Source organism: Ornithinimicrobium sp. CNJ-824, assembly GCF_001942405.1.
GTDB lineage: Bacteria > Actinomycetota > Actinomycetes > Actinomycetales > Dermatophilaceae > Ornithinicoccus > Ornithinicoccus kibberensis.
The window spans coordinates 1-56,071 of the sequence record NZ_MKKA01000013.1 but is presented as its reverse complement, the minus strand read 5'-3'; the positions used below and the strand labels follow the sequence as shown (position 1 = coordinate 56,071).

57 protein-coding genes and 5 pseudogenes (1 of these 62 cut by a window edge) are annotated in these 56,071 nt (G+C 70.8%); 34 read left to right on the top strand and 28 right to left on the bottom strand.

Annotated elements, in window-relative coordinates:
- The 3 genes and pseudogenes from BJF81_RS20910 to BJF81_RS07230 form a co-directional block, all read right to left on the bottom strand.
- Positions 1-428, bottom strand: the 5' portion of a protein-coding gene (locus BJF81_RS20910) for a glycosyl hydrolase family 65 protein (protein ID WP_342447098.1). Its footprint begins 1 nt before the window's first position; only the first 428 of its 429 coding nucleotides appear in the window; its start codon is at positions 426-428; the stop codon is cut by the window's left edge — 2 of its three bases fall inside, at positions 1-2.
- Positions 404-2,550: pseudogene (locus tag BJF81_RS16740) on the bottom strand (glycoside hydrolase family 65 protein). The gene BJF81_RS20910 and the pseudogene BJF81_RS16740 overlap by 25 nt, the downstream one beginning before the upstream one ends.
- Positions 2,551-2,651: 101 nt before the next feature.
- The gene (locus tag BJF81_RS07230) at positions 2,652-3,365 is read right to left on the bottom strand and encodes an HAD family hydrolase (RefSeq protein ID WP_075957762.1); all 714 of its coding nucleotides are present in this window, start codon (positions 3,363-3,365) and stop codon (positions 2,652-2,654) included.
- A 59-nt stretch (positions 3,366-3,424) separates the two neighbouring features.
- On the opposite strand from BJF81_RS07230, the pseudogene BJF81_RS07225 reads away from it, so the two are divergent.
- Positions 3,425-5,636 (top strand): annotated as a pseudogene (locus tag BJF81_RS07225) (RecQ family ATP-dependent DNA helicase).
- Here the strand turns inward: BJF81_RS07225 and BJF81_RS07220 are convergent.
- From BJF81_RS07220 to BJF81_RS07190, 8 genes are all read right to left on the bottom strand, one after another.
- A complete protein-coding gene (locus BJF81_RS07220) occupies positions 5,633-7,570 on the bottom strand; it encodes a cation-translocating P-type ATPase (protein ID WP_237770093.1) in 1,938 nt (645 codons plus the stop codon). The pseudogene BJF81_RS07225 and the gene BJF81_RS07220 sit on opposite strands and share 4 nt — an antisense overlap.
- On the bottom strand, positions 7,489-8,475 hold the full coding sequence (locus tag BJF81_RS19355; protein WP_143780717.1) for a P-type ATPase: 987 nt from the start codon (positions 8,473-8,475) through the stop codon (positions 7,489-7,491). The genes BJF81_RS07220 and BJF81_RS19355 overlap by 82 nt, the downstream gene beginning before the upstream one ends.
- Before the next feature lie 73 nt (positions 8,476-8,548).
- Complete coding sequence (locus tag BJF81_RS07215; protein ID WP_237770092.1) at positions 8,549-9,283, bottom strand: potassium channel family protein; 735 nt, start codon at positions 9,281-9,283, stop codon at positions 8,549-8,551.
- Positions 9,273-10,604 carry a TrkH family potassium uptake protein gene (locus tag BJF81_RS07210; RefSeq protein ID WP_075957761.1) on the bottom strand — a complete coding sequence of 444 codons (1,332 nt, stop codon included), beginning with the start codon at positions 10,602-10,604 and terminating at the stop codon, positions 9,273-9,275. The genes BJF81_RS07215 and BJF81_RS07210 overlap by 11 nt, the downstream gene beginning before the upstream one ends.
- Positions 10,605-10,665: 61 nt before the next feature.
- Positions 10,666-11,478, bottom strand: a complete 813-nt coding sequence (locus tag BJF81_RS07205) for a CPBP family intramembrane glutamic endopeptidase (RefSeq protein WP_075957778.1) — start codon at positions 11,476-11,478, stop codon at positions 10,666-10,668.
- A gap of 25 nt (positions 11,479-11,503) precedes the next feature.
- Positions 11,504-12,247: a VOC family protein gene (locus tag BJF81_RS18560; protein WP_143780716.1), complete on the bottom strand. Its 744-nt coding sequence runs from the start codon at positions 12,245-12,247 to the stop codon at positions 11,504-11,506.
- A gap of 600 nt (positions 12,248-12,847) precedes the next feature.
- Positions 12,848-13,900 carry an LLM class flavin-dependent oxidoreductase gene (locus BJF81_RS07195; protein ID WP_075957760.1) on the bottom strand — a complete coding sequence of 351 codons (1,053 nt, stop codon included), beginning with the start codon at positions 13,898-13,900 and terminating at the stop codon, positions 12,848-12,850.
- A 7-nt stretch (positions 13,901-13,907) separates the two neighbouring features.
- A complete protein-coding gene (locus tag BJF81_RS07190; protein ID WP_075957759.1) occupies positions 13,908-14,690 on the bottom strand; it encodes a DUF5995 family protein in 783 nt (260 codons plus the stop codon).
- Positions 14,691-14,844: 154 nt separating this feature from the next.
- Between BJF81_RS07190 and BJF81_RS07185 the strand changes: the two genes are divergently transcribed.
- The 4 genes from BJF81_RS07185 (at position 14,845) to BJF81_RS07165 (ending at position 17,171) form a co-directional block, all read left to right on the top strand.
- The gene (locus BJF81_RS07185; protein WP_158068631.1) at positions 14,845-15,204 is read left to right on the top strand and encodes an Hsp20/alpha crystallin family protein; all 360 of its coding nucleotides are present in this window, start codon (positions 14,845-14,847) and stop codon (positions 15,202-15,204) included.
- A 129-nt stretch (positions 15,205-15,333) separates the two neighbouring features.
- Positions 15,334-15,825 (top strand): dsRBD fold-containing protein, encoded by a 492-nt coding sequence (locus BJF81_RS19350; RefSeq protein WP_237770091.1) that lies wholly within the window; start codon positions 15,334-15,336, stop codon positions 15,823-15,825.
- Between the two features lie 96 nt (positions 15,826-15,921).
- The gene (locus tag BJF81_RS07170; protein WP_075957758.1) at positions 15,922-16,521 is read left to right on the top strand and encodes an AAA family ATPase; all 600 of its coding nucleotides are present in this window, start codon (positions 15,922-15,924) and stop codon (positions 16,519-16,521) included.
- A 179-nt stretch (positions 16,522-16,700) separates the two neighbouring features.
- Positions 16,701-17,171, top strand: coding sequence for a hypothetical protein (locus BJF81_RS07165; RefSeq protein WP_143780715.1), 471 nt, complete (start codon positions 16,701-16,703; stop codon positions 17,169-17,171).
- 18 nt (positions 17,172-17,189) lie between these two features.
- Here BJF81_RS07165 and BJF81_RS19345 read toward each other — a convergent pair whose 3' ends face one another.
- Together BJF81_RS19345 and BJF81_RS07155 are read right to left on the bottom strand one after the other, a co-directional pair.
- A complete protein-coding gene (locus tag BJF81_RS19345; RefSeq protein WP_075957756.1) occupies positions 17,190-17,858 on the bottom strand; it encodes a hypothetical protein in 669 nt (222 codons plus the stop codon).
- On the bottom strand, positions 17,855-18,415 hold the full coding sequence (locus BJF81_RS07155) for a GNAT family N-acetyltransferase (protein ID WP_075957755.1): 561 nt from the start codon (positions 18,413-18,415) through the stop codon (positions 17,855-17,857). Before BJF81_RS07155 ends, BJF81_RS19345 begins: the two co-directional genes overlap by 4 nt.
- Before the next feature lie 62 nt (positions 18,416-18,477).
- Here BJF81_RS07155 and BJF81_RS07150 point away from each other — a divergent pair, with 62 nt between their 5' ends.
- From BJF81_RS07150 to BJF81_RS20305, 3 genes and pseudogenes are all read left to right on the top strand, one after another.
- Entirely contained in the window at positions 18,478-19,089 is a 612-nt protein-coding gene (locus BJF81_RS07150) for a DUF1648 domain-containing protein (RefSeq protein ID WP_075957754.1), read from the top strand.
- A gap of 266 nt (positions 19,090-19,355) precedes the next feature.
- Positions 19,356-19,610, top strand: a pseudogene (locus tag BJF81_RS20310) (alpha/beta hydrolase fold domain-containing protein); the annotation flags it as partial.
- Between the two features lie 94 nt (positions 19,611-19,704).
- A complete protein-coding gene (locus tag BJF81_RS20305) occupies positions 19,705-20,058 on the top strand; it encodes an alpha/beta hydrolase fold domain-containing protein (RefSeq protein WP_269087318.1) in 354 nt (117 codons plus the stop codon).
- On the opposite strand, the gene BJF81_RS07140 is transcribed toward BJF81_RS20305, so the two are convergent.
- The 3 genes from BJF81_RS07140 to BJF81_RS07130 all read right to left on the bottom strand — a co-directional run bounded on the left by BJF81_RS07140 (position 20,046) and on the right by BJF81_RS07130 (position 22,559).
- A complete protein-coding gene (locus tag BJF81_RS07140; protein WP_075957753.1) occupies positions 20,046-20,822 on the bottom strand; it encodes a hypothetical protein in 777 nt (258 codons plus the stop codon). The genes BJF81_RS20305 and BJF81_RS07140 overlap by 13 nt on opposite strands.
- A 125-nt stretch (positions 20,823-20,947) precedes the next feature.
- Positions 20,948-21,475 carry a hypothetical protein gene (locus tag BJF81_RS07135; protein WP_075957752.1) on the bottom strand — a complete coding sequence of 176 codons (528 nt, stop codon included), beginning with the start codon at positions 21,473-21,475 and terminating at the stop codon, positions 20,948-20,950.
- A gap of 124 nt (positions 21,476-21,599) precedes the next feature.
- Positions 21,600-22,559, bottom strand: coding sequence for a hypothetical protein (locus tag BJF81_RS07130; protein WP_075957751.1), 960 nt, complete (start codon positions 22,557-22,559; stop codon positions 21,600-21,602).
- 213 nt (positions 22,560-22,772) lie between these two features.
- Here BJF81_RS07130 and BJF81_RS07125 point away from each other — a divergent pair, with 213 nt between their 5' ends.
- Positions 22,773-23,924: a thermonuclease family protein gene (locus BJF81_RS07125; protein ID WP_075957750.1), complete on the top strand. Its 1,152-nt coding sequence runs from the start codon at positions 22,773-22,775 to the stop codon at positions 23,922-23,924.
- A 10-nt stretch (positions 23,925-23,934) separates the two neighbouring features.
- Here BJF81_RS07125 and BJF81_RS07120 read toward each other — a convergent pair whose 3' ends face one another.
- Positions 23,935-25,104, bottom strand: a complete 1,170-nt coding sequence (locus BJF81_RS07120; RefSeq protein ID WP_158068630.1) for an ROK family transcriptional regulator — start codon at positions 25,102-25,104, stop codon at positions 23,935-23,937.
- Between the two features lie 122 nt (positions 25,105-25,226).
- Here BJF81_RS07120 and BJF81_RS07115 point away from each other — a divergent pair, with 122 nt between their 5' ends.
- The 13 genes and pseudogenes from BJF81_RS07115 to BJF81_RS07060 all read left to right on the top strand — a co-directional run bounded on the left by BJF81_RS07115 (position 25,227) and on the right by BJF81_RS07060 (position 41,286).
- Positions 25,227-26,552 (top strand): ABC transporter substrate-binding protein, encoded by a 1,326-nt coding sequence (locus tag BJF81_RS07115; protein WP_075957749.1) that lies wholly within the window; start codon positions 25,227-25,229, stop codon positions 26,550-26,552.
- A gap of 145 nt (positions 26,553-26,697) precedes the next feature.
- The gene (locus tag BJF81_RS07110; RefSeq protein WP_075957748.1) at positions 26,698-27,606 is read left to right on the top strand and encodes a carbohydrate ABC transporter permease; all 909 of its coding nucleotides are present in this window, start codon (positions 26,698-26,700) and stop codon (positions 27,604-27,606) included.
- Entirely contained in the window at positions 27,603-28,490 is an 888-nt protein-coding gene (locus BJF81_RS07105; RefSeq protein WP_075957747.1) for a carbohydrate ABC transporter permease, read from the top strand. Before BJF81_RS07110 ends, BJF81_RS07105 begins: the two co-directional genes overlap by 4 nt.
- Positions 28,491-28,828: 338 nt before the next feature.
- A complete protein-coding gene (gene nrdR / locus BJF81_RS07100) occupies positions 28,829-29,308 on the top strand; it encodes a transcriptional regulator NrdR (RefSeq protein WP_075957746.1) in 480 nt (159 codons plus the stop codon).
- 115 nt (positions 29,309-29,423) lie between these two features.
- Positions 29,424-32,304: pseudogene (locus BJF81_RS07095) on the top strand (vitamin B12-dependent ribonucleotide reductase).
- Positions 32,305-32,402: 98 nt separating this feature from the next.
- Positions 32,403-33,050, top strand: coding sequence for a DNA (cytosine-5-)-methyltransferase (locus BJF81_RS21440; RefSeq protein ID WP_075957745.1), 648 nt, complete (start codon positions 32,403-32,405; stop codon positions 33,048-33,050).
- A gap of 310 nt (positions 33,051-33,360) precedes the next feature.
- Positions 33,361-33,741, top strand: a complete 381-nt coding sequence (locus BJF81_RS21435; RefSeq protein ID WP_075957744.1) for a DNA cytosine methyltransferase — start codon at positions 33,361-33,363, stop codon at positions 33,739-33,741.
- 4 nt (positions 33,742-33,745) lie between these two features.
- Entirely contained in the window at positions 33,746-34,918 is a 1,173-nt protein-coding gene (locus BJF81_RS07080) for a DEAD/DEAH box helicase (protein WP_075957743.1), read from the top strand.
- A gap of 771 nt (positions 34,919-35,689) precedes the next feature.
- Complete coding sequence (locus BJF81_RS07075) at positions 35,690-37,219, top strand: ATP-binding protein (RefSeq protein ID WP_075957742.1); 1,530 nt, start codon at positions 35,690-35,692, stop codon at positions 37,217-37,219.
- Positions 37,220-37,524: 305 nt separating this feature from the next.
- Complete coding sequence (locus BJF81_RS07070) at positions 37,525-38,892, top strand: MFS transporter (protein ID WP_075957741.1); 1,368 nt, start codon at positions 37,525-37,527, stop codon at positions 38,890-38,892.
- On the top strand, positions 38,889-40,043 hold the full coding sequence (locus BJF81_RS07065) for an aminotransferase class V-fold PLP-dependent enzyme (RefSeq protein WP_342447097.1): 1,155 nt from the start codon (positions 38,889-38,891) through the stop codon (positions 40,041-40,043). Before BJF81_RS07070 ends, BJF81_RS07065 begins: the two co-directional genes overlap by 4 nt.
- Positions 40,019-40,384 (top strand): hypothetical protein, encoded by a 366-nt coding sequence (locus BJF81_RS20905; RefSeq protein WP_342447096.1) that lies wholly within the window; start codon positions 40,019-40,021, stop codon positions 40,382-40,384. The genes BJF81_RS07065 and BJF81_RS20905 overlap by 25 nt, the downstream gene beginning before the upstream one ends.
- A gap of 254 nt (positions 40,385-40,638) precedes the next feature.
- A complete protein-coding gene (locus BJF81_RS07060) occupies positions 40,639-41,286 on the top strand; it encodes an OB-fold protein (RefSeq protein WP_083664052.1) in 648 nt (215 codons plus the stop codon).
- 59 nt (positions 41,287-41,345) lie between these two features.
- Here the strand turns inward: BJF81_RS07060 and BJF81_RS07055 are convergent, their stop codons facing one another.
- The 4 genes from BJF81_RS07055 to BJF81_RS18340 form a co-directional block, all read right to left on the bottom strand.
- Complete coding sequence (locus BJF81_RS07055; protein WP_075957740.1) at positions 41,346-41,726, bottom strand: hypothetical protein; 381 nt, start codon at positions 41,724-41,726, stop codon at positions 41,346-41,348.
- A gap of 132 nt (positions 41,727-41,858) precedes the next feature.
- On the bottom strand, positions 41,859-42,554 hold the full coding sequence (locus tag BJF81_RS07050) for a cation transporter (protein WP_075957739.1): 696 nt from the start codon (positions 42,552-42,554) through the stop codon (positions 41,859-41,861).
- Positions 42,555-42,570: 16 nt separating this feature from the next.
- On the bottom strand, positions 42,571-43,629 hold the full coding sequence (locus tag BJF81_RS07045; RefSeq protein WP_075957738.1) for an ADP-ribosylglycohydrolase family protein: 1,059 nt from the start codon (positions 43,627-43,629) through the stop codon (positions 42,571-42,573).
- A 115-nt stretch (positions 43,630-43,744) separates the two neighbouring features.
- Positions 43,745-43,921 carry a hypothetical protein gene (locus BJF81_RS18340; RefSeq protein WP_187345504.1) on the bottom strand — a complete coding sequence of 59 codons (177 nt, stop codon included), beginning with the start codon at positions 43,919-43,921 and terminating at the stop codon, positions 43,745-43,747.
- A gap of 176 nt (positions 43,922-44,097) precedes the next feature.
- On the opposite strand from BJF81_RS18340, the gene BJF81_RS07040 reads away from it, so the two are divergent.
- From BJF81_RS07040 to BJF81_RS07030, 3 genes are read left to right on the top strand one after another with little or no spacing between them, the layout of a single operon-like run.
- Positions 44,098-44,916, top strand: a complete 819-nt coding sequence (locus tag BJF81_RS07040) for an SDR family NAD(P)-dependent oxidoreductase (RefSeq protein ID WP_075957737.1) — start codon at positions 44,098-44,100, stop codon at positions 44,914-44,916.
- 13 nt (positions 44,917-44,929) lie between these two features.
- Positions 44,930-45,511, top strand: coding sequence for an SOUL family heme-binding protein (locus BJF81_RS07035; protein WP_075957736.1), 582 nt, complete (start codon positions 44,930-44,932; stop codon positions 45,509-45,511).
- A gap of 45 nt (positions 45,512-45,556) precedes the next feature.
- A complete protein-coding gene (locus tag BJF81_RS07030; protein WP_075957735.1) occupies positions 45,557-46,183 on the top strand; it encodes a DedA family protein in 627 nt (208 codons plus the stop codon).
- A gap of 33 nt (positions 46,184-46,216) precedes the next feature.
- Here the strand turns inward: BJF81_RS07030 and BJF81_RS07025 are convergent, their stop codons facing one another.
- The gene (locus tag BJF81_RS07025; protein ID WP_075957734.1) at positions 46,217-46,681 is read right to left on the bottom strand and encodes a hemerythrin domain-containing protein; all 465 of its coding nucleotides are present in this window, start codon (positions 46,679-46,681) and stop codon (positions 46,217-46,219) included.
- Between the two features lie 122 nt (positions 46,682-46,803).
- On the opposite strand from BJF81_RS07025, the gene BJF81_RS07020 reads away from it, so the two are divergent.
- The 5 genes and pseudogenes from BJF81_RS07020 to BJF81_RS07010 all read left to right on the top strand — a co-directional run bounded on the left by BJF81_RS07020 (position 46,804) and on the right by BJF81_RS07010 (position 50,560).
- Positions 46,804-48,474 carry an NERD domain-containing protein gene (locus tag BJF81_RS07020; protein WP_237770088.1) on the top strand — a complete coding sequence of 557 codons (1,671 nt, stop codon included), beginning with the start codon at positions 46,804-46,806 and terminating at the stop codon, positions 48,472-48,474.
- Positions 48,475-48,524: 50 nt separating this feature from the next.
- Positions 48,525-48,629: pseudogene (locus tag BJF81_RS21430) on the top strand (NmrA family NAD(P)-binding protein); the annotation flags it as partial.
- Positions 48,630-48,786: 157 nt separating this feature from the next.
- Positions 48,787-49,071 (top strand): SDR family oxidoreductase, encoded by a 285-nt coding sequence (locus BJF81_RS21425; RefSeq protein ID WP_202817447.1) that lies wholly within the window; start codon positions 48,787-48,789, stop codon positions 49,069-49,071.
- Positions 49,072-49,134: 63 nt separating this feature from the next.
- Entirely contained in the window at positions 49,135-49,536 is a 402-nt protein-coding gene (locus BJF81_RS18540; protein WP_202817446.1) for a hypothetical protein, read from the top strand.
- 61 nt (positions 49,537-49,597) lie between these two features.
- Positions 49,598-50,560, top strand: a complete 963-nt coding sequence (locus tag BJF81_RS07010; RefSeq protein WP_083664050.1) for an aminoglycoside phosphotransferase family protein — start codon at positions 49,598-49,600, stop codon at positions 50,558-50,560.
- Here the strand turns inward: BJF81_RS07010 and BJF81_RS07005 are convergent.
- The 6 genes from BJF81_RS07005 to BJF81_RS06985 all read right to left on the bottom strand — a co-directional run bounded on the left by BJF81_RS07005 (position 50,547) and on the right by BJF81_RS06985 (position 54,052).
- Positions 50,547-50,972, bottom strand: coding sequence for a hypothetical protein (locus tag BJF81_RS07005; protein ID WP_075957732.1), 426 nt, complete (start codon positions 50,970-50,972; stop codon positions 50,547-50,549). The two genes, BJF81_RS07010 and BJF81_RS07005, sit on opposite strands and share 14 nt — an antisense overlap.
- 195 nt (positions 50,973-51,167) lie before the next feature.
- Positions 51,168-51,914, bottom strand: a complete 747-nt coding sequence (locus BJF81_RS20300; RefSeq protein ID WP_075957731.1) for a choice-of-anchor B family protein — start codon at positions 51,912-51,914, stop codon at positions 51,168-51,170.
- On the bottom strand, positions 51,908-52,588 hold the full coding sequence (locus BJF81_RS20295; RefSeq protein ID WP_075957730.1) for a choice-of-anchor B family protein: 681 nt from the start codon (positions 52,586-52,588) through the stop codon (positions 51,908-51,910). The genes BJF81_RS20300 and BJF81_RS20295 overlap by 7 nt, the downstream gene beginning before the upstream one ends.
- 184 nt (positions 52,589-52,772) lie before the next feature.
- A complete protein-coding gene (locus tag BJF81_RS06990) occupies positions 52,773-53,342 on the bottom strand; it encodes an NADPH-dependent FMN reductase (protein ID WP_075957773.1) in 570 nt (189 codons plus the stop codon).
- Between the two features lie 73 nt (positions 53,343-53,415).
- Positions 53,416-53,571: a hypothetical protein gene (locus BJF81_RS17935; RefSeq protein ID WP_158068627.1), complete on the bottom strand. Its 156-nt coding sequence runs from the start codon at positions 53,569-53,571 to the stop codon at positions 53,416-53,418.
- A 103-nt stretch (positions 53,572-53,674) separates the two neighbouring features.
- Positions 53,675-54,052, bottom strand: coding sequence for a pyridoxamine 5'-phosphate oxidase family protein (locus BJF81_RS06985; protein ID WP_075957772.1), 378 nt, complete (start codon positions 54,050-54,052; stop codon positions 53,675-53,677).
- A gap of 136 nt (positions 54,053-54,188) precedes the next feature.
- On the opposite strand from BJF81_RS06985, the gene BJF81_RS06980 reads away from it, so the two are divergent.
- The 4 genes from BJF81_RS06980 to BJF81_RS06965 all read left to right on the top strand — a co-directional run.
- Complete coding sequence (locus BJF81_RS06980; protein WP_075957729.1) at positions 54,189-54,869, top strand: haloacid dehalogenase type II; 681 nt, start codon at positions 54,189-54,191, stop codon at positions 54,867-54,869.
- Complete coding sequence (locus tag BJF81_RS06975; RefSeq protein WP_075957728.1) at positions 54,870-55,097, top strand: hypothetical protein; 228 nt, start codon at positions 54,870-54,872, stop codon at positions 55,095-55,097.
- Complete coding sequence (locus BJF81_RS06970; protein WP_143780713.1) at positions 55,094-55,765, top strand: hypothetical protein; 672 nt, start codon at positions 55,094-55,096, stop codon at positions 55,763-55,765. The genes BJF81_RS06975 and BJF81_RS06970 overlap by 4 nt, the downstream gene beginning before the upstream one ends.
- 62 nt (positions 55,766-55,827) lie before the next feature.
- Positions 55,828-56,071, top strand: a 244-nt coding sequence (locus BJF81_RS06965; protein ID WP_143780712.1) for a transposase, incomplete at its 3' end; no start/stop codon positions are given.

The window sequence follows — 56,071 nt, the reverse complement described above, 5'->3', positions numbered from 1 at the left end:
CAGCGCACGTCGGGCCGGCGCACGGGGACGGGCCCGGTGGGGTCGTCCAGCTCGTGGGACCAGCTGTGCGGGACCACCCCAGGAGCGTGCTCGACGCCCCGGTCGGCCGTCGGGCCGGGCTCGTGGCCGGCGTCGGGGTCGGGCTTCCGACGGCTGGGCGACTCCCCTCCCCGGTGCGGCAGCGGCCCGCCCTCCATCCGGGGGCCCTGACCCTCGAGCGGGACCGTGACCGGCCGGGTACCGACCTCCACCGGCTCGCCCCGGACCTCGACCTCGACGGGCTCACCGACCTCGACCACGAGCGTCAGCGCCTCCTGCGTGAGGCGCAGGCGCAGGCGAGACCCGTGCCACCGCATCCGGAAGGTCATCCCCGCCCAGCCCGCCGGGAAGCGGGGGTCGAACGTCAGCCGGCCGCCGTGGTCGCGCATCCCGGCGAAGCCGCCGACCAGGGTGCTCCAGACGCCGCCCGTGGAGGCGACGTGCACCCCGTCCGCGGCGTTGCGGTGCCGGTCGGCCAGGTCGACGAAGAGCGCGTCGTAGAAGTAGCGCAGCGCCAGCTCGTGGTAGCCCACCTCGCCGCGATGATGCACTGGACCACGGCCGAGAGCGAGGAGTCGCCGGTGGTGATCGGGTCGTAGTAGTCGAAGTCGGCGCGCTTGTCGCCGAGGCTGAACTGGTCGCCCAGCAGGTAGAGCGCCAGCACGACGTCGGCCTGCTTGAGCACCTGGAACCGGTAGATGACCAGCGGGTGGTAGTGGAGCAGGAGCGGCGCGTTCTCCGCCGGCGTGCCCTCCAGGTCCCACACCTCTCGCTCGAGGAACTGGCTGTCCTGGGGGTGGATGCCGAAGTCCTCGTCGAAGGGGATGTGCATGTGCTCGGAGATGCGCTCCCACTCGGCCACCTCGCTGCGCTGCAGGCCCAGCCGGGCGGCGGCGCGCCGCAGCTGGGGCAGGTCGGTGCGCTCGAGCTCGCGGACCACCTCGACGGCCGCGCACAGGTTGTGCCGGGCCATCGCGTTGGTGAAGAAGTTGTCGTTGACGACGGTGTTGTACTCGTCCGGCCCCGTCACCGCGTGCAGGTGGAAGGACTTGTCCCCGTTGACCTGCCAGAAGCCCAGGTCGGCCCACAGCCGGGCGGTCTCCACGAGCAGGTCCACGCCCTGGGAGCAGAGGAACTGCCGGTCGCCGGTGGCGCGGGCGTACTTCATCAGGGCGTAGGAGATGTCGGCGTTGATGTGGTACTGCGCGGTCCCGGCGGCGAAGTAGGCCGAGGCCTCGTGCCCGTTGATCGTGCGCCAGGGGAACAGGGCGCCGTACTGGGCCATCTCGCCGCCCGGCGACGCGCGTCGTCGAGCATGCCGTGCCGGAAGCGCAGGGCGTTGCGGGCCGCCTGCGGGTGGGTGTAGGTGAGGAAGGGCAGCACGTAGCACTCGGTGTCCCAGAAGTAGTGCCCCCCGTAGCCGGACCCGGTCAGCCCCTTGGCGGCGATGCCGTGGCTTCCCGCCCGCATCGCGGCCTGGCCGAGCTGGAACAGGTTCCAGCGCACCGCCTGCTGCACGTCCGGCAGCCCGTCGACCTCGACGTCGGACTCGGCCCAGAACCGCTCCCAGGTCCGGGCGTGCTCCTCGTGCAGCGCGGGGACGCCCCTGCCGGATGCCCGGTCGAGCGTGCGGGTGCACCGGTCGGCCAGCTCCCGGGCCGGCACCCCCCGGGAGGTGTGCACGGCGACCAGCTTCTCCAGGCGCACCGACCGCCCGGGCGTGGCCTCGATCCGGAAGACCTCCTTGGCCAGGTCCTCCTCGACGACGACGTCCCGCCGCAACGGGTCCTCGGTCTCGATCCGGTGCTCGACCATGGTGGCGATGGTCATCCGGGAGTTGTGGGTGCGGTAGCCCAGCAGGAGCCGGTCGTCGCGCACCTCGTGCAGCCGTGGCTCGAGGACCCGGTGCTCGAAGGTGTCGGCCCGTCGCGGGTCGACGCCCTCACCCATGGCGGCCGAGCGCACGTGGTACTCGTCCGAGCCGTCCTGGCGGTTGAGCAGCTGGCTGGAGATGACGAGCGAGGCGTCCCCGTCCAGCATCTCCACCTCGAAGGTCAGCACGGCCAGGTGCCGCTCCTCGACGCTGGCCATCCGGGTGCTGGTGATCCGCACCCGCTTGCCGGAGCTGGTGCGCCACACCACGTCACGGCGGAGCACGCCCGAACGCAGGTCGAGGGCGCGCTCGTAGTGCTCCAGGTCGGCGGTCGTCAGCAGCAGCGGCTCGTCGTCGACGTAGAGCTTGATGGTCTTGGGGTCGGGCACGTTGACGATGGTCTGGCCCACGCGCGCCAGCCCGAAGGCCTCCTCGGCGTGCTGGATGGGCCAGGTCTCGTGGAAGCCGTTGACGAAGGTGCCGTGCAGGTGGGTGTCCCGGCCCTCCTCGACGTTGCCGCGCAGCCCCAGGTAGCCGTTCGAGACGGCGAACAGGGTCTCGGTCACACCCAGGTCGGCGGCGTCGTACTCGCTCTCCACCAGCCGCCACGGGTCCACCGGGAAGCGCGTGCGGTCCATCGGGTCGGCGGGGTCGGGCGGGCGGTGCCAGTTGGCGGAGTCGGTCTGCACGGGGGCTCCAGGGGTCGGGCTGGGGGAGGGGTATGCGGTCGCGCGCCGGGTCAGAGCAGCTCGGCCAGGTCGGTGACGACCTCGTCGGCCCCGTGCTCGCGCAGGGTGTCGGCGCCCACGCCGCGGTCCACGCCGACGACCCGGGCGAACCCGCCGGCGGCGCCGGCGGCCACCCCGGACACCGCGTCCTCGACGACCACGCACCGGGCGGGGTCCTTGCCGAGCCGCTCCGCGGCATACCGGAAGGTGTCCGGCTCCGGCTTGCCCGCCAGGCCGTGCTCGGCGGCGACGACCCCGTCGACGACGACCTCGAACCGGTCGGCCAGGCCGGCGGTGCGCAGCACCTCGACGGCGTTCTTGGACGAGGAGACCACGGCCATCGCGACCCCGCGCCGGGGCAGCTCGTCGAGCAGGCGGACCGAGCCGGGGTAGGCCTCGATGCCCTCCTCGCGGAGCACCTCGTTGAACAGGTCGTTCTTGCGGTTGCCCAGCCCGCAGACGGTCTGCTCGTCCGGACCGTCGGAGGGGTCGCCCTGGGGCAGCTCGATCCCGCGGGAGTCCAGGAACGTGGCCACGCCCTCGTAGCGGGGCCGGCCGTCGACGTGGGCGAAGTAGTCGGCGTCGGTGTAGGGCTCGTGCTCCTCCGGGAGGCTGTCGAGGAAACGGGTGAACATCACCTCCCACGCGCGCATGTGCACCTCGGCGGTCGGGGTGATGACCCCGTCGAGGTCGAGGAGCACGGCGTCGACGTCGTCCCAGTCCATGCGGCCAGCGTAGGGGACGGGCGGCGGGGGCTGTCGGCCGCGGCGGCTACCGTCGGGGGATGACGACCAGCCAGGCAGACGTGGACCGCCCCCAGCACCAGGTCGACCCCGGCGCGCCGCTGCCCGAGCAGGCGCAGGCGGCCCTGCGGCGGCTCGTCGGCCGGGACGACGCGCAGTTCCGCGACGGGCAGCTCGAGGCCGTCACGGCGCTGGTGGAGGACCGGGCACGGGTGCTGGTCGTCCAGCGCACCGGTTGGGGCAAGTCGGCCGTCTACTTCGTGGCCACCGCCCTGCGGCGGGCCCAGGGTGCCGGGCCGACGGTCATCGTCTCGCCGCTGCTGGCCCTGATGCGCGACCAGATCTCCGCGGCCGCCCGGGCCGGCGTGCGGGCCGTGACGATGAACTCCGCCAACGCCACCGAGTGGGACGAGGTCCGGCAGGCGCTGGCCGAGGACCGCGTCGACGTCCTGCTCGTCAGCCCCGAGCGGCTCAACAACCCGCGCTTCCGCGACGAGCAGCTGCCCGACCTGGCCCGGCGCTGCGGGCTGCTCGTCGTCGACGAGGCCCACTGCATCTCCGACTGGGGTCATGACTTCCGCCCCGACTACCGTCGGATCCGGACCCTGCTGGACGCCCTGCCGGAGGGCACGCCCGTGCTGGCGACGACGGCGACGGCCAACGAGCGCGTCGTCGAGGACGTCGTCGAGCAGCTCGGGGTCGGTGGCTCGCAGGTGCGCACCATCCGCGGGCCCCTGGCCAGGGCGTCCCTGCGGCTGGGGGTGCTGCCCCGGCTGTCCCCCGAGCAGCGGCTCGGCTGGCTGCTGGCCCACCTGGAGACCCTGCCCGGCAGCGGGATCATCTACTGCCTGACCGTCTCGGCGGCCGAGGACGTGGCCGAGGCCCTGCGCGGCGCCGGGCACGAGGTGGCCGCCTACACCGGCCGGACCGACACCGAGGACCGCGAACGGCTCGAGGGGGCTGCGGGACAACCAGGTCAAGGCCCTCGTCGCCACGAGCGCCCTGGGGATGGGCTTCGACAAGCCCGACCTGGGCTTCGTCGTGCACCTGGGGGCGCCCAGCTCGCCGGTGGCCTACTACCAGCAGGTCGGCCGTGCCGGCCGTGCCACCGAGCGGGCCGACGTTCTCCTCCTGCCGGGCTCGGAGGACCGCGACATCTGGAACTACTTCGCCACCGTCTCCATGCCCCGCCAGGACCAGGCCGACGCCGTCCTGGCGGCGCTCGCCGAGGCGGGGCGGCCGATGTCCACGCCGGCGCTGGAGACCGTGGTCGACGTGCGGCGCACCCGGCTGGAGCTGCTGCTGAAGGTGCTCGACGTCGAGGGGGCCGTCGCCAAGGTCCAGGGCGGGTGGACGGCCACCGGGCAGCCGTGGGTCTACGACAAGGAGCGCTACACCCGGGTGGCGGAGGCGAGGGTGCGCGAGGCCGAGCTGATGCTGGCCTACCAGGCCACCGACGGGTGCCGGATGGCCTTCCTCCAGGAGTGCCTCGACGACAGCACCGCCGAGCCCTGCGGGCGGTGCGACCGGTGCGCCGGGACGTGGTTCCCCACCGAGATCCCCGAGGAGTCGGTCGGGTCGGCCAAGGACCGGCTCGGTGCCGTGGGCGTGCCCGTCGAGCCGCGCGGGCAGTGGCCGACCGGGATGCCCCGCCTCGGCGTGGACGTCAAGGGCAAGATCCGGCCGGAGGAGCAGGCCGGCGTCGGGCGGGCCCTGGCCCGGCTCTCCGACCTCGGGTGGGGGCAACGCCTGCGGGCCGTGCTGGTGGCGGGGGAGTCCCGGCCCGACCCGGACGTGCCCGACGACCCGGAGCTCGGTCCGGCCCTGGTCGCCGGACAACCGGTGCCGCAGGACGTCGTCCGTGCGGTGGTCCAGGTGCTGTCGGGGTGGGACTGGGTGGAGCGTCCCGTCGGCGTCGTGGCCATGCCGTCGCGGCGCCGTCCGGCGGTGGTGGGCTCGCTGGCCGAGCAGATCAGCTCGATCGGCCGGCTGCCGCTGCTGGGCAGCCTCGACCTGGTCCACGGCGGCCCGGTCGGCGAGCCGGGCGGCAACAGCGCCTTCCGGCTGGCCAACGTCTGGGGCCGGCTCGGCGTGGGGCCGCAGCTGCAGGAGGCGCTCGCCTCGACCCGCGGGCCCGTGCTGCTCGTCGACGACGTCGTGGACTCGCGGTGGACCCTCACCGTCGCGGCGCGTGAGCTGCGGCTCGCCGGGGCCGACGCCGTCCTGCCGCTCGTGCTGGCCGTGGAGGGCTAGGGCCTCACAGGGTCGGCGGCCGCCTCGGGACGACGCCGAACCCACCCGCGCTGCGCCAACTTGACGACCTCCTGGGCCCACAGCACGACCGAGGCCATCGCGAGGCAGACGAGCCACTGCATGCCCGTCAGGGGGACGGTGGTGAAGGCCTGCTGCATCACGGGGACGTGCACGACGAGGACCTGCAGCGCGACGACCAGCCCGATCGCCGCCCACAGCCAGGGGTTGCGGAACATCCGGTGGAACGAGCTCTGGGCCGCCGAGCGGGAGCTGAGCGCGTTGAGCAGCTGCGCGAGGACCAGGGTGGTGAACCCGGCCGTCCGCGCCATGTCGAAGGACTCCGAGCCCTCGATCAGCCCGCCGGGCAGGAAGAGGTCCATCGTCAGCAGGGTGACCGCCCCCATGAGGAACCCGGTGAAGAGGATCCGGGCCCACATCGGGCGGTCGAGGATCGGACGGTCGGGCCGGCGTGGCGGGCGGGCCATGACGTCGTCGATCTCGGGGTCGACGCCCATGGCGAGCGCCGGCACGGAGTCGGTGACCATGTTGATCCACAGGATCTGCGTGGCCAGGAGCGGGACGACGAGCGCGTCCGGGTTCGCGGTGTCGCGCAGCCCCAGGACGCCGGCGAGGACGATGCCGAAGAAGACAGTGACGACCTCGCCCAGGTTGGAGGACATCATGTAGCGCAGGAACTTGCCGATGTTGTCGAAGATGATCCGCCCGCGGTGGATCGCCGCGACGATCGTGGCGAAGTTGTCGTCGCCGAGGATCATCCGGCTGGCTTCCTTGGTCACCTCGGTGCCGGTGATGCCCATGGCGATCCCGATGTCGGCGCTCTTGAGCGCCGGTGCGTCGTTGACGCCGTCGCCGGTCATCGCCACGACGTGCCCGTCGCGCTGGAGGGCGTCCACGATGCGCAGCTTGTGGTGGGGGGCGACGCGGGCGTACACGCTGACCTCACGGACGAGGTCGACGAGGGCCTCGTCGTCCAGCCGCTCCAGCTCCACGCCGGCGGCGGCCCGTGCGCCCTCGGTGATGATGCCGAGGTCGGTGGCGATCCGCTGGGCGGTCGCCGGGTGGTCGCCGGTGATCATGATGGTGCGCACCCCCGCGCGACGGGCCGCGGCGACGGCGGCCCTGGCCTCCTCCCGCGGCGGGTCGATGATGCCGACCAGGCCGGCGAGGACGAGGTGGTGCTCGACGTCCTGGTCGGGGCTGGCCGCCTCCCCCTCGTCGGCGACGCGGTAGGCCACGCCCAGCGTCCGGTAGCCCTCGGCGGAGAGCTCCTCGACGGCCTGCGTGATCCTCGCGCGGGCCACGTCGTCGAGGGGGACGATCTCGTCCCCGTGGCGCTGGGCGACGCAGCGCCCGAGGAGGACGTCCGCCGCGCCCTTGGTGTAGATCCGGCTCTCCGCGCGGTCGTCGTGGTGGGCCAGGACCGACATCATCTTGCGCTCGGAGGTGAACGGCGCCTCGGCCCGGCGCTCGTAGTGCCCGATCCGCTCGGGCACCTCCCCGAGCTTGGAGCTGGCGACGAGGAAGGCGGCCTCGGTCGGGTCGCCGTGGACGACCCACTGCCCGTCCTGCTCGATGACGGTGGCGTTGTTGGCGATGGACCCGCCGATGAGCACGAGCCGCGCCTCGACGAGGAGGGCCTCGTCGTCGTCGCCGTCGGCGTCAGGGACGAGGACGGCCTCGCCGATCGGGGCGTACCCCGTGCCGGAGAGCTCGACGCGGCCGGAGGCGGTGACGATGGTCCGCAGGGTCATCTCGTTGCGGGTGAGGGTCCCGGTCTTGTCGGAGCAGATGACCGACGCCGAGCCGAGGGTCTCGACCGAGTGCAGGTGCTTCATGACCGCGTTGCGCCGGGCCATGGCCCGGACCCCGATCGCGAGGACGACGGAGAGGATCGCGGGCAGGCCCTCGGGCACCGCGGCGACGGCGAGCGAGACCCCGAGCAGGAGGATGGTGACCCACTCCTGCGCGGAGTCGGCGCCTGGACGAACGCCAGGGTGGCCATGACCACGACCGCGATGCCGATGACCAGGGCGCCCAGGGTGCGCGAGACCCGGGCGATCTCGACCTGCAGGGGGGAGGGCTGCTGCTCGGTGCGGTCGAGGAGGGCCGCGATGTCGCCCATCTCGGTCCGCATGCCGGTCGTCGTGACGACCGCACGACCCACGCCCTCGACCACGGCGGTGCCCTTGTGCACCATGTTGACGCGGTCGGCGAGGGCAACCTCGCCGGAGAGGGCCGTGGCGGACTTGACGGTGGCGGAGGACTCGCCGGTGAGCGCGGCCTCCTGCACCTTCAGGCCGGTGGTCACCAGGAGGCGGGCGTCCGCGCCGACGGCGTCGCCCTCGCTGAGCAGGAGGATGTCGCCGGGAACGAGCTCGGCGGACGGCAGCTCGGTCGGCCGGCCGTCGCGGAGCACCGAGGAGCTGGCAGCCGTCATCGTGGCCAGCGCGGCGACGGCGTTCTCGGCCTTGGCCTCCTGGACGAAGCCGAGGACGGCGTTGAGGGTGAGAATCGCGCCGATGACGATCGCGTCGACCGGAGCCCCCTCGGCGCCCTCGATCACCCAGGCGGTGACGGAGACGGCGATCGCGACGAGCAGGAGGTAGACGAGGGGGTCCTGGAACTGCGCGAGCATGCGTCGCCACAGCGGCACCGGGTCCTTGGGCCGCAGCTCGTTGGGGCCGTGCTCGGCCAGGCGGGCCTGCACCTCGGCGCTGCTCAGCCCGACGTCCGGGTCGACCCCGAGCTGCTGCGTCAGGTCTCCCGCCCCGGCGAGGTGCGGGGGGATCGTGCGTTCGGTCGGGCTCCCGATGGCCACGACCTCATCCTCTCAGGTGGGCCGGTCCCGCCGACGGGCGCGGTGGGGCGGTGGGGGCAGGGGCCTCGACCCGTCAGCGGTCGCGGTCCTGGCGAACCCCGCGCGTCAGTGCCGTGAACCGCTCGACGTCCTCGGTCCGCCCGGCGAGCACGAGGTCGTCCCCGGCGTGGACGACCGTGTCCGGCGCGGCGTGGACGAACCCGCCGGCGGCGCGGCGGACCCCGACGACGGTGATGCGGTGCCGGGTCCGTAGCGCCGATGTGGCCAGGTCCTGGTCCCAGGTCTGCGGCGGGGCGGCCGAGCGGGCGACGGCGAAGCCGTCGTCGAGCTCCAGGTAGTCCTGCAGGCCGCCGGTGACCATGTGCGCCACGCGCTGCCCCATGATCAGCTCGGGGTAGATGACGTGGTGGGCGCCGATGCTGGTGAGGATCTTGCCGTGCTTGCGGGTGATGGCCTTGGCGAAGATCTCCGGGACGCCCGCCTCCACGAGGGTGATGACCGCCAGCACGCTGGCCTCGATGTCGGACCCGATGGCCACGACGGCGGCGTCCAGGTCGCCGATGCCCAGCTGGCGCATCGCCTCCCCGTCGGTGGCGTCGGCCTGGACGGTGTGGGTGAAGTCCTCGGCGAACCGCTGCACGCGGTCGGGGTTCTCGTCGATCGCGAGCACGTCGACGCCCTGCCGCACGAGCGACTCGGCGACGGCCGAGCCGAAGCGGCCGAGGCCGACGACGAGCACGTCGGCGTGCCGACGGGCGGGCCGCCGGTGCGCGGCACGGCGGGGGAGGGGGGTGCGGTCAGCCGACAATGGGGCGCTCCTCGGGCAGGCGGTAGTGACGGTGGTGGGTGTTGAGGGCCAGGGCGGAGGCGACGGTGATGCTGCCCACGCGGCCGACGAACATGAGGACCATGAGGATGGCCTGCGCCGAGGGCGGCAGGTCGGCGGTGATCCCGGTGGACAGCCCGACCGTGGCGAAGGCCGAGACGACCTCGAAGGTCAGGTCGATGGCGGGCAGGTCGGTGATTGCCATGACGGCCACGAGCGAGGTGGTGACCAGGGTCAGCGCCAGCACGACGACCGCCAGTGCCTGACGCTGGACGGAGGTGGCGATGCGCCTGCGGCCGATGCTCACGTCCGGCTCACCACGGACCTCCGCCAGCACGACGTAGGCCAGCACCAGGAAGGTGGTCACCTTGATGCCGCCGGCCGTCCCGGCGCTGCCGCCCCCGATGAACATCAGCACGGTGGTGACCGTCTCCGTCTCGTCGCTGACGAGGGCGTAGTCCACGGCGTTGAAGCCCGCCGTCCGGGGGAAGGCGCCGCCGGCGACGGCACCGAGGGCCTGGCCGCCCGGCCCCAGGTGCGCCAGGGTGCCGCCGGCGCCGGACTCGAACAGCCAGAACAGCACGGTGCCCACCGCGAGCAGCACGAGGCTGCCGTTGACGGTCAGCCGCGTGTGCACGCTCCACCGGGACGGACGCCGCCACCCGCGACGCAGCTCCCGCAGCACCGGCAGGCCGAGACCGCCCAGCACCACCGCGACGACCAGCGGCAGGATGATCCAGGCGTCCGCGACGAACGGCATGAGGTTGTCGGTCCACAGGGCGAACCCGGCGTTGTTGAACGCCGAGCCGGCGTGGAAGACGCCGTGCCACAGGGCGCTCGGCCACCCCAGGTCGTAGCCCGCCCGGAAGCGGGCCGTGAGGACCACCCCCACGAGGCTCTCGACGACGAGCATGACCAGGACGATGCGCCCGACGACCCGGCGGACGTCGCCGAGCGAGCTGGCGTGCGTCTCGGCCTGGGCGACCAGCGCACCACGGATCCCCAGCCGCCCCCGCACGGTGAGGGCCAGCAGCGTGGCCAGCGCCATGACCCCCGCACCGCCGACGTGGATGAGGGCCAGGATCACCGCCTGCCCGAACGGCGTCCAGTAGGTCGCGGTGTCGACGGTGATGAGCCCGGTGACGCACAGCGCCGAGACGGTGGTGAAGGCCGCGACCATGGGATCGGCCGGTGACCCCGGCGTCCGGGAGGCGGGCAGCAGCAGGAGCACCGTCCCGGCGACGGCCGCCACGGCGAACGCGACGGTCACCAGACGCGCGGGCCGGGTCCAGGAGGCACCCACGAACGACCATCATCCGCCTGTGGCGCCCGACCTGGCAAGCGTCCGGCCACCCGCGTCCGTGTCAGTAGACGAAGAACGGGAAGATGCTGCGGTCGTGCGCGTGCACGATGGCGAGGAAGACCACGGCGTCGAAGAGCAGGTGGATGATCACGACGTACGTCAAGGACTTGGTCCTGGTGAAGATCCAGCCCTGGAGCAGCGCGAACGGGATCGTCAGCAGCGGCCCCCACGAGCGGTATCCCAGCTCCCACAGGAACGACACGAAGATCACCGCCTGCAGCACGTTGGCCTGCCACAGCGGGAAGTGCCGGCTCAGCAGGGCGAAGCAGATGCAGATGAAGAACAGCTCGTCCCACAGGCCGACCACGTTGACCCCGACGAAGAACCGGCCGAACTCGCTGGGCGTCTGGATCGGCGGCCAGTTCTGGTACGCCCCGGAGTTGATGAAGTAGGACGGCAGGATCAGCCAGCCCAGCACGGGCACCGCGACCACGTAGGCCCACTGCAGCCCTGTCCACCGCCGACCGGTGAACCACGGGAACCGGATGGCCGGCTCGCGCCGGTAGACCAGCCGGTCGACGAGCACGGGCACCAGCACCGCGGCCCCCAGGACGACGCCCAGGCGGAAGAACATCGGCCAGCTGATGTCGGCCTCGACCGAGGTCGTCGACACGATGGTGATGCCGATCCCGATGAGCAGCAGGTCCCGGAACAGGGGACGGTGGATCAGGTATGCCGCTGCGAGGCTGAGCGCGAGCACGACGTGCCCCGGCCAGCCCACCATGAGCGCGAAGAGCAGGAACGCCGAGAAGGAGACCCCGACGGCCGGCAGCAGGCCGAGCAGCGGGGCGGGGGAGGTGGTCGGCGCGGGCACGGCGACCACCGTAGTGCCGGTCCGGTCATCCCTCCTCGCGGCCGACCTCGACGGCGATGTCGACCTCGTTGCCCTCCGGGTCGGCGATGGTCGTCCCGAACGGCGCGTCGGCGTCCCGGACCACCCGGCCGCCGGCCCGCAGGGCCGCCTCGATCCGGGTCCGCGCCCGGTCGTCCGGTACGAAGACGTCCACATGGATCCGGTTGCGCTGGGCCCGACGGGCGGTGTCGTCGGCCTCCGTCGGCTGGAGGAAGAACGGTATGCCGAGCCCGCGCGGGTCGACCAGGTCGGTGACGTGCGGCCGGGGGTCCTCGACGTAGCCGAGCGCGGCCGCCCAGAACCTACGCACCGCCGGGATGTCCACGGCGTCGATGCCCACCTGGACGAACCGGGGACGGTCGACGTCCGGCCGCAGCCCGAGGTCGCGGGCCGCCTGCTGCACCTGGGCCGCCAGCGGCCGGTAGCCCTCGTCCATCTCCCAGCGGTCCTTGCCGGTGTCGACGGTCACGGCGACCTCGCCGTCGGGGGAGGCCCGCAGGTCCACCCCGAGCGGCAGGCCGGCGTCGTCGGCCAGGCCGGCCACCGCCCCGGCCAGCTCTGCGGCGGGCCCGGCGCCCGGCGCGACGTAGGAGGCCATCGCCGAGAACACCAGGCGCCAGTCCTCGGTCTCCGGGCCCTCCCACCGGTCGGCACCCTCCACGAGCGGGAGCAGGTCGACCTCGTTGCCCTCGGCGTCGGCGACCGTGGCGTAGTAGCCGTGCTCGGTCACGCGCCGGCCCCGCGCTCCCGGACCTCGGCGAGCGTGGCCGCCGCCACCGGCTGCGGGACGACGACGTCCAGGTGCAGCCGGTTGCGCAGCGGCCGGGGCTCGTCCTGCTCCTGGAACCAGATCGACGGCAGGCGCCGGCCCGGGTCGACGAGGTCCTCCTCGCCGACGGGGACGTAGCCAGGGCCGCCTGCCAGAACGGCATGACCGCCGCGTGGTCGAGCGCGTCCATCGTCAGCTGCACGTCCTGCACCCCCGCCGGGTCCGCACGAAGCCCCAGGCGGGCGGCGGCCGCGGAGACGGCCCGCGCCCGCTCGAGGTCCTCGGGGCCGTAGCCGTCCCTGGGACGGCGCAGCTGCACGCGGACACCGCCGGGCCGCAGGTCCAGGTCGGGCAACCGGGCCCCGGCGACGTCGACGACCGCGCGCACGAGGGCGGCCCCCGACCGCATGGACGGTGCCTCGAACCACGCGACCGCACCCCAGCCCAGCGCGCGCCAGTCGTCCATGCCGTCCGCGAGCTGGAGCTCGCGGGCGGTCAGCGGCCTCCGGCGGGTGCCCATCCGTCCACGGTCCCACCGGAGGGGACCGGTGGCAAGGGCCGTCAGGCCCTGGCGCCGACCTGGTCCGCCCCGGCGGGCGCGCTCTCCATACCCCACGCCTCGGCGAGCAGCCGGTAGGAGCGGCGCCGCATCTGCGGGTCGTAGGTGTAGGTCGTCACGATCAGCTCGTCCAGCTCGTGCTCGGCGGCGAACTCCTCCAGCCGGTCCACGACGACGTCCGGCGTGCCGACCATCCGCACGGCCTGGTGCGCCTGCGCCAGCGGCATCAGCTGCGCCGGGACCACCTCGGACAGGTCCTGCACCGGCGGGTCGATCGGGGCGGGCTGGCCGCTGCGGATCCGGATCGCCATGAGCTGGGCGGAGGTGAAGAGGAAGTCGGCCTCCTCCTGGGTCGGCGCGACGAGCACGTTGACGCCGGCCATCGTCGTCGGCCGGTCCACCTGGGCGGTCTCGGCGTCGGGGTTGAACCGGTCGCGGTAGACCAGGAACGCCTCACGGATCTGGTCGGGGGCGAAGTGCGAGGCGAAGCTGAACGGCAGCCCCAGCGCGGCCGCCACCTGGGCGCCGCCGGTCGAGGAGCCGAGCATCCACAGCGGCACGTGGGTGCCCTCGCCGGGGATGGCGCGCACCCGGGCGTCGGGCCGCGGGTCGCCCAGGTAGGCCTGCAGGCCCATGACGTCGGCGGCGAAGTCGTTGAGCTGGCCGCTGCCCCGCGCGAGGGCGGCGGCGGTCATCGGGTCGGTGCCGGGCGCGCGGCCCAGGCCCAGGTCGAAACGGTCGCCGTAGAGCGTGGCGAGGGTGCCGTAGTACTCCGCGACCATGAGCGGGGAGTGGTTGGGCAGCATGACGCCGCCGGAGCCCAGCCGTATGCGCTCGGTGTGCTGGGCCAGGTGCCCCAGGAGCAGCGAGGTGGCCGACGCCATGAACGCCTCCGACCCGTGGTGCTCGGCCACCCACAGCCGGTGGTAGCCCAACCGGTCGACCTCCTGCGCCAGCTGCGTCGACGCCGCCAGCGCGTCCCGCGGGGTCATCCCCTGGGACCGGGGGGCGAGCTCGAGGACGGACAGGGGGACACGACGGTTCGAGGTGGGCATGCAGGCGTCAACCACGGGACCCCGCGAGGTATGCCTGCGGCCGGGTCTCAGAGCGGCTGCAGCAGCAGGTCGTGCATCTCCCGCATGGCGCGCCGCTCGCGGGCGGCGGCGGCCGCGACCACCCAGCGCAGCGGCATACCCGGGTGGAGCAGCTGCTCCCCGAGCCGGGCGACGCGCCGGTCCTGCTCCTCGACGAGGGGGCCGTGGCCGTCGCCGGCCCCGGCGAGGAGCTCGGCGAAGTCCCACGCCCGCCGGCGGCGTAGGAGATCGACCACGCGGACAGGCACTCGTCGAAGCGGCAGCCCACCCGGTCGGCCAGGGCCGTCCAGGGCGAGACCCTGGCCAGCCCCTCCTGCATCCGGTCGACCATGACGGCCAGCACGTCGGAGATCCGCTCGAAGTCGTCGCGCAGGTCGGCGATCGGCCGGCCCTGCTGGACGGTCGCGGCGGCCAGGCCGAGGTCGAGGTTGATGTGGGCGTTCATCCCGGCCAGCAGGTGCTGCAGCGCCAGCGTGCCGCGGCTGGGTGCGTCGAAGGTGACCGCCCACGAGGCCCGCACCGGGCGACCGCGGCCGTGGTCGCGCACCGCGTCGAGGTAGAGCCGGGCGAACTCGACGTCGAAGCGCTCCATCCGCTCGCCGTCGTCGAACTCACCGGCTCGGATCCCGTCGCGCACCCGCACGGTCACCGCCCGGTAGACGCAGGTGAAGAAGCCGCGCGGGTCGTGCGTGGCCAGGGACCGGTCGAGGAGGCGGTCCATCGCGGCGACGGCGTCGTCGATGGTGTCCATGGGGAAGTATGGCGCGTCCGGACCGGGCGGGGGTGGTAGCGGCGTCTGGTTGCTCACATCCGGGCGCCTTCCAGCGGTCGGTCCCTGGCGTGTCGTCCCCGACCGGCGGACAATGGAGGTGGGGCAACGTCGCCCCGGAGCAGGAGAAGGAACGATGAGCAAGGAGCTGACCCGCACGACCAACCCGCTCGCCGAGATGCTCGAGTGGTTGGACCTCGCTGGACCCAAGGGACGCAAGGGGGTGGGGCTGGCGCCGTACGTCCGGGTCGAGGACTTCGTCGAGGACGGCAGCTACGTGCTGCGGGCCGAGGTGCCCGGCCTGGACTCCGACGAGGACGTCGAGGTGACCGTCCAGGGCGACGTGCTCACCATCAGCGGCGAACGTCGCGAGGAGAAGAAGGACCGCAACCACCAGGAGTTCCACTACGGCTCCTTCCGCCGCAGCGTGACCCTGCCCCCGGGCGCGGACGCGACGCGGTCGAGGCGTCCTACACCGATGGCGTGCTCGAGGTGAAGGTGCCGATCGCCGAGGAGCAGGCCGGGGCACGGACCGTGCCGGTGACGCGGTCATGAGGGCCTTCCCGGGAGCCCGGATCGTTCTGGCCGCCACCCACGTGGGCGAGCGACGCGGGACGGGCGGGTCGTGGAGGTCCGCGGCGAGGACGGCGGTCCGCCGTACGTCGTGGAGTGGTCCGACGGGCACACGGGACTGCTGTTCCCCGGGCCCGGGTCGGTGCTGCACGTCTCCGAACGCCACGAGGACGCCGGTCAGGGCGCCGGGGACGCCGCGGCTGCGCAGGCGGCCACGGACGGCGGCTCGGCGGCCCCCGCCGGGCGGCCGGCAGCCACCGGCCCGGGGCAGCCCGGCCACGTGCGCGAGTGGACCGTCCGAGTCTCGATCTACGAGTCCGGCGACGACACCCACGCGCAGGCGGTGCTGCTCGGCGACTCCCCGCAGCACCTCAAGGCCGAAGGGGACAGCCACCGCGCGCCCGACGACCCGGTCGTCCCGGAGATCGGCGACGAGGTGGCTGCGGGCCGCGCCCTGCGGCACCTGGCCGAACGGCTGCTGGTGACCGCCGACGACGACATCGCCGCCGTCACCGGCGAGGACGCGCACGTCCGCCGGAGCTGACCTGACGCCACCACCGCCCACCCGCCCGGCCGCACGGCAGGGGCGGGTGGGCGGTGTCGCTCACGGTCGCCCGACCCGACGTGTCAGGCTGGGCCGGTGCACCTTGTCGTGATCTTCGGGCCGCCGGCGGTGGGCAAGATGACCATCGGCCGACGGGTCGTCGAGCGCACCGGGTTCCGCCTTCTCCACAACCACGCCCTGATCGAGCCGCTGCTCGAGGTCTTCGACTACGGCACGCCGCCGTTCGTGCGGCTGCTGCGGGAGATGCGCCAGCGGGTCGTCGAGGAGGCAGCAGCGTTCGGGACGGACCTCGTCCTGACCTACGTGTGGGGCCTGGAGCTGGAGGAGGACGTCGAGGAGCTGTCGCTGCAGATCGCCCCCTACGTGGACCGGGGAGCGGTCGTCTCCTTCGTCGAGCTGGCCGCCGACCTGCCGACGCGGCTCGGGCGCAACCGCACCGAGCACCGGTTGGCGGAGAAGCGGTCGAAGCGGGATCTGGACTGGTCCGACGCCAACGTGCGCGAGATGGAACGCCACGTGATGAACACGGACGACAGCCCTGGACGGGACGACCTGCCGGGCTGGCGTCTGCTGGGTCAGCACCGGCACTTCCGGCTGGACACCAGTCGGTTGGGTCAGGAGCAGTCCGCAGATCGCATCGTGGAATGGCTCAACGGGTTGCCCGTGGACGAGTAGGGCGTCTCTACGGACCCGACCTTGGGTCCGTCGGACCTTCATCGCCGTGCACGCCGATGTCGGTCGCCCCAACCTCACGTCACGTCCGAGGGACGGACGATGCCTGGCGTGCACCGGGCCAGTCGGACCCCCACGTCGCTCCCGTGGCGCCGGCCGAGAAGGTGGCGCTACGGTCGGGCATGCGCAGGGTGACGACGCTGGCGACGGGGCTGACGGTCGGGATGCTGGCCGCGGGCTGCATCGCCCCGGGCGGCTTCGAGACGGTGGGGCGGACGGGGGTCGTGTCCGTCGAGGGCGACCTGGCCGTCGTCTGGGACAGCTGCGGCGAGGAGGAGGTCACCTCCGTGGTCATGCACGCCGACCGCGAGGGGCTGGCCGACGACGAGGAGAACCCCGAGGTCGGGCGCTGGGACCTGGGGGAGCGCAACCGCGAGGAGCAGGTGTTCGTCCCCTCGGCGGCCGAGGACCCCCCGCAGCTGGAGCCGGGGCGTGGCTACATCGTCCAGGCCTACCCCGAGGGCGACGTCGAGAACCTTCCCGGAGTGCACTTCACCCTCGAGGGCGTGGCCGGGCTGGAGCCGGGCGAGGTGCTCATCGGCGCGGAGGACGGGAGTTTCGTGGGGACCTGGGAGGACCTCGCCGACTGCTGAGCAGCCCCGACCAGCACCTCAGCCGTCGTAGAACGGCTGCCGCTCCTCGGGGTCCGCGAGGACGACGTCGACGCCGTCCAGGGCCACCAGCTCCTCCACCGCCTCCCGGGTCCCGCCGATCCCGGCCCAGTGCGGGTCGGTGTCGTAGGCGATGCACCACGCCCGGTCGTCCGGCCAGACGAACGAGGGCACCAGGTCGGCGCGGGGCGCGTCGGGGGCGATCGGCGCCGCGCCCCAGTCGCCCAGGTCCGACAGCGGCCCGCGGAAGAGGTGGTAGCTGCGGTGCGGGTGGTGCACCGTCGGAGCGCCGAGGACGTCGGGCGCGAAGGCCGGCTCCCCGGGCCGGCTCTCGACCCGGCCGTCGTCGTGCAGGGTCGTCACCACGGTGGCCCCCGCGTGCAGGTCGCCCCAGCCGTCCCACAGGCAGTGCCAGGCCTCGTCGGGGGTGCGGGTATGCCGTCGCAGCACCTCGACGACCGTGCGCAGCTGGTCCAGCTCCCGGGGGAGGTCGTCCCCGCCGTCGTGGTCGTTCTCGGACTGCCCCGGACGGGTGGGGTCGGGGATGAACCGCAGCCGGGCGTAGGCCTCGAAGCCCACCGGGCCGAACAGCGACAGCCGAGGCCAGGGCCGGCCGCGCTCTCCGAGCCAGTCGGCCGGCGAGCCCTCGTGGACGGGTCGCAGCGTCATCCGTCCACGCCCATCCCGAGGTCCCGGGCCAGCAGCCCGTGCAGGTGCTCGTCGTGGTGGACGCCGTCGGCGTAGCGGTAGGACTCCCGCAGCGTCCCCTCGTGCCGGAAGCCGGCGGCCAGCGCCACGGCGCACGACCCGTCGTTCTCCACGGCGTGGAACAGGTGGAGCCGGCGCAGCCCGAGCTCCCCGAAGGCGAACCGGGACGCGGTGGTGACGGCGCGCACGGCATACCCCTGCCTGCGCGCCCACGGGCCGGTCCAGTAGCCGACCTCGGCGTCGCCCTGGTCCGGGTCGATCTTGTAGATCGAGACCGAGCCGACGAGTCGGTCGTCGGGGCCGGCCACCGCCCACGACGCCTGGTCGGCCTCGCTCCAGTCGTTGCGCGAGGCGATGAAGCGGCCGATCGCGTCGGGGCCGGTCGGGGCCGGGTTCCACCGGGCGATCTCCTCGTCGGCGAACGCCGCCCGGAGGTCGTCGACGTCCCCGGGGCCGAAGGCGCGCAGGACCACCCCTGGTGCCTCGAGACGCACCGGACCGGGTGGGGGAGTCGTCATCGGCCCAGCGTAGAGGGGTTAGGTTCGGGGTGCAGGTGGATCTCGGGACGACAGGAGCAGGGATGGTCGGGGGCTCAGGGGAGTCGTGGCAGCAGCGGGAGGAGCGGCGCCGGCAGGTGGCCCGGGAAGCCCGGCTCATGGCCCGTGAGCCCGCCGGGTGGCTGCCGCGGCTGCTGCTTCTCGGAGCCACGGTGGCGTGGCTGGTGACACTGGCCTGGATGGCCGCGACCCTGCCCGAGCGGGTCCCCACGCACTGGTCGGGAGGGGGCACGCCGGACGGGTGGTCGAGCCGGGAGTTCGCGCTGGGGTTCGCGGTGGTCGGGCCCCTGGTGTTCGCCTACCCGCTGCTCCTGCTGTCCCGGCTGACGATCGTCTGGCCGCAGGGGATCAACGCTCCCTACAAGGAGTGGTGGCTGGAGACGCCCCGTCGTCTGGTGCGCTTCGAGCGCCTGGTGCGGGAGGACCTGATGCTCATCGTCGGCGCGACCGTCCTGCTGCTCGTGGGCATGGACGTGCTCATGGGGTATGCCGCCCACCGACCCGGAGGGCAGGTGCCGGGCTGGTGGTTCCTGGCGGCCACCGGTGCGTTCCTCGTCGTGCTGGGGTGGGTCGTGGTCCGCATGCTGGTCGGCCCGCGCTACCGGCCGGACGACGACGACCCGGAGCTGGCGTGAGGTCCCGACGGCGCCCGGCGCGCGAGTCGCTGCCGCCCGAGTGGCGCAGCCCGTGGTGGCCGGTGTTCGACCGGCCGCACGACCCCCGCCCGCCGAGGCGTCGCCCCCGGATCGAGCGGCTGCTCGACCGGGTGGTGCCGTCGGGGACCGGCCGTCGGACCACGCTCCCCGGCACGGGAGGGGGACCGGAGGTGACGGCATACCGCTACGAGACCCCGGGCCGGGCACGCCCGTCCGGCGCGCTCGTGTGGATCCACGGTGGCGGGATGGTCATGGGTGCCCCGTGGATCGACCACCGGCTCTGCGACCGGCTGGCGCGCGAGCTGGGGCTGCTCGTGGTGAGCGTGGACTACCGGCTGGCGCCGGAGCACCCGTTCCCGGCCGCGGTCGAGGACTGCTGGGCGGCGCTGACGTGGCTGCACGAGCGGGCCGCCGAGCTGGGCGTCGACCCGGCACGGATCGGGGTCGCGGGGGCGAGTGCCGGTGGTGGGCTGGCCGCGTCGGTGGCGCAGTTGGCCCACGACCGCGGGGTGCCGCTGGCGTTCCAGGGGCTGGTCTACCCGATGCTCGACGACCGCACGGTGCTGCGCGAGGACCACGGCGGACGGGGGGGAGATGGTGTGGACGCCGGCGCACAACCGGGACGCGTGGGGGTGGTACCTCGGTCACGAGGTCCGTGCCCGCGAGGACCGGTCGTATGCCGTGCCCGCCCGGCGCACGGACCTCACCGGGCTCGCACCGGCCTGGGTGGGGGTGGGCTCGGCGGACCTCTTCCACGACGAGGACGTGCGGTATGCCGAGCGCCTCCGGGACGCGGGGGTGCCACTCGAGCTCGTCGTCGTGCCGGGCATGCCGCACGCGGCCGACATGGTGCCGGGACTGGTTGCCGCGCAGGGCTTCCGGGAGAGCTTCGTCGCGGCCGTGGCCCGTGCACTGACGGAGCCGACGGTGGAGCGTCAGTCGGAGTAGAGCCGGTTGCGGGAGGTGAGCACCTGCAGGTCGACCGCCGGGCCGTCGACCGTCGCGGTGCTCGGGATGGTGGTCCACGGGCCGCCGTCGACGCTGACCTCGCCGCCGTACTCGACCGTAATGTGGGGCGCGACGTCCGCCGGCTGGTCGTAGGTGTGGGTGACGTCGCCGTCGGGGTAGGGGCCGCCGAGGCTGGTGGTCGGCCCGACGGTCGTGCCGTCGCCGGTGACGTAGGTGGCGCCGACGAGCGTGGGGCGGATGCGCACCTGGCGACCGACGAGGGTCGTGGTGTCGACCTCGGCGGGGGAGAAGCCGGCGTCCGGCCAGGCCAGCTCGAAGTAGACCGGCAGGTTGACCAGGGCGGTGCCGTCCGGCGGCTGGATGACCGTCTGGGGGAGGGCGAAGTCGGTGCGGTGGAACTGCTCGACGATCATCGCCTCGGTCAGCTCGACCGCCGGCTCACCGCTGCGTGCCGGGACGGAGTCGGTGTAGCAGGTCGGGCCGATCGGCTCCCACGAGGTGGGGTCGGTGCCGTCGGCGTAGCCGGTGCGCCGGTAGATGATCGAGCGCGGCCCGCTGGAGTCGGGGACGTTCTCCTCGCAGAAGGTCACGGCGAACCCGCAGATCTCCAGCCGGGGACGCTCGGGGGAGTTGGGCGGGATGCAGTCGATGACGGCGACGTAGTCGTACCAGGCGACGGGTGACTCGGCGGAGGCGGCCGGAGGGTAGGAGTCGGCAAGAGCCTGGGTCTGTTCGACGGTCAAGCCGACGTCTACACCGCCCGCCTCTTCCAGACACGCAGCAAGATCTCCGTCCTCGAGACACGGGTCTAACGGGCCCGTTTGTGCCTGTGCCGTCTCGCCGAAGAGACCCAGAACCGTGAATCCAATCAGCGCGACGAGAGCTGAATCTCTGCGACCTGCCACCGGCCGCCCTCCCAAATCAACTCGAAGACGGCGGGGACTTCAGCCCCGTCTGTGACCTGCTCGAGGGTGGTCTCGACCCTGGCTTGCTCCCCCGTAAGGACGGGTTCGGCGCGACGCAGCCGGACGTACTCATGGCCGAACCGGCGCTGTTCCGCGGCGCCTACGAAGGCAGCGCAAGTTTCACACGTAGACGAACCTAAGGAGCGGAGTTCCTCGATGTCACCATCCTCGGCGTGCACTCGACCTAGGACCTCGACGTAGTGCTCGACGAACGCCTGCGCACCCTCCTCCGTCTGGTCCATCGCAGCCGCCTCTTCCGTCGGCTCCTCGCTCGTCGGCTCAGGCTCGGTCGTGACCTCGGCGTCCTCCACCGGCGCTGGCGGCTCGGCCGTCGCCGTGGTCAGCGCGTCCTCGCTCGTCGGTGGTGCTGACGGTTCCGAGGTCGTGTCGCAGGCGCTCAGGACGAGCAGCGCGGACACGGCGACGATCACGGTGCGTCTCAAGGATCCCCTCCAGGGTCTGCAGCCACGCACGGGCCGCGGGCGAACGGACCGAGCCAGTCTGCCCGAGGGCAGCCCAAGAATCCGTTGTCCACAGGTAAAGACTTGGTAAGCGTCAGCCTCCCGCGACAGCCTGCTCGTGCGCCCGGGCCTTCCAGACCGACTCCGCCGAGTCCCACGTCGCGATGACCGCAACCACGACGACCAGGATCGTGCGCCACAGCTGCGGGTCCCCGGCCGGCACGGCCTGGAGCAGGCGCTCGCTGACCAGCCCGTCGGCATACACCCACCACGCGACGAGGGCCACGAGCGCGGCGTTCTGCGCGACGTTGAACCACGCCGCCGGCCACGACCAGTAGCCCCGGTAGAGCTTGAGCACCTCGACCGCGGCCCACGCCAGCGTCAGGACGACGAGCATCCAGCGCCCGGCGTAGGCGGTCTCGGTGAACAGCGGGACCCGCTCGTCCCCGACCGGGATCGTCGGGTTGGGGCCGAACGCCACGAGCATGCCCGCGACCGAGGCGAACACCAGCCCCGCGATCGACTCCGACCGGGGGATGTCCCGCTCGGCCTCCGAGGGGAGCCGGTCGGGGTTCCAGGCGAACCCGCGCTCCATACCCTCCAGCCCGGGCCGGGCCTGCTCGTTGCGCTCCGCGATCGCAAAGCCCAGGGTCACCCAGAACGTGACCTGGACGGCCGTCATGAGCGCGGTCCCCAGGCCCTCGCCGACGATGACGAACGGGTTGCGCTCGCCGTCGATCACGGTCGCCAGTATCGTGATCAGTGCCACCACCGCGGGCACGAACGACAGCAGCAGCAGGAGCACGCGGCGCCAGAGCGGGTAGACGGCCGGGCCGATGAGGTGCAGCTCGCGCCCGGCGTAGGTCGCCGCCAGCCGCTCCGGGTCGCCCAGCTCGACAAGGACGTCCCGCTCGACCTCCCCGGGGTCGGGCCCCGTCCGAGCCCGCACCCGTTCCCCGATCGTGGAGCGTAGCTCCTGCCCCACGTGGGCCCGTTCCTCGGCGGGCAGCCGTCGCACGACGGCGTGGACGTAACGGTCGCTGAGGGACGTCATGGTCCCCGTCCTTCCCGGCGCCACCCCGATGAGGCTCCTGCTTCCATTGTGCTCCTGTGCGGGGTCGGAGGGGTGGTGCGGGGCCCCGCCCGCAGGGGTCGTCGGTCCCGTCGTGTAGTTATGGACCTCGGCCCGACGCACGGGCCCGGTCGCCGGAGCGGCCGCAGGTCGAAGAGGCCGGCGCGGGCGCGGAGAAGCAGTGGTGCAGACGGTATGAAGTGGTTGCTCGGCACGGCCGTGCTCGGACTCGGTGTCACGGTCGCGGTGGGGATGACGGCCAACTCCGCGGTGGACGAGGAACTCGTCACCGTCCACCGGGTCGTCGACGGCGACACCCTCGACGTGCTGCGCGGCGGCGAGACGGTCCGCGTGCGCCTCCTCAACGTCGACACCCCCGAGACCAAGCACCCCGGCAAGGCCGTCGAGTGCCTCGGGCCGGAGGCCACGGCGTTCCTCGCCGACCGGCTGCCCGCAGGCACCGAGGTCGAGCTCGAGTACGACCAGGAACGCACCGACCGCTACGGCCGCGACCTGGCCGGGGTCTTCCTCGACGACTCGCTGGTCAATGCCGAGATCGCCCGGGCGGGGCTGGGGGTGCCGGTCTACTTCGCGCCCAACGACCTCTTCCTCGACGACGTCGAGGCGGCGCTGGAGGAGGCCCAGGCAGCGGGTCGAGGGATGTACGACCCCGGGCTGGAGTGCACCTTCGCGGCCCGGGCACAGCAGGTCGAGGACCAGATGGCTCAGGCCGAGGACGCGGCGCAGACGGACCCGGCCGCGGCGGAGGAGACGGCCACCGAGGCGGTGAAGGCGGCCGACGAGCTGCTCGTGCTGCTCGCGGACGTCGAGCCGGACTCGTTGGCCGCGGCTGGCCTGACCACGGGTGAGCTGGACCGGCTGCGGCAGGACGTGCGGGGTATGCGGACGCGCGCCCAGGCGGTGCACGCCGCCGCCGTCAAGGCCCAGCGCGAGAAGGAGCGCGCGGCCGAGGAGAAGGCCGCGGAGGAGAAGGCTGCGGAAGAGGAGGCCGAGCGACAGGCGGCAGCCGAACGGGAGGCGGCGGAGCGTGCCGCCGCCAAGCAGGCCGAGGCGGAGCGTGCTGCCGCGGAGCGGGCGGAGGCGGAGCGACGGGCCGCGCAGCAGCAGGCCCCGCAGCCGCAGCCCGCACCCCAACCGCAGCCCGCGCCGCAACCCGCGCCCCAACCCGCCCCGCAGCCGGCTCCTCCGCCCCCGCCGCCTCCGGCGAGCCAGCCCGGAGCCGGGTACACGGGGTGCCGGGCCTACGTCGGCGGTCCCTACGTGGACGACCAGGGCCGGCACTACACCCCGATCGACTGCGAGACGAAGCAGCCGCTCGTGCCCTGAGGTCCCCCGGTTACAGCTGGCTGCTGGCGGCCAACGCCTCCCGTCGGGCCAGCAGGACTGCTCCCACGCGCTCGACCCGGATCCCCAGGGCCGACGGCACCACGTCGACGGCCCGGGCGATGGCCGGCTGGGTCGAGCCGTCGATGCCCTCTCGCATCCCCTTGACGAACGCCTCGGCATGCCCGCTGCCGAGCAGTCCGCCGGTGACAATGAGGGAGGGGTTCAGGAGGTTGCAGATCGGAGCCAGGGTCGCCCCGACCGACCGGCCCGCGTCGGTGATCACCCGGTCCACCACCGGGTCCCCGACGCTCGGCCGGCAGAGCGAGTCCTGACCGTAGGGAGCCGGGAGCTCGCGGGCCAGGCCTTCGATGCCCGACATCGTCTCGAGACAGCCGACGTTCCCGCACCGGCACCGGCCTGTGGCGCCGCTGAGCCGGGTGTGCCCGATCTCACCGGCCAGCCCGGTGCTGCCGCGGTGCAGCTTGCCGCCGACGATCAGGGCGGCGCCGACACCGTGCGAGGCCTTGACGAAGATGAACGTGTCGACCCCACGGGCAGCTCCGACCTGCATCTCGCCGTAGGCGCCGAGGACGGTGTCGTTCACCGTCAGCACGGGTCTGCCGAAGAGTTCCCGCAGGGCCTTCGCGGGCTCCATGATCTGGCCGTTCCCGAGGAGCGACGGAATCTGGAGGACCCCCTCGTGATCCAGGGGTCCGGGCATGCCGGCCGCGACGTGCGCCACGTCGTCCAGGTCGCTGCCCTCCTCCTGCAGGAGCTCCCTGGACACCTGGAGCGCGAGGTCCAGGGTCTTGAGGGGGTCGTGGTCCACGCTCGCGTCCACCGCGCGTTCTCGCAGGATCTGGCCCGAGGGGTCCCCCACCGCCACCGCCAGGTTGTTGTGGCCGAAGGCCAGGCCGAGCAGCAACCCCTGCGGGTCGGCCAGGCGCAGCACCTGGGCTGGCCGACCTCGTCCGGCGGGGGCCGACGGGCTCTCTGCGAGCCGGCCGGCGGACACCATCCGGGCCACCACGTCGGCGACCGTGCTGCGGGACAACCCTGTCGCCTCCACGATCTGCTGCCGCGTCAGCTGGGGCCGGTCCTCGAGGACCTGGAGGACGGCACGGTCGTTGCTCCGGGCGCGGGGACCCGGTTCCACCTGCGCCGCCACGACTTTGTCCACAAAACGGAAGATAACATGCGGATAACTGACGTTGACAAGGATCAAAGAGGTGACCTAGCGTCCGTCTCATCCCGAGATCGGCATTTTGTCGGTCATGACAAGGACGTGGGAAGGGAAGTGCGATGAAGCGCAGGACGAAGACGGGCCGCAGCTCGACGATCTTTGCCCTGGTCGCCGCGGGGAGCCTCGTGCTCGCAGCGTGCGGCAACGGCGACTCCGGTGGGTCCTCCGACGACGGAGGCGGCACCGCCGGGGGAGGCGAGGAGGACGCCAGCGAGGTCCAGGTCATGACCTGGTGGGCCCAGGGCTCGGAGAAGGCCGGCCTCGAGGCGCTCGTGGAGGTGTTCAACGAGCAGCACCCCGACACCGAGTTCGTGAACGCTGCGCTCGCCGGTGGTGGCGGGTCCCAGGCCAAGCAGAAGCTGCAGGCCGACCTGCAGGCGGAGAACCCGCCGGACACCTTCCAGGCGCACGCCGGGGCCGAGCTCCAGGACTACATCGACGCCGGTCAGATCGAGGACGTCTCGAACCTCTACGACGAGTTCGGGCTGACCGACGTCTTCCCCGAGACGCTCATGGAGCAGCTGACCGTCGACGACAAGATCTACTCGATCCCGTCCAACGTGCACCGCTCCAACGTGACGTGGGTCAACCCCGCGGTGCTCGAGGAGGTCGGCATCGACCCCAGCAGCCCGCCGGCCGACCTCGACGCCTGGATGGCCGACATGGAGAAGGTCGCCGACGCCGGCAAGATCCCGGTCTCCCTGGGCATGGACTGGACCCAGACCCACCTGCTGGAGAACATCCTCCTGTCCGAGCTCGGCCCGGAGGCCTACAACGGCCTGTGGGACGGCAGCACCGACTGGGGCGGCTCCGAGGTCAACTCGGCGCTGACCAAGTTCGGGCAGATCGTGGAGTGGTCCAACACCGACCGGGACGGCCTCGACTGGGAGCCGGCCCTGCAGCAGGTGATGGAGGGCAACGCCGCCTACAACGTCATGGGTGACTGGGCCGTCGCCGCCTACGACGCCCAGGACATGACCGGCGGGGAGGACTACCTCTACTGGCCGGTGCCCGGGACCGACGGGATCTTCAACTACCTCGCCGACTCCTTCACCCTCCCCGTGGGGGCGCCCCACCCGGGCGGGACCAAGGCATGGCTGGACACCATCTCCTCGGCCGAGGGCCAGCTGGCCTTCAACACGGTCAAGGGCTCCATCCCCGCTCGCACCGACATCGACGCGGCGGAATTCCCGGAGTACCAGCAGTCCGCGATGGAGGACTTCTCCAGCGACACCATCGTCGGGTCGCTGGCCCACGGGGCCGCTGCCCCCGTCGCCGTGTCCACGGCCGTCAACCAGGCCATCGTCAAGTTCAGCCAGGGCGCCTCGGACGTGGACACCCTGCAGCAGGAGCTCGTCGCGGCCACCGACTCGCTGGGTCAGTAGTCCGGGGAGGGCGGCCTGCCGACATGCCGGCGGCCGTTCCATCCCGACCCGGGCGGGTGCCTCGGCACCCGCCCGGGTCGACCGGGCAGCCGGCCGACCGCCCGACGTCACGACGCCCTCAGATCCGTCACCTGGAGGTCAGCACATGGGCTCGAAGTTCAAGACCTGGGGCCCCGGGCTCCTTCTCATCAGTCCCTCGCTGGTGCTGCTGGCCGTGTTCGTCTACGGCTTCATCGCGATCAGCTTCCGTGAGTCGATCACCGACAAGCACTCCGCCGCCCAGGCGACGGGCCGCGCGGACGTCAACCTGGTCGGGTTCGAGAACTACGCGGCCCTGCTGAGCAGCGAGGCCTTCCAGCACTCGCTGCGCAACCTCTTCGTCTTCACGGCGGTGTTCCTGCTCGGGACGCTGCTCATGGGCTTCTCCTGGGCCTGGGTCATGGACCGCCCGCTGAAGGGGGAGGGCGTCTTCCGCTCGGTCTACCTCTTCCCCATGGCCGTCAGCTTCGTGGCCTCCGGCGTCGTCTGGAAGTGGCTGCTCAACTCCAACCAGGGGGAGCAGGCATCCGGTCTGAACAGGCTCTTCCAGATGCTCGGCCTGGACTTCCTGCAGAACCCCTGGTGGACCCACCCCACCTACGGGATCCTCGCCATCGCCCTCCCGGCCATCTGGCAGCTCTCCGGATACGTCATGGCCCTCTTCCTCGCCGGCTTCCGGGGGATCCCCGACGAGCTGCGGGAGGCGGCGCGGGTCGACGGGGCCACGGAGCTGCAGCTCTACCGCCACGTGGTGTTCCCGCAGCTGTCGCCGGTCGCGCTCTCGGCGCTGATCATCATCGGCCACATGTCGCTGAAGTCGTTCGACCTCATCATGTCGATCGCCAACCAGTCGACCTACTCGACCAAGGTGCCGGCCATCGACATGTACAACTACGCCACGGTCTACGACTACGCCAACTCGGCCGCCGTGGGCATCATCCTGCTCGTGCTCGTCGCCCTGGCCGTCGTGCCCTACCTCTGGTATGACGCCCGGTCCCGGAAGGAGGGGCGATGACCACCGTGTCCGCGGAGCCCCGTGCCCGCAAGGTCCTCGACCCCTCGTCAGGGGCGGCCGCCCGCCGCCGCGGGGGATGGCGCGCGGTCCGCTACACCATCCTCATCGTCTCCCTGATCGTCGTCCTGATCCCGGTGTACGTCCTCTTCGTCACCAGCTTCAAGGGCATGGGCGACGCCACCCCGTCCCGCACGTGGTTCTTCCCGCAGAACTGGACCGGCGAGAACTGGGCTGAGGCCTGGGCCGCCCTCTCGCCCTCGCTGCTGCGCACGTTCGCGATGGTCATCCCGGCCGCCGTCCTCTCCGCCCTGCTGGGCTCGATGAACGGGTTCGTGCTCTCCCGCTGGCGCTTCCCCCACGCCAACCCGATCTTCACGCTCATCCTCTTCGGGATGTTCATCCCCTACCAGGCGGTGATGATCCCGCTGGTGCAGCTGCTGATCGACCTGGAGGTGCCCAACGGGATCCCCTCCCTCATCCTCCTGCACGTCATCTACGGCATCCCGATCTGCACGCTGATCTTCCGCAACTACTACGAGACCGTGCCCATGGAGCTCATCGAGTCCGCACGCGTGGACGGGGCGGGGCTGCTGAGGACGTTCTTCTCGGTCGTGCTGCCCATCTCGATCCCGAGCTTCGTCGTGGTGCTGCTGTGGCAGTTCACGTCGGCGTGGAACGACTTCTTGTTCGCGGTGTTCTTCTCCACCGCCAACAACGGACCGGTGACGATCGCGCTGAACAACCTGGCCAACGGGGCGATGCTGTCGAACTACGGCGTCTCGATGGCGGGCGCCCTCATCGCCAGCCTGCCCACGCTGCTCGTCTACATCCTGCTCGGTCGCTACTTCGTGGGCGGCCTGATGGCAGGGGCCGTCAAGGGCTGACCCAGGACCTCCGCGCCCGGCGGCGGGCGGCGGCGGGCGGCGGGCGGCGACCCCCGGCCGGGCGACACGCCGGGGCGACACACCGACGACACACCGGGCCCCATGCGGCTGACCTGCGGGTCTGGAGATTCGTCGCCGACGAGGTGTTGCATCTAGGGGCGGGGCGGCATACGATCCCCATATCTAGTAGTTACAGCACTGTGGTTCGTCCACATGTTGTGCACAACCAGAGGGCGTGTACCCACACGTCGTCCACAGGTCGTCCCCAGATCAGCACACAGGGCGCCCCCACCAGGGGTGTCGAAACCGTGCTGCCCGAACCCTCGAGGAGGAGAGTCGTGCACTGCCCGTTCTGCCGTCACACCGACTCGCGGGTCGTCGACAGCCGCGTCCAGGAGGAGGGCACCGTCATCCGGCGGCGCCGCCAGTGCCCCGAGTGCGGGCGCCGGTTCGGCACCGTGGAGACGGCCACCCTCTCGGTCATCAAGCGGTCCGGGGTGACCGAGCCGTTCAGCCGGGACAAGGTCATCACCGGGGTCCGCAAGGCCTGCCAGGGCCGGCCGGTCACCGACGACCAGCTCCAGGTCCTTGCTCAGCAGGTGGAGGAGACCATCCGCTCGCAGGGGCAGGCGGAGGTCGACGCGCACGAGGTCGGCCTGGCCATCCTCGAGCCCCTGCGCTGCCTCGACGAGGTGGCCTACCTGCGGTTCGCCTCGGTATACCAGGCGTTCGACTCGCTCGAGGACTTCGAGCAGGCGATCACGCTCCTGCGGACCGAGCAGGACGCACAACCCGCACCACCGGCGGGTATGCGGTAGCACCGCATACCCGCACGTCACCGGGTATGTCGGACCCGCCCGGTGGAATGGAAAATCACGGACCACGCAGCACCGAAGCACGCACCACACCCACCACGCACCAAGGGAGAGCAGCATGACGGAGACGACAGGGGCCAAGTCGCGGACCCGCCGCGGCGACAAGGGGCTGAAGATCGAGCGGATCTTCACCACCCCGGGCGTCCACCCCTACGACCAGGTCACGTGGGAGAAGCGGGACGTCGTCCAGACCAACTGGAAGAGCGGCGAGACGATCTTCGAGCAGCGCGGCGTGGAGTTCCCCGACTTCTGGTCGGCGAACGCCTCGACGATCGTGACGACGAAGTACTTCCGCGGTGCGGTGGGCACCCCGGAGCGTGAGCAGGGTCTGAAGCAGCTGGTCGACCGCGTGGTGCTGACCTACGTCAAGGCGGGCAAGGAGCACGGCTACTTCGCCTCTGACGAGGACGCCGAGGTCTTCGAGCACGAGCTGACCTACGCCCTGATCCACCAGGTCTTCTCGTTCAACTCCCCGGTGTGGTTCAACGTGGGCACCAAGAGCCCGCAGCAGGTCAGCGCGTGCTTCATCCTGTCCGTCGACGACTCGATGGACTCGATCCTCAACTGGTACAAGGAGGAGGGCAAGATCTTCCAGGGCGGCTCCGGCGCCGGCCTCAACCTCTCCCGCATCCGCTCCTCCAAGGAGCTGCTCTCCTCCGGCGGCACCGCCTCCGGCCCGGTCTCCTTCATGCGCGGCGCCGACGCCTCCGCGGGCACCATCAAGTCCGGCGGGGCGACCCGTCGCGCGGCCAAGATGGTCGTCCTGGACGTCGACCACCCCGACATCGAGGAGTTCATCGAGACCAAGGCGCGCGAGGAGGACAAGATCCGCGCGCTGCGTGACGCCGGCTTCGACATGGACCTGGGCGGCCGCGACATCGTGTCGGTGCAGTACCAGAACGCCAACAACTCCGTGCGCGTCTCCGACGAGTTCATGCGCGCGGTCGAGCAGGGGGCGGAGTTCAACCTCACCTCCCGCCTGGACGGCTCGGTCGTCGACACCGTCGACGCCCGCGAGCTCTTCGGCAAGATGGCCCAGGCCGCCTGGGAGTGCGCCGACCCCGGCCTGCAGTACGACGACACCATCAACGACTGGCACACCAACCCCGAGACCGGCCGCATCACCGCGTCCAACCCCTGCTCGGAGTACATGTCGCTGGACAACAGCTCGTGCAACCTGGCCTCGATCAACCTGCTGAAGTTCCTGCGCGAGGACGACACCTTCGACGTGGAGACCCTCGAGAAGGTCACCGAGCTGGTCTTCACGGCGATGGACATCTCGATCAGCTTTGCGGACTTCCCGACCGAGGCGATCGGCCAGACCACCCGTGACTACCGCCAGCTGGGCATCGGCTACGCCAACCTCGGCGCGCTGCTCATGGCCACCGGCCACGGCTACGACTCCGAGGGCGGCCGGGCGGTCGCCGCGGCGATCACCTCGCTGATGACCGGTGCCGCCTACCGGCGGTCCGCCGAGATGGCCGCCGTGGTCGGCCCCTACAACGCTACGCCCGCAACGCCGACGGCCACAAGCGCGTCATGCGCAAGCACCAGGCGGCCAACGACCAGCTGCGCACCCTGCACACGATGGACTCCCAGATCCACAAGGCCGCGACCAAGGCCTGGGACGACGTCATCAAGCTGGGTGAGAAGAACGGCTTCCGCAACGCGCAAGCCTCGCTGCTGGCCCCCACCGGCACCATCGGCTTCATGATGGACTGCGACACCACCGGCATCGAGCCGGACTTCTCGCTGGTGAAGTTCAAGAAGCTCGTCGGTGGCGGGTCGATGCAGATCGTCAACCAGACCGTGCCCCGCGCGCTCAAGCGGATGGGCTACACCGAGGAGACCATCGAGGCGATCGTCGAGTACATCGCCGAGAACGGTCACGTCATCGACGCCCCGGGCCTGCGCCACGAGCACTACGAGTCTTCGACTGCGCGATGGGCGCCCGTTCGATCAAGCCCATGGGTCACGTGCGGATGATGGCGGCGGTCCAGCCGTTCCTCTCCGGCGCGATCTCCAAGACGGTCAACCTGCCCGAGTCGGCGACCATCGAGGACGTCGAGGAGGTCTACCTGCAGGGCTGGGAGCTCGGCCTGAAGGCGCTGGCGATCTACCGCGACGGGTGCAAGGTGGGCCAGCCGCTGTCCGACGGCAAGGAGGGCAAGGCCGCCAAGCCGGACGAGAAGGACGAGCCGGAGAAGGTCATCGAGTACCGCCCCGTCCGCAAGCGGCTCCCCAAGCGCCGCAGCAGCCAGACCACGAGCTTCGCGGTCGGTGGCGCGGAGGGCTACCTCACGGCCGGCACCTACGACAGCGGCGACCTGGGGGAGATCTTCCTCAAGTTCGGCAAGCAGGGCTCGACGCTGGCCGGTGTCATGGACGCCTTCTCGATCGCAGTGTCGATCGGCCTGCAGTACGGCGTGCCGCTGGAGACCTACGTCGAGAAGTTCACGAACCTGCGCTTCGAGCCGGCCGGTCTGACCGACGACCCGGACGTGCGGATGTCGCAGTCGATCATGGACTACGTCTTCCGCCGCCTGGCGCTGGACTACCTGGACTTCGAGACCCGGTCGTTCATGGGCATCCACTCCGCCGAGGAGCGGGCCCGTGAGCTGGAGACCGGCTCCTACGCGCCGGTGCAGTCCAGCGACGACGAGTCCTACGAGGACGAGCTGGAGTCCTTCAGCCAGGGCGTGGCCACCTCCCCGGCCAAGAAGGAGCAGAAGGCCGAGAAGGTCGAGGACTCCTCCGGCGCCGGCGCGGCCGACGCCCGCACGGCCGACCCGGCCGTCCACTCCTCGGCCGAGCTGCTCGAGCAGTTCCAGGGCAAGGTCGCCGACGCCCCGATCTGCATGACCTGCGGGACGAAGATGCGCCCGGCCGGCTCGTGCTACGTGTGCGAGGGCTGCGGGAGCACCAGCGGCTGCAGCTGATGTCCCTGGCGGGGCCCATCCAAGCGGCGGGCCCCGCCAGCCCATGCGTGTCGCGTGTCGCATGACGCGCGTTAACCGGCTCCGAGATACAGTGAGATATGTCCCCATTTACTTTCGTAGACCTATTCGCAGGAATTGGGGGATTTCACGCCGCCCTAACCGCAATGGGTGGAAAAGCGGTTTGCGCTGCAGAGATCGACCCCCGCGCGCGTAGAGTTTACGAGGAAAATTGGGGGCTTAAGCCTGAGGCCGACGTTGTGGATCTAGCTAAGCGAGCGAATAGTGTTCCGGACCACACGGTCCTGGCCGCAGGGTTTCCGTGCCAGCCGTACAGCAAAAGCGGACACCAAAGGGGAATGGATGAGCTCCGCGGTCAAGTGTTCCATGACCTCATCAGAATAATCGCGGTAAAAAAGCCCCCCATCATTCTTTTAGAAAACGTCCGAAACCTTTACGGACCACGTCAACGCCCAACGTATCATTATATACTGCGACGTTTGCGCAATCTAGGGTACAAGGTCGGGACGGTCCCGACCGTCATTAGTCCGCACCAACTTCCTCTGGACCGTGGCGGCCGTCCCCAGGTGCGTGAACGCCTCTACATCGTAGGCACGCGCGTAGGGGTGGAAAGGTCGTCTGCCGAGACGGACTCCTTGGCGCTCACACCACGGAACACGATAGCGTCGTGGTCGCTTCCGGAGTGGGACTTAAGGACGGACCTACCTCTTGAGGATCCTCAGAGGTAGGTTCACGATGGCGTTTGCAATCGGGCAATTCAGAGGAAAAATGGCTCCATGCGTGGCAAGATTTCCTAGACGCAACGGATGACATCCCACTCCCTGGGCATCCGCTGTGGGCCGACTTCTGGAACAAGGACGCCAGAGTCGAATCCAGCGCCCCGCCCTGGAAGCAGCGAATTCAGGAACAGAACATCAATTTCTACTGGAGCAATGTCGAAAGAATTGAACCCTGGCTGAATAACTGGCGCGAATCACTACGCTATTTCCCAATAGCCGACGCAAACTAGAATGGCAGGCTCAGGACTCTCCGCGCAGAATGGACCATTGCCTCATTCAATTTCGTCCTTCCGGCATCAGGCTAAAGAAGCCCACCTACACACCGGCCTTGGTGGCAATGGCCCAGACGCCCCTCTATGGACCAGAATGGCGATGGTTGACACCTCGAGAAGCCGCTCGACTGCAAGGCTTTCCTGAATTCTTCAATGTGGACCTCCATGATGCAACAGTCGCCTTCAGACAACTCGGGAACGCGATCCACGTCGGTAGCGCATACCACGTTCTTCGTGAACACGTGAAACGGAACGCGCAGGATGTGGCACTAGCTGGGGGAGATGACCTCATTCAGGCGGTGAATCTCAGCATGCCGTCCCCCGACCTTGCTTGGGGGAGCAACACACCCAGCCAACTGTCGGCATAGACGAATGGCCCTCGAAGATAGGACGCTGAGGTCCTGGCAGCGGGAAGCGATGAACCTTTGGACTGCCAACAACCGTGGGGTGGTCAGCGTGGTTACGGGCGGCGGCAAGACCGTCTTCGCACTCGCGTGCGCTTCCCATTTCCTAGCAAAACGGCCGGCGGGTCGGGTCTTGGTCTTGGTCCCCTCACTTGCACTACAGCAGCAATGGATGAGTGCCATCGCCCAGACCTTGCACCGCGTGGTCACGCCGTTATCGGGCCACAACGATCCCCCGACTGGGTCCTTTACAGTTGCCGTAGTCAACTCAATGAGAAGTCGTGAACGTTGGAGTCAATTCGATCAAGGCGAGTGGATGCTTATCGCTGATGAGTGCCATCGCTATGGGTCTCAAGTCAATAGCCAGGCGTTGCGCGGATCCTGGCTCGCCACAGTCGGGCTGTCTGCGACACCCTATCGGCAATTCGACTCCGGCTTTCAAGACCTAGTTTCTCCAGTACTGGGGCCCGTGATCTATGAATACTCTTACCGCGAAGCGTTGCGCGACGGGGTCCTCTCACCCTTTGAATTGCATAACGTCCGTATTCCCCTTACGGCAGAAGAGGAGGACGAGCATGAGCGACTCACGCGGCGAGTTGGTCGGCTAATTGCAATGGACGCTCCCGAGGAGCAAATCAGGATGACGCTTTTGCGTAGGGCGCGATACTTACAAAAGGCCAGATTCAGAATCCCCGCAACCGTTGCCGTGCTTAATGACTCCCGGAGCGAACGTTCGATCGTGTTTCACGAGGCTACTGCTGCCGCAGACGAGATTCACCGACTACTGCAGCAGGCCGGTCACAGAACCGTGCGCTACCACAGCAAGATCGGCGTTGCGGAAAGACTTCGTTCCTTGCGCATGTTTGAAAGCGGCCAGGCCGATGTCCTAGTCACCTGTCGTGCGCTAGACGAGGGCTATGATGTGCCGGATGTAACGCTCGGGTTGATATCTGCGAGTACGTCGAGTATTCGCCAACGTATTCAGCGTCTTGGGAGGGTTCTAAGAAGGGCTCCGGGAAAGGACCAAGCGAGGGTCGTCACAATATACGCAAGCGACAGCGAGGCCGAACGCTTGCGGGCAGAGGCGGTGGATATGTCCGGTCTAGCTGATACTAGATGGTTCGAAGTGCAAACGTCATGAACACGTTCATCACTTCTTCAGATACGTTCGAGCAGATCACGCTCCGTGAGGATGAATACGAAGGATTCATCGAGCAATTCTGGTCCAAACTGGCTCCGGAATGGCACTACTCTGAATGGAAACCTCTCTTAGACTCGCCAGCGGGCAGGGTCAAACCAGACGGAATCGCTTTTCGAAAGGACTACAGGGACTGGTTCGTCGTTGAGGTAGAACTGGCACAGCATCCAGCGTCGCATTTCCATAGCCAATTCGATCGTTTGTCGCAGGCAAGCTACGGCAGTCAGTTGGCAGAGACCATTTCCGGGGCGCACGAACGGGAGGATCTAGAGAGAGTGCTCCGGATTCGACCAGGTCTCCTGTGCGTGGCGGATGCTGCTACGGATAGCCTAGTCCGAGAATGCAGAGAGTTCGGCTTTCAACTGCTAACCATTTCGCCCCTGCGGTCCCGAAAAGGCCATTATGGCGGGCATGTTGGACGCATCCCCTCATTGTTAGAGCGACAGGAGTCGACGGCCAGTTATTTGTGTAGCCTGGGGGAAGAATCCTGGGGTGGTCGCATTAGGGCGACATTGCCCCGAAATTTTCCGAATCACTCTAGGTTGGACCTGCATATGAGTGATCGGATCACCTCTGTTCGTGTCATGAGCCTGGGCCAAGAGCGGTGCATATTGGTACCGCGGGATGAATTGACGCGTTCGCATAAGTCAGTCCGGCTTGTGCCCGTAGATCCATCTGCTAGCCTGTACGAGATCTCACTTTGAGAGGATAACAATGTCGATCACGTCACTGGAAGTTCAGATCCAACCAGAGTCTGACATATATTCGACCTACAAGAGGTTGTCGTATCGACCCTGGTATGCCCTTGCGGAGTTCGTGGATAACTCCACACAGAACTTTTATGCCAACCGGGGGAGGCTTGAAGAGGTCTCCGGTAGGGCCCCAATGTTAACGATCGACATCTTTTATGACAGAGATGCCGGAACTCTGTCGGTGATTGATGATGCGCTGGGCATGGGCGAGACCGATTTCAAGCGAGCACTGCAGTTGGCTAAGCCGCCGAAGAATACATCCGGACGCTCGGAGTTCGGCATGGGGCTCAAGACGGCGGCTTGTTGGTTGGGACCGCGTTGGAGCGTTGTTAGCAAGCAGTTGGGGTCGGACACGGAATATTCTGCTCACGTCGATGTCGAGCGGCTGCAAGCCGACAAGCCGCGGAGTCTCTTTGTTGGTATGCGTAATGAGATGCCACTGGGGGATCACTACACCAGGGTAGACGTTGAGGGTCTTGGGGATTACGATCGAGTTTTCGTGGGGCGGACGCTGGGCAAGATCAAGGAAGAGTTGGCCTCGATGTACAGACGAGACATCGAGAGTGGGGACGTTGTTATTCGATTCAACGCGGAGGAGCTGTCATTTTATCGTCCGAAGATTTGGGTTGAGCAAGTCGGAGATCACGCCGTTGAGTGGCGGAAAAGTGTGAGCATTGAGGTGAATGGGCGCCCCGTGCGGGGCTGGGTGGCTCTGTTGGATCAGGGAAAGGCGCGCGAAGCTGGATTTCATTTATTCCGTCGTGGGCGTTTGATTTCAGGAGGGCCAACGCAGGGTTGGAAGCCCTGGGAAATCTTTAAGGCGCCGAACAGTTTTGAGTCGCAGAGGCTCTACGGCGAACTTGAGTTCGATTCCTGGCCCGTTAGCCACACCAAAGACCAGATCTCTTGGTCTGGCGCCGAAGAGTCGTTACTAATTGAGGCTTTGCTTGAAACTGTTCAAGATTATCGGCAGAAGGCGCGGGAATCGCGGCGTGGTGAAAAGGAAAGCCTTTCTAAAAAGGGGGCTGAGTCAGCCCTCGAGGCCGAGAAGGGTGTCCTTGAGGACAACGACTCCCTAGCTGCGAAGTTGACGCTGACAGAGACTGGTGTCTTTCCTGCAGAGGATCCTATCGAAGGCGAGATGGTGGAAGGCCTGTTGGAGGACGTGGGGGAATCCTTGTCCCTGCAGTTTGGGGGTTTGGCCTATCCGACACTGCGATTAGGTTTGTTGGACGGGGCCACGGCGGGCGAGCCGTTGGTGAGACTCGGATTCCCGCAGGAAGACATGGTCTCCATGCTCTTGAATCTTCGTCACCCGTTTGTGGATAACTTTGTCGGTTCCGACGACTCTGCCCTTAGAATGGTGGCCAATTTGCTTTATGTGGATGCGTTGGTCGAGCGTGTTGCACGTCGGTCGCCGCAGTTGAGTCCGGCGCAATTGCGATTGGTCAAGGATGGATTCTTGCGAGAACTGCGGCCGTTGGATGAATAGACGCTCTCGTCGGTGATCGCCGTACGTTGGGCAAGTATGCGGCCTTGTGCTGAGGTAATTGGGCCGATCCGCGTGCCGTCGTTCGCGGCTGTGAATGGAGGTTGGCAGGGTGGCTCAGACCCGGGCGAATCGGTCCGCGCTCGAGCATGGCGACAGCTCGCGCCCGATAGCAGGGTCTCCAGCCTTGCAGGGCCCCGGCTCACACCGATCCAGCCGGGCTTGCGGGTGATTTCCAACTGCAAATGGGAACCACCGCTTCTCCGGGTTGATCGGTCCATGGGTTCCGGGAGCCGACCGTGTGCCGCATGACTCAACGCACTACCCAGCGCATCCCGCGCCGGGCCGTCGCAGGCTACGCCGCGGGCAGCGTCGGCACCGGTGGGTTCGGCACGCTGCCGGGGCTGGTGCTGGCCTACTACCTCACCGACACCCTGGCCGTACCCGCGCTCCTGGCCACGCTGGTGGTCGTGGTCCCCAAGGTCTGGGACGTGGTCATCGACCCGGCCGTGGGGGCGCTGAGCGACCGCGAGACGAGGGGCCGCGGCACCCGCACCCGGCTGATGGCCGTCGGTGCGCTCACCCTGCCGGTCGGCTTCGTCGGCATGTTCGCCGTCCCCGAGGGGCTCAGCCCGCTCTGGGCGGCGGTCTGGGTGACCGCCTGCTTCGTGCTGGCCACCACGTCGTTCAGCCTGTTCCAGGTCCCCTACATCGCGCTGCCGGCGGACCTGACCGGCAGCTACGACGAGCGCACCCGCCTCATGGGCTGGCGGATCGCCGTCCTCGCGCTCGCCATCCTGCTCGTGGGTGCCGGCGGCCCGGCCGTGCGCGACGCGGTCGGCGGGGGAGCGGCCGGCTACCTGCTCATGGGCCTGGTCGTGGCCGTCGCCCTGCTGGCGGGCATGCTCGGCACGGTGCTCGGCGTCCGCGGCCACCGGGCGCTGCCGGCCGACGAGGTCGACCCCGGCGCCGGCGTCCGCGGCAACGGCCTGCGCGGCTACCGCGAGGGGCTCGCGGCGCTGCGGGACGTGGCGGCATACCGCGTCCTGCTCGTCGTCTTCGTGCTCCAGGCGGTCGCGACCGGCATCATGCTCGCCGCGGCGCAGTACGTCGCGACCTACACCCTCGGCCAGCAGTCCGCCCTGACCTTCCTCTTCGCCGCCCTCGTCGCCCCGGCGCTGCTCGTCATGCCGCTGTGGACCCGGTATGCCGCCCGCCACGGCAAGCCGCGCTCGCTCGCCCTCGCGTCGGTCCTCTTCGCGCTCGCCACGCTCAGCCTCGTGGTCCTCGTGCCCTTCCCGGGCGCCTGGCTCTACCTGCCCGTCTGCGTCGCCGGCATCGCCTACGCCGGGATGCAGCTCTTCCCGCTGGCGATGCTGCCCGACGTCATCACCTCCGCCGGCCGCGGCAGGGGCGGCTCGATGAGCGGGCTGTGGACCGCCGCGGAGACCGGCGGGATGGCCCTCGGCCCCGGCATCGTCCTGCTGCTCCTGTCCGTCACCGGCTTCCGCTCCAGCACCGCCGACACGGTCGTCGCCCAGCCCGACGCGGCGCTGACCGCGATCGTCGTCGCCTTCTCCGTGCTGCCCGCCGTGCTCGTCGGCGCGAGCCTGCTCGTACTGCGCCGCTACCGCGAGCAGGTCCCCGCCCCCGACCCGATCGAGGACCCCGTATGACGCACCAGCCCGACCCGGCCACCGCCGCCGACGTCGCCGTCGACGCGGACGCGGTGCTCGCCCGTCTGACGGCCTACCGCGGCCACGACGCCCCCACCCACGGCGGCCGGGTGCTGTCCTACGTCTACGACAGCGGCCTCGCCGCGCTCGACGAGGTGGCCGCCCGGGCCGCCCGCGACGTGCAGGCGGTCAACGGGCTGGACCCGACGACCTTCCCCTCCGTCGCGCTGATGGAGGGCGACCTGGTCGCGTTCGGCCGGTGCATCCTGCACGGCCCGGACGCCGTCGGGTCGGTCACCTCCGGCGGCACCGAGAGCTGCCTGCTCGCCGTCAAGGCCGCCCGCGACGTCTGGCGGGAGCGCCACCCGGGCAGCGCGACCCGCCCCCGGATCGTGCTCCCGCAGACGGCGCACGCGGCGTTCCACAAGGCCGCCCACTACCTCGACCTGGACGTCGACGTCGTCCCCGTCGACCCCGCGACCGGCACGCTGCCGGCCGGCGACCTGACCCGGCGCATTGACGAGGCGACGGCGCTGGTCGTGGTGAGCGCACCGGCATACCCCCACGGCGTGGTCGACCCCGTGGCGGAGGTGGCCGCCGCCGCGCAGGAGGCCGGGGTCCCGTGCCACGTCGACGCGTGCGTCGGCGGGCTCGTGCTGCCGTTCTGGGAGGCCGCGGGCGGCGGGTCGGTGCCGCCGTGGGACTTCCGGGTGCCCGGTGTGAGCAGCATCTCGGCGGACCTGCACAAGTACGGCTACGCGCCCAAGGGCAGCTCGCTCCTCCTCTTCGCCGACCGCGAGCTGGACCGGGCACGCTACTTCGCGCTCACCGGCTGGCCCGGCTACCCGGTCGTCAACCCCACCGTCCTCGGCTCCCGCTCGGCTACCTCGCTCGCCGCCGCGTGGGCGGTCACCACCGCGCTGGGGGAGCAGGGGTATGTCGCGCTGACCCGTCGCCTGGTCACCGCCACGGCCGCGGTGCGCGCCTGCGTCGACGGGATCGTCGGCCTGCGGGTGCTCGGCGACCCGGTCGGCCCGCTGGTCGCCGCGGGCGCGACGAAGACGTACCGGCGGGGGAGCGGGTGGACCCGCACCTGTGGGCCGTGGCGGTCCAGCGACGGGGGTTCGTGCTGCAGGGGCAGCCGGCGCTGACGCAGTCGGACGGGACGGGAATCCCGCGGTCGACCCACCTGACCGTGACGCCGGTGACCGCCGGGCTGATCGACGAGCTGACCGGGGCGCTCGCGGGCGGGGCGGACGACGTGCGGGGGCAGGCCGGGGCGGGGTCGGACGGTGGGCCTGATGCTGCCGGCGGCGGCGTGGTGGGGTCGGCGGGTCTGCCCGACCCGGCCGAGCTGGCACGGGCAGCACGGGAGGACGGCGAGCTGGACCTGACGGCGGTGCTCGCCCTCATCGAGACGCTGCCGCGGGAGGTGAGCGCGCGGATGCTCGTGGACTTCCTGGCGGAGTTCACCGAGCCGCGGGTGCGCTGACGTCCGAGATGAGTTGGTCCTGGGCTCGGTCAGTGTGGCTATCGGCCGCCGAGGTTTGCCCGACGCCCACAAGTCACGAGACTGGCGCAGGGCGGCGCGATCTGCGACTGAGACCCATCACACACGAAGCGCCCCGTTCCTCGAGGCGCAGTGCGACGTAAGGGAGGTATGCTCACCGGGGGGTTTACACCATCAACACCCCGCAGGCGTGCAAATCTGCGTCTGGCCATCTTGTTGTACAGGAGTCAAGTTCAATGTCGACGGTCCCACCCGCCCCTGAGAATTCTTCTCAGCAGTTCACCTCATCCAAGGATGCCAAGGCCCAGGCCAAGGCTGCGAAAGCCTACCAGAAGGCGAACCGGCCCTGGTTCAAGAAGAAGCGGTTCTGGCTGCTGGGGCTCATTGCTCTGGTGATCATTCTGTCGATCGCCTCGCAGGGAGGGGAAGACGCGGACACGGCCACTGACGAGCCGACCCAGAGCGCGGCCCAGGAGCCGACCGAGGACGCCGCCAGCGAGGACGCTGCCGCCGAGGAGGAGGCCGCTGCTGAGGAGGAGGCCGCTGCTGAGGAGGAGGCCGCCGCCGAAGAAGCTCTTGAGGTGAGCGCGCAGCAGATGATCGACGACCTGGAGAGCAACGCGCTCAAGGCGAAGACCACCTACGAGGGCAAGCTGGTCACCGTTACCGGTTACGTCGGAAGCATCGATGCTTCGGGCAACTACTTCGCGTTGGACCCCGAGCCGGACGCCTTTATCCTTACCGGGGTTCAGGTCCAGATCGACGAGAGCCACATCGAGACGGTGAGCAACTACAGCCAGGGCCAGCAGGTCTCCGTCACGGGCACGGTGACGAGTGTGGGTGAGGTCATGGGTTACTCCATCGACGCCGACACGCTCGGCTAAGCATCCTGTCGAAAGCGGGGCCGTGACCTTCGGGTCACGGCCCCTCTTTTATGGGTGGGTCAGCGTCGGGTCGGTACATCCATCAGCCGTCTGGGTAATTCACGTGTCCGCGTAGGGGCTCCTCCCCGGCGCTCGTCGCAACCGTTGGCTGCAGTATCGCGCCCCCACGACGGGAGCCACGGCTCGCCGTCGGGGTCCTTGGCCAGCGGGGTCAGCAGGCCGGTCATCGCCAGGTCGGTGCCGAGCGCGTCGCAGGCCCAGGCGAGCTCGAGCCGGGCTGCGCCGCGCTCCAGCATCAGCGTGCTGCCGTGGCGGGCGCCCAGCAGGCCGCCGACGACGGCGGAGATGCCGTGCTTCTCCGGGAAGAACGACGCCAGGGCCATCGCCAGCATCAGCTCGTGCGGATCCGGGTGGGACAGCACGACGTAGACGGCGGCCACCTAAACGACCAGTAGCGCGCCGAGCGCCGCTGTCGGCGTCGCGAGCGGGTGGGTGTGAGTGGTGCTGACGATCTCCTCGGCCGGCCAGGTCAGGGACGGGTCAGCCAGTGCCAGAAGCAAGGCTCGCCCCGGTCAGTCCTGGCAGCACTCCGAGGCGCAGGCGGTGCCGGCGTCGGATGCCACCGCCGGGGAGACGCTGCAGCAGCCCTCTCCGCGCCACGCCTCGAGCCCCTCGCGCACAGCCACCGCGGCGATGACGAGCGCGGCCACGGCGTCGAGCCACCACCAGCCGAGCAGGGCGTTGGCGAGCAGGCCCACGAGCAGCACGCCGGAGAGGTAGGTGCACAGCAGGGTCTGGGTCCCGTCGGCGTGTACGGCGCCCGAGCCCAGCTCGCGCCCGGTGCGGCGCTGGGCCCAGGACAGCAGCGGCATGACCATCAGCGACAGGGTGGCCAGGACGATCCCCACGGTGGAGGTGTCGGGACGGGCGCCGGTCAGCAGCGCTGAGAGCGACTCGTAGCCGACGTAGATTGCCAGCGCGAAGAACGACAGGCCGATCAGCCGCCCGGCCAGCTGCTCGCGCGACTCCGGCAGCGGGTGGCGGAACTGCCACAGGATGATGAGGCCGCTGGCGACCTCGACGGTGGAGTCCAGCCCGAAGCCGACGAGCGCCGCCGAGCCGGCCACCCGCCCCGCGGCGATGGCCACCACGGCCTCGACGACGTTGTAGACGACCGAGGCGGCGGCGAGCAGCTGGGCCCGCTGAGCCAGGGTCGCCCGACGCTCGGGCGTCAGGACGGCGAAGCTTCGGGTGGTGCGCGTCGTCACCCGTCCAGGGTACGGCTCACCCCGTGTAGCGGGCCCCCCACGAGGGGAGCCACGGCGCACCGTCGGGCTCCTTGCCCAGGGGGGTCAGCAGGGAGGTCATCGCCAGGTCGGTCGCCAGCGCGTCGCAGGCCCAGGCGAGCTCCAGCCGGGCTGCGCCGCGCTCCAGCATCGGCGTGCTGCCGTGGCGGGCGCCCAGCAGGCCGCCGACGACGGCGGAGGTGCCATGCTTCTCGGGGGAGAACGACGCCAGGGCCATCGCCAGCATCAGCTCGTCCGGCTCCGGGTGGGACAGCACGACGTAGACGGCGGCCGCGAGCGTCGACGCCGCCGAGCGGTCGGGTGCCAGGTCGGCGACCCTGGCCGGGTCGCAGGGCTCCACGGCGGCCGTGGTGACCGCTGCGCCCACGCGCTTCGTGACAAGGTCACCACCCTCGGGCGCGTGGTTCTCCAGCAGCGCGCTGAACCCCTCGGCCAGGGGGACGGACCGGTCCGCCGCCTGGGCGACCAGCAGTGCGCCGAGCGTCGCGGTCGGTGTCGCGAGCGGGTGCGTGTGGGTGGTGCCGACGAGCTCCTCGACCGGCCAGGTCAGGGACGGTCCGTGCAGGGTCAGCAGCACCCCGAACGGGAGCGTCCGGACGAGGGCGTGGGCGCCGAGGCTGCCCTGCCCGGGGCCGGCGGGCGGGCCGGAGCGGAGGCTGCGCACGGTGGCCGGGGCGTTGCCGCGCCGGGAGCCGAAGGCGGGGGAGCGGCTCAGGAGGCCGGGCGTCCCGGTGCGGTTCCCCGCGACGCCGGGGACCTGCTGGGCGGTGGCCCAGCGGCGCAGGGCCTCGAGGTTCTCGTGGCCCCAGTCGACGCCCAGGCCCTGGCCGGCCCGCTCCATCGCGCGGACCAAGCCCTCGGTGCTCGCCAGGGTGAGCTGGGTGGCCACCCCGGTCGGCCAGACCGGGGCGGTGCTGGTGAGGTGGTCCGCCGCGTCGCCGAGGGCGATGCCGTGGTGGACGCCGCGGGACAGCTCGATGAGCCTGGACAGGGTGGCGGCGGACGGGTGGTCGCCGGTGCTGGGCTCGTCGGTCATGGGACCTCCTCGGTGAAGGGTCGGCCGGCGCGTTCACCAGCCTTCGATGTCACCTTGACCCTAAAGGAGGGGTCTGACAGACCTGGCCGCCGCTCGCGGGCTCTGCGCCGGTGTCCTAGCCGGGGGTCTGGGTCGAGTCGTGGCGGGTGCCCTCCGGGTCCTCGGTCCTCTCGATGGACTCTTCCAAGATCGCCTCGGCCTGGGCCTGCGGAGACTCGCTGCCGGCCGCCTGCTCCTCGGGCAGCAGCTCGGCACGGGTCTCGACGTCACGCTCGTCGGGTGTCTGCGTCATGACGGTCGACGCTACCCGGACCCGTGGAGAAGGCGGTGACGGATCTCATCGGGCAGACCTCACGATCCGTCGAAGCGCGCTCGCACCCCGTCATTGCGTGCGGGAAGGACCTGGGCCCCGTCGTGCTTGACACAGGAGCGTGTCCCCACGCGCCCCCCCGAGACGAAGGACCCCCCATGCCCGACCAGCAGACGATCGTTCTCACCGGTGCCAGCGACGGCATCGGCGCCGCAGCGGCCCGCCAGCTGACCGGGCGCGGCCACCGGGTGGTGGTCGTCGGGCGCTCGCCGGAGAAGACCGCGGCCGTCGCCGAGGAGATCGGCGCGCCCTTCCACGTCGCGGACTTCGCCGACCTCGCCCAGGTGCGCGCCCTCGCCGAGGAGCTCACGGCATACCCCCGGATCGACGTGCTCGCCAACAACGCCGGCGGCATCTTCACCCGGCAGACGACCGTCGACGGGTTCGAGAAGACGTTCCAGGTCAACCACCTGGCGCCGTTCCTGCTGACGCACCTGCTCATGGACCGGCTGGTCGAGGCCGGCGCGAAGGTGATCCAGACCTCCAGCGTGGGGCACCGCGCGTTCGGGAAGATCGACCTCGACGACCTGGACAACGGCCGGGACTGGAACGCCAACAAGGCCTACGGCGACGCCAAGCTGGCCAACGTGCTGTTCACCAAGGAGCTGCACCGCCGCTACGCCGACCAGGGCCTGGCCGCGGCGGCCTTCCACCCCGGCGGCATCGCGACCAACTTCGCCAACGACACCTCCAGCGTCATGCGCTTCGCCTACCACACCCCGATCCGGCACCTCATGACGAGCGTGGACACGGGCGGGAAGCGGCTCGTCTGGCTCGTCGAGGGCACGCCGGGGCAGACGTGGACGTTGGGGGAGTACTACGAGCGCAACCGGCCCGGCAAGGTCAACCCGCAGGTGAAGGACGAGGCGCTGGCGCGGGGGCTGTGGGAGCGCAGCGAGGAGATGCTGGGACTGTGAACGGGGCACGACGATGACCGAGAAGCAGGCCCACGAGCTCGTCCGGACCTACCCGGAGTTCGAGCTGCGCCGCTACCCCGCCCACGTCGTCGCCGAGGTGGTCGTCCGGGCGCCGTTCGAGGACGCCGGCAACCGCGCCTTCCGCACCCTCGCCGGCTACATCGGGGGCCAGAACCGCTCGAGGGCCAGGATCGCCATGACGGCCCCCGTGGTCCAGCAGGAGTCGGAGAGGATCGCGATGACGACCCCGGTCGTGCAGCGCGAGTCCGGGCAGGGGGAGTATGCCGTCGCGTTCGTCCTCCCGGCGCGATTCACCCTCGACGATGCGCCGGTGCCGACGAACCCCGACGTCACGCTGCACGCCCGCCCGGCCGTGCTCTCCGCGGCCCGCCGCTACCGAGGCCGGTGGACGCAGGCCTCGTTCGAGCGGCACCGGGCCGTCCTCGACCGGGCGCTCGGGGAGGCGGGGCTCACGCCCGTGGGGCCGCCCCGGTGGGCCCGCTTCGACCCGCCCCTCGTGCCGGCGCCCCTGCGGCGCAACGAGGTCGTGCAGGACGTGTCCGGGCAGGCGGGTGCCCCGGTTCGTCCGTCCTGACGCCGGGTCTGTTGCCATACTTGGCCGGCACCCCTGGGAGGACGCATGATCGAGGCGCTCAACGCCTTCATCGAGTCGCACGCCGACTCGGCCTGGCTGCTGCCGGTCGTGCTCCTCGTCTGCGTCGTCGACGGCATCCTGCCACCGGCACCGGCCGAGACGGTGATGGTCGCCCTCGGGGCGGTGGCGGTCGCCGAGGGCGAGCCCAACGTCTGGGCGCTCATCGCCGTCGCCGCGCTCGGGGGCTTCCTGGGGGACAACCTCACCTACAGCCTCGGCCGGTACACCCGGCTGGGCCGCCTGCGGGAGAGCCCGCGGCCCAAGGTGCGCTCCTTCGTCACCTGGGTGACCGGACTGCTCCTGCGGCGCGGAGGGATGATCATCGTCGCCTGCCGCTACATCCCCGGCGGCCGGCAGATCGTCAACCTCACCGCGGGCGCCATGGAGTTCCCCCGCCGGCGGTTCGTCCTCTTCGACAGCATCGCGGTCACCAGCTGGGCCGCCTACAACGTCGGCATCGGGGCGCTGGCCGGCAACTGGGTGCAGGAACAGCCCCTGCTGGCCATCGTGGTCGCCCTGGTCCTGGCGCTCGTGCTGGGCTGGGTGGCGGAGCAGGCCGCCCGGTGGTGGCGCGCCCGGACCGAGGCGAGGGTCACGGCCGCGGCGAGGTAGTCGGGTCGGTGGGCCGCCCCCGCGCCCGGCCGTTCACCCCTGCCCGCCGATGTCGACGGCGTAGGCCTCCCACAGCAGGTCGCTGCCCCGCTGGCGGTGCCGGACGAACCGCCCGACCAGGGCGGTGAGCTCCTCGCGGAGCGCTGGCAGGTCGTCGACCGGGCCGTCCCGGTCGAGCGTGGCGAGGGCCGCGGACAGGTCCTCGGACAGGGCGGCGTGCTCGCCGAGCAGGGTCTCGACCGGTCCGGTCAGTCGTGGGTAGTCCTCGAGCAGCACGCCGAACATGCCGTCCGGGCGCTCGGCCATGTCGACGTGGTCGGCGAAGTCGGAGGCCAGCTCGGCCAGCGCGGTCCGGGCGCGCTCCCGCCAGACGTCGGGCCTGCCGAGGGGGACGGCGAGGGCGTCGAGCACGGCCGTGAGCGACTCCCGCATCTGGGCGCGGCGGGCCCGCACCTCCTGCAGGTGGCTCTGGATCTCTTCCGCTCCGTGGACCGCCATGTGCCATGGTCCCGCACGAGGGGGTGGTCCGTCCATGGCCGGCCGGGGGCGGGGCCGGTGTCGGGGCCCGCCCCTATGCTGCGGGCCATGGGCGACGGAGCACCGGCAGGCAGGGGTATGACGTGGGCGCGCGGCTGATCCCGGCGGAGCCGGCCTTCGCCCACCACACCGAACGGGAGGTGTGGGAGCGGCTGGCGGGGCAGCTCGACGAGGACTGCGTCCTCCTGGCCAACGTGCACCTCACCGACCACGAGCAGGACCACGCGGCCGACCTCGTCGTGCTGCTCCCGGACGCGGGCGTGGTCGTCGTCGAGGTCAAGGGCGGCAGCGTCTCGGTCGACTCCGAGGGCCGGTGGCACCAGAGCGGCGGCGGCTCGTCGAGGACGATCGACCCCGTCGGGCAGGCGCAGCGGGTCAAGCACGCGCTGCGGCGGTACGTCCAGGACGACCCGCGGTGGCGCGACTCCTCCCGCGCCCGGGTGCGGTGGCTGCACACGGTGGTGACGCCATACAGCGCCGTCCCGGAGGACTTCTCCCAGCCCGGGTGCTCCCGCGCGATGGTGCACGGCCGCGACGACCTGGCGCACCTGACGAGGCGGCTGCGGACGCTGGTGGAGACGCACGAGACCAACTACCGGCGGCCCGGCCACGACGACGTGGAGCTCATCGCCGAGATCCTCACCGGGCGCAATCTCATGAGCGCCGACGTCGTCGCCGAGTCCGACGACCGCGAGGCGCGGGCCGACCGGCTCACCCAGGAGCAGGCGATGATCCTGGGCGTCACCCGGCTGCTGCACCGGGTCGAGGTGCGCGGCGGGGCGGGCAGCGGCAAGACCGTGCTGGCCATGGCCCACGCGAAGCAGCTGACCAGGGGTTTCGGGGAGCAGCGCCCGCAGCGGGTGGCGCTGCTGTGCTACTCGATCGGGCTCGGCGAGTGGTTCAAGCGCTCCTTCGAGGGTGCCCGGCGCAAGCACACGCCGGCGTTCATCGGGCGTTTCGAGGAGCTCGGGCGGGCCTGGGGCGCCGACATCAACGCCGGCCGGGACGACAGCGACTTCTGGGAGAAGCAGCTGCCGGCGCGGATGGCCGAGCTGGCCGCCGGGCTGCCGGAGGGTCAGAAGTTCGACGCGATCATCGTCGACGAGGCCCAGGACTTCGCCGAGGACTGGTGGACCCCCCTGCTCACGGCGCTGCGCGACCCGGAGGAGGGCGGGCTCTACGTCTACTCCGACGAGAACCAGCGGCTCTTCCCGCGGTTCGGCCGCCCGCCGGTCGCGCTGGTGCCGCTCGTGCTCGACCACAACCTGCGCAACACCCGGCAGATCGCCGAGAGCTTCAGCGCGCTGGCACCCATGCGGATGCGGCCGATGGGCGGCGACGGGCCGGAAGTGACCTTCGTCCAGGCGTCGCCGGACGAGGCGCTCGGGGTCGCCGACGACGGGGTGGAGCGGCTGCTCGACGAGGGCTGGCCCACGTCCCACGTCGCGCTGATCACGACCGGCACCCGCCACCCCGAGCAGCACTCGCGGCAGGAGCAGCTCGGCCAGGAGGGCTACTGGCGCACCTTCTGGGACGGTGACGACGTCTTCTACGGCCACGTGCTCGGCTGCAAGGGCCTCGAGCGCCGCGCGGTCGTGCTGTGCTTCAACGAGGACGGCACCCGGGACCGGTCCAAGGAGCGGCTCTACGTCGGCCTGTCGCGCGCGACGGACAAGCTGGTGGTCGTCGGGGACGCCGACGCGATCCGGCGGATGGGCGGCGACGAGGTCGTCCGGAGGCTGGGGCTGGCCTGAGGTCCGGCTCAGCCCCTGTCCTTCCCGCCGGGGGAGGAGCACACTGGACCATGCGCGTACTGGTGACCGGCGGGACCGGCTTCGTCGGAGGACACACGGTGGCCGCCCTCGTCGCGGCCGGCCACCACGTCCGGCTGCTGGTGAGGCGGTCCCAGCAGGTCCCGGTCACGCTCGATCCGCTGGGGGCGGAGGTGGCCGACGTCGTCGTCGCGACGTGCTCGACGACGCGTCGGTGGCGGCCGCACTGGAGGGGATGGACGCCGTCGTCCACGCGGCGGCCGTCTACACCTCGACCCGCGGCGTCGCCAGGAGGTGGCCCGCACGAACGTCCGCGCCACCCGGACCGTGCTCGGGCTGGCCGCCGCCGCCCGCCTGGACCCCGTCGTCCACGTGTCCTCGGCCGTCGCGCTCGTGCGCCGGGGCGGGTCGGGACCGGACCTGCCCCTGGGCGACATGACCACCGCTTACGGCCGTTCAAGGTCGAGTCGGAGGCCGTGGCCCGGGAGCTCCAGGCCGAGGGACGGCCGGTCGTGTGCGTCTACCCCGGGGCCGTGCTCGGCCCGCACGACCCCTACCGCGGCGACCAGGGGGAGCTGATCCGCTGGATCCTGCGGGGACTGTTTCCCCCTCTGGCCGCGCGGCGGTCTGCACTACGTCGACGTGCGGGACGTCGCCGCCGTCATCCGTGCCGTGCTCGAGCCGGGCAGGGGACCCCGCCGGTTCGTCGTGCCCGGGCACCACGTCACCGGCCGGGAGCTCTACTCCACCCTGTCCCGGGTGGCCGGGCGTCGTCTGCCCCACGTCGACCTGCCGGCCGGGGTGCTGGCACCCCAGCTGAGGGCGACCGACCACCTGATGGCCCGCCTCCCCGCCCGGCTGCGCTACCCGGCCGAGTCCGAGGGGGTGGAGATCGTGGGCCGGGACACGCGGCTGGACGACCGGCCGGCCAGGACCGAGCTGGGGATCGTCCCCCTGCCGCTCGAGGACTCCCTGCGGGACACGGCCCGGTGGCTGGTCGGGTCGGGGCGGCTGCACCCGGCCCGCGCGCCGGCGCTGGGCTGATCCCGAGGACCCCGACGTCCTCGCCAGGGCACGGGCGGCGTTCGACCTCGGCGAGGGGGAGCTGCGGGTCACGCCCGGGCCGCGAGGCGCCGTTGGCCAGGTGTGGCGGATCGAGGTCGGCGACCGGGTCCGTGCGCTCAAGCACGTGCTCACGGGGCCGCCTCCTGCCCACGCGACGGTGGAGGCCGAGCTCCTCCTCGCGCGGGCGGCCGCCGCCGCCGGTGTGCGCCTGCCGGCGAGCCGTCCCGGAGTCGACGGGCAGTTCGTGGTGGGGCTGCCGGGCGGGGGGTGGCTGCGGCTCTACGAGTGGATGGACCTGCGGCAGTGCGAGCCGACCGTCGACCCGGAGGCGCTCGGCGTCCTGCTTGCGCGGCTGCATACCGTTGCGCCCCCGTTCCGGAACGAGCCCGACGGGACGCCACCGGACGGGTGGTACGAGGTGATGCCCGACGACTCCACGTGGGACCGCCTGCTCGTCGGGGCCTCCCGGGCGGGGATGTCCTGGGCCCCACGGCTGGCCGCGGCGTCGGCCGCCCTCCCGGCGCTCCGTGCCGCCGTCGCCCCCACCGACCCGGACCGGCTCCGGCTGAGCCACCGCGACCTCCACCCGGAGAACGTGCTCGCCGGGCCCGAGGGTGAGCTCGTGCTCGTCGACTGGGACGACGTCGGTCCGGCCGACCCGGCCAGGGAGCTCGCCAAGACCCTCGTGCTGTCCTTCCACGACGGCAGCCCGGACCTGGGCGCGATGCGTCGCACCTACGCCGCCTACGTCGGGGCGGGCGGTCCGGCACGGCTGAGGTCCAGGGCCGACTTCACGATGCTGGTCGCCACCCGGCTGAACTTCCTGTCCTCCCAGGCGAAGGTCGCCCTCGACCAGGGGGCGACACCGCGCGACCGCGCGTGGGCCGAGGAGGAGATCGACGAGGGTCTGCGCACCCTGCCGACCCCGGACCTCCTCGACGCCGTCCTCGACGCGGTCGGGCGGACGCCGCCCTTCGAACCTGTGCCGCTCAGCGACCGCTGAGGTGGGCCACGACCTCGCCGTCGAAGGTCACGACCGTGCCGGGCGGGAAGCCCTCCTCCTCGACGTCCAGGGTGAACGTGTCGGAGAAGGAGCAGGTCACCTGCGGGCGCGGGTTGTGCCCGAGGACGGCCCCGCCGCCCTTGAGGTCCGTGCCCTCCTCGACCACCACCGGCTCGCCCCCGGGAGGGGTGGCGGTGATGGTCATGGAGAAGGAGATCGGCACGATCACCCCGGTGGATCCGATCAGGTGGCCCGGGGTGAAGGACCCGTTGCCGCTCGTCCAGATCTCGTGGGTGCTGCCGTCGTCGCAGTGCACGGTCATGAGGTCCCCGTGCGGCGGCGCGGCGGACCCGGGTGCTGCGCCGACGAGCAGGAGCAGCCCGGCCGCTCCGGTGGCGAGGGTTCTACGCATGATGGTCTCCGTCCGGTCGGAGGGACCCCGTCGGCCCCTACGGGCCGAACCTAGGACCGGTCCGCCGGGGCGGACCATACGCAGAGGTGCGTACCCGCGTGGGCGGGACGCGACGGCATACCCCGTCGGTGGTGCACGCGGAGGGCGGGACCCCGGCGGTCCGGGGCCCCGCCCCACGGGCGTCGTCCCCAGGTACTAGCGGGCTGAGCCGCCCTTGCCCCGGCCCTTCCCGCCGGGCTTGTCGCTGTTGTCCGAGCTCTTGGCGCGCGACTGCAGCACGAAGACGCCTTCGTCGCTGCTGGTCACGACGACCTTGCCGTCACCGAAGTAGGGGTAGGTGCCCCACGAGCCGAAGAACTCGGTCCGGTCGTCGGCGGGGAAGACGTCGAAGAAGCCGCGCATCTTCACCCGGCCCTGCTCCTGCTTCCAGGTGTCGTAGATCCACAGGCCGGAGGTGTAGTTGGCCTGGTAGAGCAGGAAGTCGTCGACGAACATGTTGTGGTCGATCGAGGTGTTGCCGTCGGTGTGGGTTCCGATCACCGTGGCGTCGTCCAGGTCGTGCAGGTCCCAGATGTATGTCGTGCGCTCGCTGGCCACGCCGCTGAGCTCGTCGAGCTCGTCGCCGAGGAAGAAGTAGCTGTGGTCGGCGCTGAGCCAGCCCTGGTGGGTGTAGATGTCACCCACCTCCAGCGACTCGTCCAGGTAGCGGAAGCGGTCGATGACGACCGGGTCGGCCGGATCCGTGGCGTCGTAGATCGTCACGGTGTCCTCGTTGGAACCGATGCAGATCTCCCGCCCGGTGTAGTCGGCGTCGGGCCCGGCGTACTCCACGCACTGGATGTCGTGGGAGTAGCCGTCCTCGGTGAGGCACCCGAGGAACTGCGGGTCGTTCGGGTCGGTCGCCACGTCGTAGACGATGGCGCCGCCGTTGCCGTTCAGCACCGGGAACTCCGGGTTCGGCGTGCCGCACTCCTCGACGTGTAGACCGAGCCGACGACGTACATCCGCCCGCTGTCCTCGTTGAGGGAGATGTTGTGCGAGTTGGTGACGTCGTCGATGTGTCTCGTCAGATCCACGTCGATCGGCGCCGTGGCACCGCGGAACTGGGTGAGGTCGACGACCTGGATGCCGAAGCCGTCGAGCTCGCCGGTGGCCGGCACGTAGGTGCCGAGGTCGATCGCCTCGCTGCCGATGTAGGCCGTGTCCTCGTAGACGCGCACGTCGCCCCAGATGTTGCCCGTGTCACCGGGGACCTGCGACTCCAGCGTCCCCAGGTAGACCGGGTTGCTGCCGTCGGTGACGTCGATGAACGCGGTGCCCTCGAACGTGCCGACGATCGCGAGCTGCAGACCCGTCTCGTCGTCCTCCCAGCCCCACAGGTCGTTGACGAACGTCGACTCCATGTCGGTCAGCGGGGTGAACGAGGCCAGGTCGACCTTGTGGCACGGGAAGATGCCGGCCATCCCGTCCTCGCACCGGACGTCGGACATCGCCTCCATCGGGACGCCGCCGGGGCTGACGGCGTCGACGACGCCGTCGTAATGCCTGCCCTTCAGCGGCGAGGTGCCGGGGTTCTGCAGGTCGTGGGCGGGGTGGGCCGAGACGGGCAGATGCATGCTCGTGACGAGCGCAGCTGCGGCTACGCCTCCGAGCACGGCCCTCGAGTGCTTTCTCATAATTTCCTCCGAGTGGGCCGTCGGCTCGGCTGTGAGCCGACCGTTCCAGCGTGGCGCAGGATGTGATCTGGCGCACATCGAAGCCGCATCGGAGCCGGCGGAGCAGCATCCCCGCAGGGGAGGCTCAGCGCCGCGGCAGGACCGTCAGCACCCGCTCGATGTGGTCGCGGAACTCCCGCATGAAGTCAGTGAGGATCTTCTCCAGCTCCGGGTCCTTGACCTCACCGTCCTCGCCGTACGCCTCCGGGTTGAACTGGATGTAGGCCTCGGGGGCCGTCATCTGCCGGGCGTTGCAGAAGCTGAGGATGCCGCGCAGCCCCTGCTGGGCGACCGCGGTGCCGATGCCGCCGGGGGAGGCCCCGATGACCGCCACCGGCACGTGGTCGAAGGAGTTCTCGCCGTAGGGGCGCGACGCCCAGTCGATCGCGTTCATGAGGGCGCCGGGGATCGAGCGGTTGTACTCCGGGGTGACGAACAGGACCGCGTCCGAGGCCGCGATGGCCTCCTTCATCGCCACGGCCTCGTCCGGGTAGTTCGCGTCGAGATCGCGGTTGTAGAGCGGCAGGTCGTCGATCCGGATCTCGGTGAAGTGCAGGTCCTTGGGCGCGACCTTGATGAGCGCCTCGGACAGGGTGCGGTTGATCGACTCCGACGAGAGGCTGCCGATGAAGTAGCCGACGTTGTACGTCACGATGACCTCCTGGTGCTGGGGGTGCGCGCCGGTCCGGGGGCGCACCCCCAGCCTTGCAGAGGACGGCGCGTGGCGCTCAGAGGCGGCGGCGTGCGCCTCCGCCGAGGAGCCGGCCGAGCATCCCGCCGATCCCCGAGCGGCCTGCGGTGCGGCCACGTCCGACGCCGGCCGCGCGGCCACCCCGACGCGTCCCACCGGTCACCCGGCCGAGCAGTCCCGAGATGAGTCCCATGGCGCTTCTCCCTTCGGTTGGCTGCGCTGAACGTCACTCCAGCGAACACCAGCGGCTGCGGCCTCGCCAACGGAACCGTCCGGCGCAGCCGGGGAGGGAGGGGTCACACGGGCCGGCAGTCGTGCCCGCACCCCGCGTCGTGGGTATGCGGCGTGCCCGGGTCCGCGTGGTCCGCGGGCCGGTGCAGCACGGCCGTGGCGGGCTCGAGCACGAAGCCGTCGTCCGTGGTCCTGGCGGTGCCGTCGACGATGAGCGAGTAGCCCCTCGGCTCCGGAGGCGGGAAGAGCAGGGTGGCCGCCGGGTTGTCGGCCAGGTTGCGGGCGCTTCCGTTGCTGCCCACCGGGATCCGGACACGTCCCTCGACGACCTCAGCCGTCACGGTGACCGCCTTGACCGCTCCGCCGGAGGTGGTCAGCAGGTAGCCGTACGGGTACTCACCCAGGGTCGTGGCCAGCTGGTCGAGGTCGACGACGATGCTCATGGCCCCACTGTGCCAGGCCGGGTCGTCACCCCACCAGGTTCCGTCCGACCGTTCTGCCTTGCGCGACCTCCGGGTGTCGGCGACGGTGAAGGAACCGTCCCGTTCGGTCCCCCTCGACCCGGTGAAGGAGTCCCCCATGGCTGCTCGTGTCGGTGCGGTCGTCTTCGACGTCCTCGAGACTCTCCTCGACCTCGATCCGATCGGTGAGAGGCTCGAGGAGGTGGGGCAGCCGGCTGCGGTGCTGGGCCCGTTCTTCATGCGCTTCCAGCGCGATGCGATGGCGCTGACGCTGGCGGGCGAGTTCGCCGACTTCACCGCGACCGCACGCCAGGCCCTGCGTACGGAGACCCGGCAGACCATGTCCGAGGACGCGATCGACCACGTCCTGCGCGGCTTCGCAGAGGTCCCGGCCTTCCCCGACGCGGCCCCCGCCCTGAGCCGCCTGTCCGAGGCGGGTGTGCCCGTCGGCTGCCTGACCGTCGGCGACCCGGACAACACCCGCTCGTTCCTGGCCGGCGCAGATCTGGAGCGCTACGTCGACCAGGTGGTGACCTGCGACGTGGTCGGGGTCTGGAAGCCTGCACCCCAGGTGTACCGGTATGCCGCGGAGGCGCTCGACTGCGAGCTGGGACGGATGGCGCTCGTCGCGGTGCACGCCTGGGACTGCCACGGCGCCAAGAAGGCGGGCGCACTGGCCGGGTGGTGCTCCCGGCTGGAGGGGGAGCCCGGTGAGGTGTTCCTCCCGGCCGACGTCCGCGGCGACGACCTCCTCGAGGTCGTCGACGGGCTGCTGGCCCTGGGCCCATCGAGCACCTGAATGACCTCCACCGACCGTCCGGCCCCGCCGGCCGCGGCCGTCTGCTTCGATGGACCGGTGGAGCTCGACGCGGCCCGCGTGGCCAGGACCCACGGCAGCCCGCTGTGCCTCCCGGAGCCGTCGGAGATGCTCGGCGTGGCCCCGGGGTGGCGCTTCCTCATCGCCCCCGGCTACGAGGACGTGTGGTGCGACCCCTCGCTCCTCAGCCAGGTGGGGCGCCGGTGGTGACCGGCCCTCCCGACTGGTGGCGCGGCCAGGTGCCGGCGGACAGGCCGCCGCCCTGGGTCGGGCGGGAGGGAGCGACCACCGGGACCGTCGAGGAGGTGGACGCGCCCGACATACCCCTGCGGGACGGGCTGCGCCCGCTGCACTTCTTCCGGGCGGCCGTGACCGACGTCCAGGTGTGGCTCAACGCCGCGCACCTCACGGTGCAGTGGTCCTCCTTCGAGGGCTGCCACTTCCGGCAGCGGGTGCGTCCGGTCGTGGGCACGGACGGGTTCGCGGCGCAGGGGTCGTTCGGCAACGACCCTGCCCTCTACCGGGGGTGCACCTTCGAGCGGGTCCGCTTCAGGAGCATGGGCGGGTTCTCCCTGGGGCACGCCCGCTTCGAGGGCTGCACGTTCGTGAACTGCCGCTGGGAGGGGCACGTCGCCGACGCGGCGGACCTCCTCGACAACACCTTCGTCGGGCGGATGAACGGCTGCGTCTGGGTCGGCCGGTCCCGGTCCGACCGCTACCCCGAGGGGCGGTGCAACCTCCTCCGGGGGAACGACTTCACCGCGACCGAGTTCACCGACAACGTCGCCTGGCGCCTGGACTTCCCGCTCGCGGACCAGCACTGGCCGGAGGGATTCACGCCCCTGGTCGACGACCGCCCGGACCTAGGGAAGCGCTGATCATTTCGCGGTGCCGGGGTGGCGTGCGGGGCTGGTGGGCGGTTGGCCGGGATGATGTTGGTGTGGTCGACGAGCAGCCCAGCTTCACCGATATCGAGTACGGAAACCGGCGGCGGGTCTCTCGCCGGGAGAAGTTCCTGGACATGATGGACCAGACGGTCCCGTGGGATCGGTGGGTCGCGGTGATCGAGCCGCACTACTACCAGGATCGGGCGGGTAAGCGGGGCCGTAAGCCGGTTCCGATCGAGACGATGCTGCGGATGTACCTGCTGCAGGTGTGGTTCTCCCTCTCGGATGAGGGGGTGG

Coding starts and splice junctions, on each gene's coding strand:
- BJF81_RS07130 (WP_075957751.1), bottom strand. CDS start 22,559: ATGACGTCCCTCAGCGACCGTTACGTCCACGCCGTCGTGCGACGGCTG.
- BJF81_RS07075 (WP_075957742.1), top strand. CDS start 35,690: ATGTCGATCACGTCACTGGAAGTTCAGATCCAACCAGAGTCTGACATA.
- BJF81_RS20295 (WP_075957730.1), bottom strand. CDS start 52,588: ATGCATCTGCCCGTCTCGGCCCACCCCGCCCACGACCTGCAGAACCCC.
- BJF81_RS07065 (WP_342447097.1), top strand. CDS start 38,889: ATGACGCACCAGCCCGACCCGGCCACCGCCGCCGACGTCGCCGTCGAC.
- BJF81_RS07045 (WP_075957738.1), bottom strand. CDS start 43,629: ATGACCGACGAGCCCAGCACCGGCGACCACCCGTCCGCCGCCACCCTG.
- BJF81_RS07165 (WP_143780715.1), top strand. CDS start 16,701: ATGCGCAGGGTGACGACGCTGGCGACGGGGCTGACGGTCGGGATGCTG.
- BJF81_RS19345 (WP_075957756.1), bottom strand. CDS start 17,858: ATGACGCTGCGACCCGTCCACGAGGGCTCGCCGGCCGACTGGCTCGGA.
- BJF81_RS18340 (WP_187345504.1), bottom strand. CDS start 43,921: ATGACGCAGACACCCGACGAGCGTGACGTCGAGACCCGTGCCGAGCTG.
- BJF81_RS07005 (WP_075957732.1), bottom strand. CDS start 50,972: ATGCGTAGAACCCTCGCCACCGGAGCGGCCGGGCTGCTCCTGCTCGTC.
- BJF81_RS07025 (WP_075957734.1), bottom strand. CDS start 46,681: ATGGCGGTCCACGGAGCGGAAGAGATCCAGAGCCACCTGCAGGAGGTG.
- BJF81_RS07080 (WP_075957743.1), top strand. CDS start 33,746: ATGGCCCTCGAAGATAGGACGCTGAGGTCCTGGCAGCGGGAAGCGATG.
- BJF81_RS07185 (WP_158068631.1), top strand. CDS start 14,845: ATGAGCAAGGAGCTGACCCGCACGACCAACCCGCTCGCCGAGATGCTC.
- BJF81_RS07150 (WP_075957754.1), top strand. CDS start 18,478: ATGGTCGGGGGCTCAGGGGAGTCGTGGCAGCAGCGGGAGGAGCGGCGC.
- BJF81_RS07060 (WP_083664052.1), top strand. CDS start 40,639: ATGTCGACGGTCCCACCCGCCCCTGAGAATTCTTCTCAGCAGTTCACC.
- BJF81_RS07155 (WP_075957755.1), bottom strand. CDS start 18,415: ATGACGACTCCCCCACCCGGTCCGGTGCGTCTCGAGGCACCAGGGGTG.
- BJF81_RS07125 (WP_075957750.1), top strand. CDS start 22,773: ATGAAGTGGTTGCTCGGCACGGCCGTGCTCGGACTCGGTGTCACGGTC.
- BJF81_RS06980 (WP_075957729.1), top strand. CDS start 54,189: ATGGCTGCTCGTGTCGGTGCGGTCGTCTTCGACGTCCTCGAGACTCTC.
- BJF81_RS07105 (WP_075957747.1), top strand. CDS start 27,603: ATGACCACCGTGTCCGCGGAGCCCCGTGCCCGCAAGGTCCTCGACCCC.
- BJF81_RS07190 (WP_075957759.1), bottom strand. CDS start 14,690: ATGGACACCATCGACGACGCCGTCGCCGCGATGGACCGCCTCCTCGAC.
- BJF81_RS07195 (WP_075957760.1), bottom strand. CDS start 13,900: ATGCCCACCTCGAACCGTCGTGTCCCCCTGTCCGTCCTCGAGCTCGCC.
- BJF81_RS20305 (WP_269087318.1), top strand. CDS start 19,705: ATGGTGTGGACGCCGGCGCACAACCGGGACGCGTGGGGGTGGTACCTC.
- BJF81_RS07035 (WP_075957736.1), top strand. CDS start 44,930: ATGACCGAGAAGCAGGCCCACGAGCTCGTCCGGACCTACCCGGAGTTC.
- BJF81_RS07040 (WP_075957737.1), top strand. CDS start 44,098: ATGCCCGACCAGCAGACGATCGTTCTCACCGGTGCCAGCGACGGCATC.
- BJF81_RS06975 (WP_075957728.1), top strand. CDS start 54,870: ATGACCTCCACCGACCGTCCGGCCCCGCCGGCCGCGGCCGTCTGCTTC.
- BJF81_RS07110 (WP_075957748.1), top strand. CDS start 26,698: ATGGGCTCGAAGTTCAAGACCTGGGGCCCCGGGCTCCTTCTCATCAGT.
- BJF81_RS21440 (WP_075957745.1), top strand. CDS start 32,403: ATGTCCCCATTTACTTTCGTAGACCTATTCGCAGGAATTGGGGGATTT.
- BJF81_RS21435 (WP_075957744.1), top strand. CDS start 33,361: ATGGACCATTGCCTCATTCAATTTCGTCCTTCCGGCATCAGGCTAAAG.
- BJF81_RS07030 (WP_075957735.1), top strand. CDS start 45,557: ATGATCGAGGCGCTCAACGCCTTCATCGAGTCGCACGCCGACTCGGCC.
- BJF81_RS07230 (WP_075957762.1), bottom strand. CDS start 3,365: ATGGACTGGGACGACGTCGACGCCGTGCTCCTCGACCTCGACGGGGTC.
- BJF81_RS06985 (WP_075957772.1), bottom strand. CDS start 54,052: ATGAGCATCGTCGTCGACCTCGACCAGCTGGCCACGACCCTGGGTGAG.
- BJF81_RS17935 (WP_158068627.1), bottom strand. CDS start 53,571: ATGGGACTCATCTCGGGACTGCTCGGCCGGGTGACCGGTGGGACGCGT.
- BJF81_RS07115 (WP_075957749.1), top strand. CDS start 25,227: ATGAAGCGCAGGACGAAGACGGGCCGCAGCTCGACGATCTTTGCCCTG.
- BJF81_RS07070 (WP_075957741.1), top strand. CDS start 37,525: ATGACTCAACGCACTACCCAGCGCATCCCGCGCCGGGCCGTCGCAGGC.